Origin of the sequence: Streptomyces sp. NPDC005722, from assembly GCF_040630935.1 — a bacterium.
Lineage (GTDB): Bacteria > Actinomycetota > Actinomycetes > Streptomycetales > Streptomycetaceae > Actinacidiphila.
In genome coordinates this window covers 55,739-111,387 of sequence record NZ_JBEXYN010000001.1, presented here as the reverse complement: position 1 = coordinate 111,387, position 55,649 = coordinate 55,739, and the positions used below count along the sequence as shown (strand labels likewise).

The window sequence follows — 55,649 nt, the reverse complement described above, 5'->3', positions numbered from 1 at the left end:
AGGTGCGGAAGCTGACCGATCCGGCCGAGGAGCGGCGCGGGTGCTCCACGGTCACGGTGCGCTCGGTCCCGGAGCCCTTGACCTTCGCGGGGTGCCAGGTCCTGCCCTCGTCGTAGGAGACGTCGACGGTGAAGGTGCGGACAGGGGACTCGGGCGCGCCGCCCGGTCGCTGGACCAGGGCCGGGATGTCGAAGCGGCGTCCGGCCCGGGCCCGGTTCCACTCGTCCAGTTCCGGCGACATGAGCACGGCCATCAGCGGCAGCGCCTGGCGGGTCGCCGCGGTCTGCGACCGGAACCGCCACTCGGACTTCAGGCGCGTGGAGATGGTGCTGGGGACGAGGTCGCGCTCCTGCTCGAACGTGGCGACGTAGTCGGCGGGGGTGACGTCGGCCGGCACCGTGGCGTAACCCCGGGTCGTCGAGACGACTTCACCGTTGCGCCGCAGCTCCCACCGGGGCCGGCTGCTGGTCGAGGTTCCGGCCACCCGGTCGAGGTTCCCGTTGGCGGCGTCCTGGATCGCGAAGGTCATGGCGTCGCCCATCCGGGAGGTGATCATCTCGTCGGGCGTGAAACCCGTGGCCTGGACGCCCTGGTTCCAGCGCTCCTCGACGGTTCCGGCCCGGTAGCCGTGCAGGCGGCTGAGGAAGCTCTGCCCGTGGGCGTCCGGGTCGGTGAAGAAGTTCTGCTCGAAGACGCTCTGCCAGCGCAGGTCCGGGGAGGGCGAGAAGTAGTCGACGCGCCGGGCCGGGAGCGGGAGCCCGTTCATCCCGTGGACCCAGCGGAGGCTGTCGAAGGCCATCCACACGCTGCGGTACGCGGTGGTGTCCGGCGCGGTGGCGGCCAGGGTGCTCTTCACCGTGGCCAGCTCCGACGTGCGGGGACGGTAGCCGGGGTCGGCCGGGATCTGCCCGCGCACCGGCCGGGTGAGGTAGTAGACCGAGGAGGGGTTCCCGTCGGCGCCCGCGGGATCGACCCAGACGGTGTTGACCAGGTAGGTGAACTTCGCGCCCTTGGACGGCGCCGTCGGGATGGCGTACACGTTCCGGATGCGGTCGCCGCCGATCGCGTCGTTCACCGAGATCGAGAACAGGTGACCGTCCGCGCCCACGGTGCCGATCTCGGCCGTCCTGATGCGGGCCGAACGGCTCGGGGCCGACACCGTGACGGGCTTCGCCTTCCGGGCGTCGACGGCGACGTCCCGGTCGGCGCCCATGACGACCTTCGGCGCGCCCACCACGGTGGCCTCGGTGTACTCCGCGTCGAAGAGGAAGCCCTGCACGGAGTAGGTCCTGCCGTCGCGCGGCACCCTCAGCTCGGTGCCGGTCCTGCCGTGCAGTTCCACCTCGCGGACCTCGCCGTCGTCGGCGGTGACCAGCAGGTAGGCGTGGGCGGGGGCCTTGCCGGAGCGGTCCTTCACGGTGAGGCGGAGGCTGTCCGAGGGCTGCTCGACGTCCATGCCGACCGGCACGCGCACCGAGACGGCCCGGTCGGCGGTGGCCGCGACGACCACGCCGCTGTAGGCCGCGTAGGTGGTGGCGGCCTCCGGGGCCGCCGTGACGGTGACGTCCGCGGTGCCGTGGGCGGGCACGGTGACCTGGTCGGCGCCGAGCCGGAACAGGCCCTGCGGCGCGGGCTCGCCCGCGCCGCGGGAGACGTGGAGCGCCAGGCCGAGGGTGACCGGCGCGTCTCCCGGGTTGCGGTAGGTGATCGTCTTCTCCACCGGCGGCCGCGGGCCGTCGGACCAGCGGATCTGCCCGAAGTCCACTGCGGTGGTCCCGGCGGTGACCTGCTGGCCGACCGCGCGGGCGACGTCGACCCGGCCCGCGCCCTGGAAGTAGGCGCCGCGTTCCTTTCCGGCCGCCGTCGACTGCATCAGCTGCCGCTTGACCTGGTCGGGCGTCCAGTCGGGGTGCTGCTGGAAGAGGATGGCGGCGGCACCGGCGACGTGCGGCGTCGCCATCGAGGTGCCGTCCAAAGCGGTGTAGCCGTCCTCGGCGGTCGTACCGCCCGCGCGTGCGGCGACGACGCCGACACCGGGGGCGACGAGGTCGGGCTTGAGGCCGTGGTCGCCCACCCGCGGGCCGACCGAACTGAAGTGGGCGAGTCCGTCGTCGAGGTCGGTGGCGCCGACGGCCAGCGCACGGTCGGCGGAGGCGGGCGAACCGACCTTGCCGGGCCCGCTGTTGCCGGCCGCCGCCACGACCAGGACGCCGTGGTCGCGGGTGACGCTCTCGACCATCGCCTCCAGGGCGTCGGTCTCCGGGGTGTCGGTGTCGCCCAGGCTGAGGCTGATCACCTTGGCGCCGCGCTCGGCGGCCCAGGCCATGCCCTCGATGACGTCGGAGTCGTCGCACTGGCCGCCCGCGTCGCAGACCTTGCCCGACAGGATCCGCGCACCGGGCGCGACCCCCTTGAAGCTGCCCCCGGAAGCCGCGCCGGAACCGGCGACGGTCGAGGTGACGTGGGTGCCGTGGCCGTTCAGGTCGTCGGTGTCCGCCTCGGCGGTGAAGTTGGCGGACTCCTCGACGATGCCCTTGAGGTCCGGGTGGTGCGGGTCGTAGCCGGTGTCGAGCACCGCCACCTTGACCCCGTCGCCCCGGTAACCCTTCGCCCAGGCCTGCGGCGCGCCGATGTGCGGCACCGTCCGGTCGAGCCGGACCTCGGAGCGGCCGTCGAGCCAGACCCGGCGGATGCCCGCGCCGAGGGACGCGACGCCCGCTTCGGCGGGGGCGATGCCCTTCCAGAACTCCGCGGCGTCCCCGCGGTCCTGACGAAGGGTCGCGAAGGAGGTCCCGGCGATGGTGCGGACCCCGTCGGCGCCGGCCGCGGAGAGCCGGCGCCCGGCGGTGCCGGCGTCGCCCGCGTACTCGACGATGAGCGGCAGTCCGGGCCGCTCGGCGTACTTCCCCCGGGCCAGGGCCGAGACGTCGAACAGCGCCTCGTCGAGACGTCCCGCCGTGAGCAGGGGCAGCGCGTCGACGGGTACGACCGACCAGTCGTCGCCGTTCTGGCGCTTGACGAAGGTGATGTGCTCGCGGCCCGGGGCCGGTTGGACGGAGACGCTCTGCCCGCCCGAGGGGGCCGTCTCCAGCGTGACGCGGTCACCGGTGATCAGGGTGACGTGGTGCCGGGTCGTCGCGCTGGACGCCGCCGCCTCGCCCCGCACGGCCGAGCCGGACCGCTCGGTGCCCTGGGCGGCACCCGGTGCGGCGGTCAGTCCCGCCAGCACGGCCGCCAGGGCGGCCGCCGCCGCATACCGCGTCCGAGGGCTTCCGGCCCCCGGCCGTCGTCCGTAGTTCATCTGTGTCATGACGCGACAGCGTGGCCCCGCCACCGGCGGTGGTCAGCACTTCCACCTGTCGGTCAGAGGACAAGTCACCTTTGCGCCAGGGGACATGAGCCGCAAAGAGGCCCGAACCACGACCGCGGAGGAAGCCCCGTGCCGGGCACGTCCCCGGCACCTCCCCAGCACCTCCCCGGCACGGACGGGCGCCCCCGCCCGCGTACGCGGTGTCGCGATGTGGCGCGTTCGGCAGGACACTTGGGGGCGGGCGGCTACCGAGGGGGCCAGTGGTGACGAAGCAGACGCCGCGACGGGGCACGCAACTGAGCACGTCCGACCGGGCCGAGGTGGTACGGCTGCTGGAACAGGCCGTCGCCGGGCGCGGGCGGGACCGCTCCGGCGAGGACGCGGAGGCGCTGCGGCAGGCACGGGCCGCGGTCGACGAGATCGCGGCCGAGGCGTCCGCCGAGTACGCCGCGTACATCGCCGCGCTGGCCGCGGAACGCGCCGGACGCCGGTCCTCGCTGGTCACCCCGGCGCTGGTGACCGCGGTCGCCGCCGTCGCGGCCTGCGTGGCGGACCTCGGCTGGGGCACGCCGACGTCCACCGCGCTGGGCGTGGGCGGCGTGGTGGCGCTCGCCGGGGCGGCGGTGACGGCCGCGCTGACGACCGGTGGCGGCGGCACCCGGCCGCAGGACCTGCGCCGGGCCTGGCTGGAGGCCGTGGAGCAGCGCGGTGTACGGCCGTTCCTGGAACGCCGGCGCGCGGCGACCTCCCCCGCCAAGGTGCCGGCCCAGCGCCGCACCGACCGCAGCGCCGCCGCGCGCGGACGCAGCGTCCTGGAGCAGTCCTTCGCCCAGCTGCCCGCCACCGACGGGCCGTTCGCGGGGCGCCGGGACCCGCTGCGGCAGATCGCCCAGTGGGTGCACCAGGCGCGGGTCTCCCCCGCCTCGGAGCCCGTCGTGGTCGTCCTGCACGGGCAGGCGGGTTCGGGCCGCACCACGCTCGCGGTGCGCGCCGCGCAGCAGCTCAAGGACCAGTTCCGCGGCGCCTGCGTCGTCGACCTGCGCGGCGCCGCGCCCGGGGAGCGCCCGCTGCCCGTACGGGACGCGCTGCTGCACCTGCTCAACCGGCTCGGCGCACCCCGCGAACAGCTCCTGTTCCGCGAGCGCACCTCGCAGGAGCAGCATCTGCGGCGCCTGGCCGACCAGTACCAGAAGCACCTCACCGACGTGCCCGTCGTCATCGTCCTGGACGACGCCGCCGGGCCCGAGCAGGTCCGCGCCCTGGTCCCGGAGCGCTCCGACAGCCTCGTACTGGTGACCTCGGCGGAACCGCTCGCCCTCGACGTGCCGGCGGCCCGGGTGTACGCGCTGCCGGTCGACCCGCTCGGGACGGAGGCGTCGCGGGAGCTGCTGGCCGGGCTCGCGCCCACGGCCCGCACGGCGGCGGACGGCGCCGCCGCCGACGCCGTACGGCGGCTGTGCGGCGGGCTGCCGCTCGCGCTGCGCATCGCGGGCAGTTCGCTGCCGGACCGGGGCGCGGAGCGGCTGGCGGCCGATCTGGCGGCGTACGGGCCGGTGGGCCCCGTCGACCGGGCGCTGGCACTGCGCTACCACGACCAGCCGGAACCGGCCCGCCGGCTGCTGCGCCGGCTGGCGCTCGCCGGGCGGACCAGCCTCGGCGCGGCGGCCGCCGCGGCCCTGCTGGGTGCGGAGGAGCAGGAGGCCGCCCGGCGGCTGGGCGAGCTGGCCTCGGCCGGGCTCATCGAGCACGTGCGCGGCAGCCGCTACCGGCTGCACGACCTCGTACGGCGCTTCGCGCACGCCCGCCTGCTGGACGAGGAGGACCCGGCCGAGCGGACGGCCGCCCAGGAGCGGCTGATCCGCAGCTACGCCGAGCTGGCGGACGCGGTCATCCGGCTCGTCGACGGCCGGACCTCGACCCGCGCCGACCGCTTCGGGCCGCAGGGCTTCCCCTCGCTGGACCAGGCGCTGCGCTGGCTGGACGAGGAGTCGAGCTTCATCACCGCGGCGCTGCGGCACTCCGAGGGCGTCGACCAGCGGGTCGTGCAGCACCTGCTCGGCGCGCTGTGCGACTACTGCCTGCTCCGCGGCGACCTGTACCGGCTGGGCGAGATCAGCGAGCTGGCCCAGGCGCACCAGCGCGAGGCCGACCAGTCGGTGCTGGTCCGCTCGGTGCAGTGGCGCACCGGCATCGCCGCACGGCAGCTGGGCGAGCTGGACAAGGCCCGCTCCACGCTGTCCTCGGTGGTCGACCTGTACTTCGAGGCGCAGCACCCGGCGGGCGCCGCCCGGGCCCTGTGCAGCCTCGGCATCACGCTGCACCAGCAGGGCGGCCTGCGGGAGGCGGAGGCCAAGCTGCGGGAGGCCCTGGAGCTGCAGTCCGGCGACGAGCTGCGGGCCGACCGGGCCTGGACGCAGCACGCGCTGGCCGCGGTGCTGCGCGACGCAGGCCGGCTGGCGGAGGCGCACGGGCTGCTGACCGAGTCGCTGGCCCTGCACCGGGAGAGCGAGAGCGTGCACGGCGAGGCCTGGGCGCACCTGCAGCTGGGCCAGCTGCTGCTGCGGCTCGGCGACGCCGAGCGCGGCGAGAGCGAGCTGCGTACCGCGGGCGAGTGCTACACGGCGACCCGCGACCCCCGCGGCGAGGCCTGGACCGGCACCCAGCTCGGCCGGGCCCGGCTGCTGCGCGGGGACGCCGGCGCCGCCCAGCACCTGCTGCGCGACGCCCTGACCCGCCACCGCGCCAACGAGGACGCCCGGGGCGAGGCCTGGTCGCTGTACTACCTCGGCCAGGCGCTGGAGGAGGGCGGCGAGCTGGACGCGGCCCTGCGGGCCCTGGAGCGCTCCCGCACCATGTTCAGCCGGATGCGCGACGTCTACGGACTGGCCTGCGCCCGCCACCACTCGGCCCGGGTCACCCGCGACCAGCGGGCGGCGCTCACCGGCAACCTGCGCAACAGCGGCTTCGCCCGCCAGCTCCTGCAGGACGCCCGCGCCGACTTCCACCGCGTCGGCGTGCCGCACGGCGAGGGCTGGTCCTGTGTGGAGCTCGCCGTCATCGACGCCGGCAACGGCCGGGTCCCGGCGGCGCTGGAACTGGTGCGGGAGGCGGAGCGGCTCTTCGCCGGCATGGACGACCGGCGCGGCCTGGCGTGGGCGCGCTTCCTGCAGTGCACCCTGCTGCCGCTGCTCTCCCGCGAGGGCGCCGCCGAGGCCCGTGAACGGCTCGCCCGGCTGCGCGACGACACGTACGAGGGCCGCGACCTGGATCTGCAGGAGTACGCGGAGGCCTACGCCCTGCTGCTGGAGCGCGGAGTGGAGCCGGGCACACCGTGGGAGGCGTGGCGGCTGGGCATGGTGCCCTCGCGGGGTGCCCGCATGGTGATGGCCGTGCCGGTGGACCGGGCGGTGGAGGGCTGAGGCCCCGGTCCAGCGTGTCACCCGCGCCACGGCGTCCCGCGGGCGACAATCGCGACGGGGACCGACCGCGAGAGGACGAACCATGGACCGGCTGCCCGCTGCGCTCCAGCCCATCCGCGACCGGGAGCAGGCGCTGCCGCGCGAGGCCAGCATCTACCACGAGAGCCCGGTACGGCACACGATCACCTTTGCGTGGGAGGCGCCGGCCGGCGTCGACGACGCCCTCGCCGTGATCGTCTCCAGCGGCACGCTCCCCGTACCGCCCGTCGGCGGGCACGTCGCCGTGCACGACCACGACGTGCGGGTGGTCGCGGTGCGGACCTCGTACACGCGCTCCGACGACGAGGGTGTCCCGCTGCTCTTCACGCGGGTCACGGTCGCCGCGCCACAGTGAGCACGGCCGCGGTCCCCCCTCCCCTGCGGGAGGGGGTCCGGCGTGCCTCAGCCTGTGCGGCCCGGTCCCTCGGGGCCGGCGACGGAGGCGGCCTTGGCCGGCTCCGTCGGCTGCTCCTCGAAGTCGATCTTCTTGAACTGCTTGTTCATGTTCTTCATCAGCCACCACAGGGACAGGCCGATGAGGGCGAAGATGACGAAGCCGAGCAGGCCCGGCGTCACCTTGTTCTGGTCCAGGTCCTTGACGGCGAGGGGGACGAGCTGGGCTGCGGCCGTGCCGAGAGTCGCGTTCACGCGCTCAATTCTCCCGGATGCCCGCGAAGAGGTCGTCCTCGGGGAGGGAGGTGTCCACCCGGGACTGCGCGAGCTCGTAGTCCTCGGTGGGCCAGACCTCCTTCTGGAGCTCCATCGGGACGTGGAACCAGGCGCCGTCGGGGTCGATCTGGGTGGCGTGCGCGAGCAGCGCCTTGTCCCGGATCTCGAAGAAGTCCGCGCACGGCACGTTCGTGGTGATGTTGCGCTCCGGCCGGTCGGCGGTCTGCCAGCGCTCCAGCCACTCGCCGTACGGGGACTCCAGCCCGCGGGCGAGCAGCGCCTCGTGCAGGGCGACGGTGCGCTGCCGGTTGAAGCCCTGGTTGTAGTAGAGCTTCAGCGGCGTCCACGGCTCGCCGGCCTCGGGGTAGCGCTCCGGGTCGCCGGCGGCGTCGAAGGCGACCATCGAGATCTTGTGGGTCATGATGTGGTCGGGGTGCGGGTAGCCGCCGTTCTCGTCGTACGTGGTGATCACGTGCGGACGGAACTCGCGGATGAGCTTCACCAGGGTGCCCGCGGCCTCGTCGACGTCCTGGAGGGCGAAGCAGCCCTCGGGCAGCGGGGGCAGCGGGTCGCCCTCGGGAAGCCCGGAGTCGACGTAGCCGAGCCAGGACTGCCGGACGCCGAGGATCTCGCGCGCCTCGTCCATCTCCTTGGCGCGGACCTCGTGGATGTGCTCCTCGATGTAGGTGTCGCCCTGCAGTTTGGGGTTGAGCACGGAACCGCGCTCGCCACCGGTGCAGGTGGCGACCAGGACGTCGACGCCCTCGGAGACGTACCGGGCCATGGTGGCCGCGCCCTTGCTGGACTCGTCGTCGGGGTGTGCGTGCACGGCCATCAGTCGCAGCTGCTCGGTCAAGGTCGGATCCTCAGTCATGGGTCGTAAGTAGCGGCTTCTATAGTGACCGAAGCGAGGGGCTGTTTGATTCCAAGGCGGGATTCCCCGGGCCCCGGGAGGACTGGATGATGAGCGCGGAGCGCGACGGGCTGCCCGAGGGACGGTACGGGCGGGGTGCCGGCGCCGACGCGCGCGCGGACCGCAGGCTGCGGCTGGTCGGCTCGGTGCTCGGCGTCGTCCTGCTGCTGTTCGTCGGCTGGATCGGCTGGGACAAGCTCACCGGCACCGAGGTCAGCGCCGAGGTGATCAAGTTCCAGGTCGTCTCCGACCAGGCGGTCCAGGTCCACATCGAGGTGCGCAAGGACACCGGCGTCACCGCGGTGTGCACCCTGCGCTCGCTCGCCGAGGACCACGGCGAGGTGGGCCGCAAGGACGTTCGCCTCAATCAGCACACCAGTCGCATCGACACCGTCGTCACCATTCGCACCACGAGTCGCGGGACTTCCGCGGAACTGGTCGGCTGCCAAGGCGCCGCCTGATCCGACCTGCCCGGCCATTCGCCCCGTGAGCTGGGCCGATGGCTTCTTGATGGCATTCCTCTCGCCGATTGTCGGGGGGAATTGTTACGCTCGTGGTTTCGCCCTCCCGCGAAGACGCATCTTTTTGGGTAGGGCGTTCATTTGTAAGCAAGCGAGTTCGAGTACGACGAGGAGCACCTGTGACCCAGACCAGCGAGAACGTCACCTGGCTGACCCAGGAGGCGTACGACCAGCTCAAGGCCGAGCTGGAGCACCTGTCGGGTCCCGCACGCGCCGAGATCGTCGCCAAGATCGAGGAAGCCCGCCAGGAGGGCGATCTCAAGGAGAACGCCGGCTACCACGCGGCACGGGAGGACCAGGGCAAGCTGGAGCTCCGGATCCGCCAGCTGACGCAGCTCCTGCAGCACGCCAAGGTGGGCGAGGCCCCGGCGGACAACGGTGTGGTCGCGCCCGGCATGGTCGTCACGATCGCCTTCGACGGCGACCCGGACGACACCCTGACGTTCCTGCTCGGCTCGCGTGAGTACGTCTCCTCCGAGCTGGAGACCTACTCCCCGCAGTCGCCCCTGGGCTCGGGCGTGAACGGCAAGAAGATCGGCGAGGACGCGACGTACGAGCTCCCGAACGGCAAGAAGGCCTCGGTGAAGATCCTCGACGCCAAGCCGCACAGCGGCTGAGGCCGTACCGGAACGCGGACGAGCCCCCGGCCGGGAAGGCCGGGGGCTCGTCGCGTGCCGCGGGCGTGCGCCCGCGGGCCACGCTCAGGCGGTCGCCGAACGGTACTTGCGCACCGCGAGGGTGCGGAAGACCAGGATGATGACGATCGACCACAGCACCGAGGCCAGCGCCGGGTGCTGCATCGGCCAGACGTCCGGCGTCTGGTAGTTGGGCGGGAGGTTGCCGAACAGCTCCCTGCAGGCCAGCACGGTGGAGCTGAACGGGTTCCACTCGGCGATGTGCCGCAGCCAGGGGGTCATCTGGTTGGAGTCCACAAAGGCGTTCGAGATGAACGTCAGCGGGAACAGCCAGATCAGGCCGCCGGAGGTGGCCGCCTCCGGGGTACGGACGGACAGGCCGATCAGGGCGCCGATCCAGGAGAACGCGTAGCCCAGCAGGAGCAGCAGGCCGAACGCGGCCAGTGCCTTGGGCAGGCCCTCGTGGACGCGCCAGCCGACGAGCACGGCGACGATCGCGAGGACCACGACGGTGAGGGCCGTCTGCACCAGGTCCGCCAGGGTGCGGCCGGTGAGCACCGCGCCGCGGGCCATGGGCAGCGAGCGGAAGCGGTCGATGAGGCCCTTGTGCATGTCGTCCGCGATGCCCGCGCCGGCGCCGGCGGTGGCGAAGGTCACGGTCTGGGCGAAGATGCCCGCCATCAGGAACTCACGGTAGAGCGCGGGGCTGGTCGAGCCGCCGACGTTCATGGAGCCGCCGAAGACGTAGCTGAACAGCACCACGAACATGATCGGCTGCACGAGGCCGAAGATCACGACCTCGGGGATGCGCAGCATGCGGATCAGGTTCCGCCGGGCGACGACCAGCGAGTCGCGGACGGACTGCACGATCGGGTTGGAGGTGCGCGGCGCGCTGGTGGGGACCGCGTCGGTCACCGTGGTCACTGGGACTCCTCTTCCTTCTCCTCGGCGGCGTGGCCGGTGAGGGACATGAACACGTCGTCGAGCGTGGGCCGGCGCAGACCGATGTCGTCGATCTCGATGCCACGGGTGTCGAGCTCGCGGATGACCTCGGCAAGCAGCTTGGCGCCGCCCGAGACCGGGACGGTGATCCGCCGGGTGTGGCCGTCCACGGTCGTCTCGCCCTTGCCGAAGCCGTTCAGCAGCTCGGTGGCGGTCGCCAGGTGCTCGCGGTCGTGGACGACGACCTCGACGCGCTCGCCGCCCGTCCGGGCCTTGAGCTCGTCGGAGGTGCCGCGGGCGATGACCTTGCCGTGGTCGATCACGCAGATGTCGTGGGCGAGGTGGTCGGCCTCCTCCAGGTACTGCGTGGTGAGCAGCAGCGTGGTGCCGCCGGCGACCAGGTCCTGGATGACCTCCCACAGCGCGAGGCGGTTGCGGGGGTCGAGGCCGGTGGTCGGCTCGTCCATGAACATCACCGGCGGCCTGACGACCAGCGCGGCCGCCAGGTCCAGCCGGCGCCGCATGCCGCCGGAGTAGGTCTTGGCCGTGCGGTCGGCTGCCTCGGCGAGGTTGAAGCGCTCGAGCAGCTCCGTCGCGCGGGCCTTCGCGTCCCGGGCGCTCATCTGGTAGAGCTGGCCGACCATCTGCAGGTTCTCGCGGCCGGTGAGGTACTCGTCGACCGCGGCGAACTGGCCGGACAGACCGATCTGCCGGCGCACCTCGTTGGGGTGCTTCAGCACGTCTATGCCGGCCACGACCGCCTTGCCGCTGTCCGGCTGCAGCAGGGTGGTCAGGACGCGCACGGCGGTCGTCTTCCCGGCCCCGTTGGGGCCGAGGAGGCCCAGGACGGTCCCTTCAGGGACGTCGAGGTCCACTCCGTCCAGTGCCCGTACGTCACCGAAGGTCTTCACCAGACCTTCGGCATGGATGGCGCCTGGCATGCGATGTCTCCGATTCGGGGCTGGGGTGCATGGGGACTGTTGTGGGCGCGCGGCCGTGCGGCAGCGCACCACGATGTGTCGCGAGCATCCCAGACGCGATATATCGCGTCAAGCGGATTACTCTCGCTCCGCCCGCACACGCCGTCCCGCGTCCACGACACCCGACTCCACCATGCCGCACGCCACTGACAATCCGGACCGAACGGCCTCAGAGCAGCACGTACCCCGCCGTCCGCAGCGCCTCCGCCACGGCGGCCCGGTGCTCGGGGCCGCGGGTCTCCAGGTGCAGCTCGACCTCGGCCTCGCTCAGCCCCAACCGAGGATCCGTGCGCACGTGCGCGATGTCCAGCACGTTTGCGTCACTCCCGGAAAGGATCTCCAGCAGCGCCGCCAGCGCCCCCGGCCGGTCCGTCAGCCGCAGCCGGAACGACATGTAGCGCCCGGCGGCCGCCATGCCGTGCCGCAGGGTGCGCTCCATCAGGAGCGGGTCGACGTTGCCGCCGGACAGCACCGCGACCACCGGCCCGTCGAAGGAGTCCGGCCGCGACAGCAGGGCCGCCACCGGGCTCGCCCCGGCCGGCTCCACCACCAGTTTCGCCCGCTCCAGGCACAGCAGCAGCGCGCTGGACAGCTCGTCCTCGGTGACCGTGCGCACCTCGTCCACCAGGTCGCGGACGATGGCGAACGGCACCTCCCCCGGGCAGCCCACCTTGATCCCGTCGGCCATGGTGGCCACCGAGTCCAGCGCCACCGGCCGCCCCGCCGCCAGCGACGGCGGGTACGCGGCCGCGCCCGCCGCCTGCACCCCGACGATCCGCACCTCCGGACGCATCGACTTCACCGCCACCGCGACGCCGGCCGCGAGCCCGCCCCCGCCCATCCCCACGACGATCGTGCGCACCTCCGGGCACTGGTCCAGGATCTCCAGCCCCACCGAGCCCTGCCCGGCCACGATGTCCGGGTGGTCGAAGGGGTGGATGAAGACCGCGCCCGTCGCCTCCGCGTACTCCTGGGCGGCGCGCAGCGTCTCGTCGAAGACCTGCCCGTGCAACCGCACCTCCGCCCCGTACTCACGGGTCGCCGCGACCTTCGGCAGCGGGGCGCCGGACGGCATGAAGACGGTGGACCGCACCCCGAGCAGCGACGCGGCCAGCGCCACGCCCTGCGCGTGGTTGCCGGCGCTCGCCGCCACCACGCCCGCCGCGCGCTCCTCCTGCCGCAGCCCCGCGATCCGCACATAGGCGCCGCGCACCTTGAACGAGCCCGTGCGCTGCAGGTTCTCGCACTTCAGGTGCACCGGGGCGGCCACCAGACGGGACAGGTGACGGCTTCCTTCCATCGGTGTCACGCGGGCCACACCGGACAGCATCTTGTGCGCGCCGCGCACATCGTCGATGGTGACCGGACACGGCCGCGCGGCCACCGTCGCGCGGATCGTACGACGGGCCTGACGTGCGGGGCTTTCCATGGTCCCCAGTCTTGCAGCAGGGGCGGCCGCCCGGACGGACGGAGCAGTTTTCCGCGGCGGGGTCCCGGGGTGACGCTCTCCGCGTACTCTTCTCCCAACCTTCGCAGGACCGACAGAACGCGAGCTTCCGGCCATGCCCATTCCCCCCTCGGAGATCACGACCGACCTCCTGGAGCGCCTGCAGCACGAGGTGGCGCTCTTCGCCCGCCGCGCGGAACAGACGCGCCTCGGTGGCGTCGGCAAGGCCCGCAACTCCATGGACCGGGCCGCGTACCTGCTGCTCCACCGCCTGGACAACGAGGGCCCGATGGGCGTCAAGGCGCTCGCGGAGGGCATGGGCATCGACTCCTCCACCGTCACGCGGCAGGTCGCCCCGCTCGTCGACAGCGGACTGGTCAAGCGCACCTCCCACCCCGAGGACGGGCGGGCGGTCGTGCTCGCGCTCTCCCCGCGCGGGCGTTCACGCCTGGAGGAGGTCCGCAGCTCGCGGCAGCGGCTCATGGAGGTCGTGACCGAGGACTGGACGCCCGAGGAGCGCGAGTCCTTCACCGACCTCCTGGGCCGGTTCAACTCCGCGCTGGCGCAGTACCACTCGTCCGTCACACAGGGAGACGAGCAGAACTCTTGACCTGAGGTCGCCGTCTGCCGTCCCATGTCGCTGTGGGAGAGCGCCGGGAGGCAGCGGAGCGCCTGCGCGAGGCCGAGTTCGAGGCCTTCGCGGCGGGCGCGGCAGGGCGGCTGCTGCACGTCGCCGTCCTGCTCACGGGGGACCGGGCGGAGGGGACCGAGCTGCTGTGCGCCGCCTTGTCGCGCACCTACGCGGACTGGTTCCGGATGCGGGGGGAGGACCCGTACGCCTTCACCCGCGCCGAACTCGTCCGCCGCTTCGCCCACCGGCCCCGCTGGCGGCGCCCCCGCGGCGGTGTGCTCGGCACGCTCGGCGTGCGGGAGCGACTGGTGATCGTGCTGCGGCTGTACGAGGGCATCGCCGAGGAACAGGCGGCCGCGCAGCTCGGCATGCCCTCGGAACGGGTACGGGCGGTCACCCTGCGGGCCACGGCGGCGCTGCGCAGCCGGCCCGTGGGGGGCGACAGAGGCCGCCGGGAGCAGCAGGCGCAGGCGCAGGCGGGGGCGCAGGCGGGGGCCAGGGGGGCCGCGTCGTGAGCCCGTACGACCGCAAGGAGGACGAGGTCCGCCGGCTGCTCGACGGGCCGCACCCCGCGGTCCCCCTGGAACTCGCCCCGCGCGCCGCCGAGCGCGGCCGCCGCGTCCTGGCCCGGCGCCGCGTGGTGCACGCCGTGCTGTGGACGCTGCTCGTCGTGGGGGTCGTCGTCGCGGTCGTCCTCGCGGTGTTGTGGTGGCCGGCGGGGGATCCGCTGGAGACGACGCCGGGCCAGTGGTGACGGCTGCGCCGGGCCACCTGGTCGTTTGCGGTGCCCGTTTCGGCCCGTCGCTTGTGTGCGGGTCGTTTGCGGCTGGGGTTGGGGTTTCTCCCCCACCCTCCCGCCCGATTGCCCGGCGCGATTGGTGCGGGCCTGCGCACTGTGCATGGGTGGGCCGGGGGCGGGGCCTCCGGGGTGGGCATTCTGTACCGCATATTTATGTGCATGACGGGCAGCACTCGTCGGTGCCGTCTCTGCCGCACATCAAATACACGTCAGCGTCCAGAACGCCCACCCCTACGACCCCACCCCCTCCGAATCGACGGCGACCAACGGCCGGTGGGTGGTCAGAAGGCAGTCCGGGGGCACCGCACTGTCCCACGCACCCCCAACGGGACACCCTGCGCCCACACGAGGGGTGCCACCCAAGGGCGGGACAGGGCTCGGTGGCGGCGGACGTGGGCGGCAACCCGGACCGACGCTTTACCGGGCCGTTGTGCGCTCGTACCTCGAGAGGAGGTGTGTCGGGGGTGCTCCCCTGGCCGAAGGCTGAGCAGCGAACCCGGCACCGAACGATCCTGGACGCTGCGGGGCCGTGAGGGGGGCACAGAGCGGTCCGGGGTCACCCCGGTTGCCTCACTGACCCCCCACCGGCCGTTGTGCGCCCATACGACGGGAGGGGGTGTGGCGGGGTGCGCCCATGGGGGTCCCCCCGGCCGAAGGCTGGGGGAGACGAGCGGCGGACGCCGTGCCGAATGACGTAGGGCCAAACCGCGAGCGTTCTGGGGGTCCCCCCGGCCGAAGGTTGGGGGAGTGCGCCGGCGCGGCGCCGACCCCACAACGACGTGCGCAGGCCCGCACCAATCGCGCCGGGCAATCGGGCGGGAGGGTGGGGAAAAAGCCTCAACCCCAGCCACAAACAACCCGCACACAACAACGGGGCCGCGGGGGCACCCCCCGCGACACCGGTGCGGCACAGCGCAGCGCTACGCGCTGAGGGCCTGCCGAAGGTCCTCGAGGAGGTCGTCGACGGACTCGATGCCCACGGACAGCCGCACCAGATCCGCCGGCACCTCCAGTGCGGACCCCACGACGGAGGCGTGCGTCATGCGGCCCGGGTGCTCGATGAGGGACTCGACGCCGCCGAGGGACTCGCCCAGCGTGAACAGCCGCGCCCGGTTGCAGACCTCGACCGCCGCCTCCTCGCCGCCCGCGACGCGGAAGGAGACCATGCCGCCGAACCGCTTCATCTGCTTGGCCGCGACGTCGTGCCCGGCGTGCTCCGGCAGCCCCGGGTAGTAGACCTGGGTCACCTTGGGGTGCAGCGAGAGCAACTCCGCGACGCGGGCGGCGTTCTCGCTGTGCCGGTCCATGCGGACCGCGAGCGTCTTGATGCCGCGCATCACCAGCCACGCGTCGAAGGGGCCGGCGACCGCGCCCATCGCGTTCTGGTGGTAGGCGAGTTCCTCGCCGAGTCCTGCGTCGGCCGCGACCAGAGCGCCGCCGACCACGTCGGAGTGGCCGCCCATGTACTTGGTGGTGGAGTGCACCACGACGTCGGCGCCGAGCGCCAGCGGCTGCTGCAGGTAGGGGCTGGCGAAGGTGTTGTCGACGACGAGCCGGGCGTCCGCGCCGCGCGCGACGTCCGCGAGGGCGGCGATGTCGGTGATCCCGAGCAGGGGGTTGCTGGGGGTCTCGACCCAGATCAGCTTCGTCTCGGGCCGCAGCGCGGCACGGACCGCCGCCGGGTCGGAGGTGTCGGCGACCGACCACTGCACGCCCCAGCGCTCGACGACCTTCGCGAAGAGCCGGAAGGTGCCGCCGTACGCGTCGTTGGGGATGACGACGTGGTCGCCGGGCTTGAGGACCGTGCGCAGCAGGCAGTCCTCGGCGGCCAGGCCGGACGCGAACGCCAGGCCGCGGCGGCCGCCCTCGAGCGCCGCGAGGTTCTCCTCCAGCGCGGTGCGGGTGGGGTTGGCGGAGCGGCTGTACTCGTAGCCGCCGCGCAGGCCGCCCACCCCGTCCTGCTTGTACGTGGAGACCTGGTAGATCGGCGTGACCACGGCCCCGGTCGCGGCGTCGGCCGGCTGACCCGCGTGGATCGCGAGGGTCTCGAAGTTCTGGTGCTGCTGCTCGCTCATACCGCCGAGCGTAGTGCGAGCCGCGGCCCGGGACGTGCCGCCCGGGCCCGCGTAGGCTTGGTCATCATGGAATTCCTGTGGGTGCTGTACGGCGTACTGCTGATCTCCGCGATCGTGCTGGTGCCCCGCATGCTGCGCAACCGCGGTGTGCGGGCCGTCGCCGCGGTCGATCCCGTCCGGTACGGCTTCGTGCCCCGGGAGGACATCGACATCCGGCTGCCTGGTCCGGACGACGAGCTGACGCAGGCGCTGACCGCGACCCAGCGCACCCAGGACTGGCGCGCGGTCGCCGCCCTGCTCAAGGGCACCCCGGCCGAGGGCGAGCTGCGCTGGCAGCGGGTGCAGACGCTGGCGGGGGCCGCGGCGGTCGAGCTGGCGCAGTCCCCCGGCACGGGCGCGGCATGGCTGCGCACCTGGCGGGTCGAGGACGCCAAGGACGCGGGCGGGGCTGCCGTCCACGCGGCGTTCCTGGTGCAGCGGGCCCGGCGGGAGCCGGCCGGCTCCCCGGACGTGCCGATGATCCTGGAGGAGGCCCGTACGGTCGCCGACGAGGCCGCGCTGCTCGCGCCGGGCGACCCCGTGCCGTACGTCGTGGCGCTCGCGGCCGACGCGGACTTCGCCGCCGCCTGGGAGAAGGTCGTCTCCCGCGCCCCGCACCACATGGGCGCCCACCTGGCCGCCCTCGCCCGCCTCCCGGAGGACGCCGCGCGCGACTTCGCCGAGCGGGCCGCCTCCTCCGCGCCCGAGGGCAGCCTGCTGCCGGCGCTGCCGCTCTTCGAGGTCTTCGCGCACCTGCCGGAGGTCATCCTCGTGCGCGGCTTCTACGAGAGCGAGGTCGTCTCGCGGGCCATCGGCGGCGCCCTCTACGCCACCGAGCACGCCTCCCCCTCCGACCCGGTGCTGCCCGTGGTGCGGCACCTGCTGGCGGCCTTCCTGCTGCGCGCGGAGCGCTTCCCGGAGGCGGTCGAGCAGTTCCGCGCCGTGGACGGCTACGCGGGCGCGGTCCCCTGGGCGTACGACGCCGACCCGGCCGCGTCGTACGCCGCCCACCGGGCGCAGGCGCTCGCGGGGCTGGAGTGGAACTCCGTGCGCGGGCGCGCCCGTTGACGCCGCGCCTGCCCACTCCGGAGGAGGCGATACCGGGCCGGCCCGCGCCCCTGTACACGGTGCCCGTCGGGCACACCGTGCTCGGCCGTCCCCTCACCGGCCCCTACCCCGCCGACCTGGAGGTCGCCGACTTCGCGCTGGGCTGCTTCTGGGGCGCCGAGCGCGTCTTCTGGCGGACGCCCGGTGTGTGGACGACGCTCGTCGGCTACGCGGGCGGGTACACGGAGAACCCGACGTACGAGGAGGTCTGCAGCGGCCTCACCGGCCACGCCGAGGTGGTGCGCGTCGTCTTCGACCCGGCGCTGATCACGTACGCGGAACTGCTGAAGGTGTTCTGGGAGGCCCACGACCCCACCCAGGGCCACCGCCAGGGCAACGACGTCGGCACCCAGTACCGCTCCGCGGTGTACACCCACTCCCCGGGGCAGCTCGCCACCGCCCTCGCCTCCCGCGACGCCTACCAGGCCGCCCTGCGCGCCAGGGGGCACGGCACCATCACCACGGCGGTCGTCCCCGCGGGCCCCTTCCACCCGGCCGAGGCCTACCACCAGCAGTACCTGGACAAGAACCCCGGCGGCTACTGCGGCATCGAGGGCACGGGCGTGGCCTGCCCGGTCGGCATCGCACCGGCCGGCGGCTGAGCCGAGCCCTCCGGGCGGGTCCCGGCCGGGGGCGGGAAATTCGATTGCCCCCGGCCGGCCGATGCGCGCTAATACGGCGCATGGCCGATATCCAGGGCACGTACGACGACCTGTTCACCGCGGTGCCGGGCGCGCTGGCCGGACTGCTGGACGAGGGGGACGCGGGGGGCTCGGTCGCGGTCTTCGTGGACGGCGAGCCCGTGGTGGACGTGTGGGGCGGGTTCGCCGACGCGGCCCGGACGGTCCCGTGGCAGCGGGACACGGTCACCGGCGTCTGGTCCGTCACCAAGACGATGACCGCACTGTGCGCCCTCGTCCTGGCGGACCGCGGCGACCTCGACCCGGACGCGCCGGTCGCCCGCTACTGGCCGGAGTTCGCCGCGGCGGGCAAGGAGAAGGTGCTGGTACGGCACGTGCTCGCGCACACCGCGGGACTGCCCGACTGGGACGGGCCGGTCGAGGAGCTCTACGACTGGCCGGCCGCCACCGCGCGGCTGGCCGCGCTGGCCCCGCAGTGGGAACCGGGGACCGCGGCCGGGTACCACTCGCTCACCCAGGGCCATCTCGTGGGCGAGGTCGTACGGCGCGTCACCGGTCTCAGCGTGGGCGAGTTCTTCGCGCGGGAGGTGGCCGGGCCGCTGGGCGCCGACTTCCACATCGGGCTGCCCGCCGAGCACGACCACCGGGTGGCGCTCGCCGTCCCGCCGCCCTCCCGCGACGAGGACTACACGGCGAGCGCGCGCGACGCCGACTCCCCCGCCTCCGGCACCGCCATCCGGCTCCGCGACGGCAACAGCGTGGCCTGGCGCCGCGCGCAGATCCCCGCGGCGAGCGGTTTCGGCAACGCCCGCTCGGTCGCCCTCGTGCAGTCCGTGCCGGCCTGCGGCGGTGCGGTGCGCGGGGTGCGGCTGCTGTCGCGGGCAGGCTGCGACCGTGCGCGGGAGGAGCAGTTCAGCGGTGAGGACCGCGTCCTGGGCATGCCGGTGCGCTGGGGTCTGGGCTACGGGCTGTTCGGCGACTCCTTCGGCTGGGGCGGCTGGGGCGGCTCGATCGTCATGGTCGACCCCGGTGCCCGCATGACGGTGGCGTACGTGACCAACCAGATGCGCGAGCCCGCGCAGGACAACCGGGGCCTGGAACTCGTGATGGCCGCCTACGACGGCCTCACGGGCCTGCGGGCGGGCAGGGGCTGACGCTTCGCAACGTACGCGGGGCGCGCGGCACGGCGGTCGTCCACCGGGGGACGAAGTCCCTTGCCCTGAGCGCCGCTTGGGCGGCCCGCCGTCGTCAGGCGGTCGGCGCCGGGCCGCTGCTCGCGCGGACGGTGAGTTCGGGGCCGAGGAGGCGGACCTCCTCCGTGGGGCTGCCGCCCAGCTTGGCGATGACGAGTTCGACGGCGTGCCGGCCCATCTGCTGCGCGGGTATGGCCACCGAGGTGAGCTGGGGGGCGGCGTCGGTGGCCACCTGCTCGGGGCAGACGGCGACGACGGAGACGTCCTCGGGCACGGCGCGGCCCTGCTGCCGCAGGAGCCCGAGGAGGGGGCCGATGGCGGACTCGTTCTGGACGACGAGCGCGGTGGTGTCGGGCCGTTCCTCGAAGATGCGGGAGAGGGTCCCGGCGGTGGACTCGTAACTGCCCTCGCAGGGGCGGTGGATGACCCTCAGTCCGCGGGCGGCGGCGCGGGAGCGCAGGCCCTGGAGGGTGCGCTCGGCGAAGCCGGTGTGGCGCCGGTAGACCGCCGCGGCCTCGCCGACGACGGCGACGGAGCGGTGGCCGAGGTCGGCGAGGTGGTCCGCGCAGAGGGCGCCGGTGGCGGCGAAGTCGAGGTCGACGCAGGTGAGTCCGGCGGTGTCGGCGGGCAGTCCGACGAGCACGGCGGGCCGGTCGCCGGCGCGCAGCAGCGGGATGCGCTCGTCCTCCAGCTCGACGTCCATGAGGATCATCGCGTCGGCGAGTCCGCTGGCCGCGACCCGGCGGACCGCGGTGGGGCCCTCCTCGCCGGTGAGCAGGAGGACGTCGTGGCCGTGCCGGCGGGCCGTCGTGGCGACCGCCATCGCGATCTCCATCATGACGGGGACGTACATGTCTGTACGGAGCGGCACCATGAGGGCGATGATGTTGGAGCGGCTGCTGGCCAACGCCCGCGCACCGGCGTGCGGGTGGTAGCCGAGTTCCTGGATGCTCCGTTCGACCCGCCGGCGCGTGCTCTCGGAGATCGACCGCTTGCCGCTGAGGACGTACGAGACGGTGCTGGCGGAGACCCCGGCATGGCGGGCCACCTCGGCGAGTGTGACCATCCGGATCCCCGTCCCCCACGACTGTCGAAGCGCTTCGACAATGAGGCTACCGGGGACCCGATATCCCTGTCCAGACATGTGTCGAAGCGCTTCGACAACCTCGCGCCGACCAGGAACCCTGCGCACAAAGTGACGCTTGAGCCGCCCGCGGCGGGCGGTCCATACTGCGCCTGCGAGGCGGGGGCGTGCGACGCGCGTACGCGCCCGGGGACCGGCGCTCCCGCGCGGGCCGACCGGACACAGGGGGACACGTTGCACCGACGTCGGATGAACACGCGCGCGGCGGCACCGACCGCCGGCGCCGTCCCGCCGTGCGGGACGGGAGGCACACCGTGAACGCCACGCTCGGCGCGATGGTCACCGGGGTCGTCGGGGTGCTGGGCACCCTGTTCGCGCCCGTGCTCGCCCAGCGCGCCGACGACCGGCGGCGCCGGGCGGAGGCCACCGAGACGGAGCGCCTGCGCCGCTTCGAGGAGCGGCGGGCGGCGTACACGGCGATGAACCGGGCCTCACGGCAGTTCCACACGCTGCTCAAGGACGCCCTGCACCGGATCAGGGACGGGGTCTACTCCGCCGAGGAGCGGGACGCGGTCGAGGAGTCCCGGCGCGACCACCGGGACCGGTACGCCGAGGCGCAGATGATCGTCCCGGAACGCGTCCTGGCGGCCTCACGGGAGGTCAACCGCGTCCTGGCGGCGGCGGACGCCGCGGCCAAGCGCCTCGACCGGGGCCTCGGCGCGGACGGCGAGAGCGCGCGGACCGCGCTGGAGGCCCTGAAGGACGCCGAACCCCTGTTGCGGACGATGCAGCGCCTGATGCGCGAGGACCTGGGCGTCACGGACTGAACGCCGCACGGCCCCCGGCGACGCGCGCCGGGGGCCGTGAGCCGGGGACGGGGTAGGGCGGTTCAGGCCGCGGGGGTCCGCTCGGTGACGGTGATCCGGCCCTTCTTGATGGTGGCGACCCTCGTGGCACGCCGGGCGATGGCGGAGTCGTGGGTGACCATGACGAAGGTCAGTCCGTACTCCTTCCACAGCCCCTCCAGCAGCGCGAGGATCTCGTCGCGGGTGCCCTCGTCGAGGGCACCGGTGGGCTCGTCCGCCAGCAGCACCTTGGGGCGCTTCACCAGCGCCCGGGCGATCGCCACGCGCTGCTGCTGACCGCCCGACAGTTCCCCGGGCAGGTGGTGCAGCCGGTCGCCGAGGCCGACGGAGGCGAGGGCCTCGGCGGCACGGGCACGGCGTTCGGCGGCCTTGACGCCCAGCGGGACGAGGGCGGTCTCGACGTTCTCCTGCGCGGTCAGGGTGGGGATCAGGTTGAAGCTCTGGAAGATGATGCCGATGCTCTGCGACCTGACCTTGGTCAGCCGGGACTCGCCCAGCCGGGCCAGGTCGACGCCGTCCAGTTCCACCGAGCCCTCGCTCGGGCGGTCGAGGCCCCCGAGCATCTGCAGCAGCGTCGACTTGCCGCCGCCGGTGGGGCCCTGGACGACGAGCTGGTCGCCGTCCTCGATCACGAGGTCGACGCCGCGCAGCGCGTCCACGACGTCCTTGCCGCGCGAGTAGCGCTTGGTCACGCCGCTCAGCTTGTACATGAGGTGACTCCTGAGGTCCTGAAGGGGAAGGGCGGGGGCCGCGCGGCGCCGGGGGGAGGGGTGCGGAACGCGGCCCCCGGTCTCGGGGACGGGCGCGGGCTACTCGACGCGGCGCAGGGCGTCCGCCGGGCGCAGCCGCGAGGCCCGCCAGCCTCCGAAGGTCCCGGCGACCAGACCGCCGGCGACCGCCAGGACCACCGCGAGCACGATGGTGTCGACCTCCACCGGCGCCTGGAGGGAGATGTGCAGGGCGTCGGCCGCGGCGCGCCGGGCCGGGCCGCCCGGTCCGAAGCCGCCGCCCCCGCCACCGCCGCCGCTCCCGCCCACGGTGGCCTCCAGGGTGGGGCTGATCGCGGTGATGAGGTAGGCGCAGCCGAGGCCCAGGGCGATGCCGAGGGCGCCGCCGATGAGGCCGTTGACGATCGCCTCGCCCATGACCTGCCGGGTCACCCGGCCGCTCTTCCAGCCCAGCGCCTTGAGGGTGCCGAACTCGCGCACCCGGCGGCTGACCGCGGAGGAGGTCAGCAGTCCGGCGACGAGGAAGGCGGCGACGAGCACCGCGATCGACAGCCACTTGCCCACGTTGGTCGCCAGGTCCGAGGCGGTGGACAGCGAACCGGAGACCGTGGAGGCCAGGTCGGAGGAGGTGGTCACCGTCGTGCCGGAGACGTTCTTCTGGATCGCGGACTTGACGGAGTCGATCTTCTTGGAGTCACTGGCCTGGACGTAGACCGTGGTGACCTTGTCCTTGGCGTCCGCGAGCGTCTGCGCCTGCTTCAGCGGGATGTAGACGTTGGCGGAGGAGGAGCCGCTGTCGGCGGTCGCGATGCCGATGACCTCGAACGCGGTGCCGGAGATGGTGAGCGTCTTGCCCACCGTCAGCTTCTTCTGCTTCGCGTAGGCGCTGTCGAGCACGGCCACCTTGGCGTCGGCCTGCGCGGCGGTGAAGGTCTTCCCCGAGGTGATCTTCGACGAGGTCAGCGGGCCGAGGCCGAGGTGGGCGACGTCCGTGCCGTAGACGGTGAAGTTGTTGATGGCGAAGTCGGCGCCGCCGCCGCGCACCTCGCCCTGGGGCTGTCCGTCGCCACCCTGGCCCCGCTGCCGGTTGCCGCCGCCCGGCGCCTGCTGGAACTCGCCGCGCTGGAACTGGCCGTCGACCTTGATGACGACCAGGCTCAGCCCGCCGACCGCCTGCTCGACCCCGCTCTGCCCGGCGACCTGGTCGACGACCGAGGACTTCAGCGACTGGAAGCCCTGGACCATGACGCGGTCGCTGCTCTGCTCCTTGTCGTCGCCGCGCGCGTCGAACCGGAAGCGCGGGCGTTCCGAGGAGGAGGAGTCGGGGTCGGCGGCCTTGGTGACGGTCATGTCGGTGCCCAGGCCGTACAGCGACTCCAGCACCTTGCCCTGGGCCTGCTGCATGCCGGCCGACACCGAGTTGACGGTGATCACCAGGGCGATGCCCAGTGCGAGGCCCATCGCGATGACGAGCGCCGCCTTTCTGCGGCGTCGGAGTTCGCGCCGGAGGTACGTGAAGAACATGCGATTCCTCGCCGGGTCGGGAGAACGGGAAGCGGGGGGAGGGCAGTGCCTCACGCTCCGCTGCCGCGACCGTAGGAACCAGCCGTGATGAGAGCCTGAGCGGCCGATGAGAGCGGCATGAGAAACCCCTCCGCCGGGGCCGCGCGGCCGCTGCAGTACCTTGCCCTGGACCCGCCGTGCACCCGCGGGGCCCGGCCCGCGGCGGATTCGCGGAAGGACGGGGCGGGGACGCGGGCCGGATGAGAGGGTCGGCGCCCGGCGGGACGTCCTGACGGGGACGCCGGTGGGGGCACGAGTGGCCGCACGAAGTGGGGAGAAGCGGATATGACGGACGGAACACCGTGGGGCGGCGGCGGTTGGGGTCCCGCCCACGGGACCGGGGGCGGCACGGGAGGCGGCGGCTTCGGACCGCCGCCCCCGCCGGCGCCGCCGTACCCGCCGCAGCCGCAGGCCCATCAGCAGGCGCCCTGGTACCCGCCGCACCCCGGCTACCCGCCGCCGCCCCGCCGGCGCGGCCCGCTGCTGGCCGTGGCCGGGCTCGCCACCGCGGCCCTGGTGGCCGGCCTCCTCATCTGGGCGCCCTGGAGCGGTGACGGCTCCGGCGACGGGAGGTCCCCCTCGGCGACCGCGCCCAGGGATCCGGCCGCAGAGGCCGGGCGCATGCTGCGCGAGGCCGCGGACACCATCGGGGAGGCCGAAGTCCTCTCCTACCGGGGCGACTTCGCCCTCGACAGCGGGGCGAGCACCCCGTTCGACCTGCAGACCACCCCGGGCGGCTGGGGCCGCGGCTCGCTGCAGGACCAGGGCTCGACCGTGCGGTTGCTCACCACCGACGACCACCGGCTGACCAAGGCCGGCAAGGCGTACTGGAAGGACCGCGGCTACGCGGGCGACCTCCTCGACCGGATCGACGGCCGCTGGATGGACTCCTCCGCCGACCTGCCCGAGATAGACGACCTGACGACCCCTCTGGACCCCTCCAACGTCGCCGCCCTGCTCCGTGACGCCGCCGACCGCGGGCGCCCCGACGCCATCGCCTCCTCCACGGTCGCCGGACGGCCCGTCAAGGTGCTGACCACGACCGGCGGCCGCTTCTGGATCAGCGAATCCGTCCCCCGCACCCTGCTGCGGCTCGCCGCCGGCGACTCCCCCGCCGCCTCGGGACCGCTGCCCCTGCCCGACGGGCTGGACACCACGGTGAGCGCGCTCGGCGGCGCCGACCGCCAGACCTTCACGACCGCCTACGACCGCGACCTCGCCGCCCTGAAGTCCGCCGTCGACCCCGCGGTCAGCTTCAGCACCACGGGGAAGGCCCGCTTCACCCCCTGCGGCAACAGCAGTTGCACGGCCCGCTTCACCCTGCAGAACTCCGTGTACGACGACCTGGGCGCCGAGGAGGCCTCCGACGACCCCGTCTACGCGGAGATCAGCATCGACATCACCCTCGACGGCCGCAAGGTGAAGACCTGCACCTTCCAGAAGAAGATGCAGCCCTCCGGCACCGTGTCGCTCACCTGCACGGCCACCTACAGCGCCGCGACCACCAAGGACCACACCGTGCGGGGGCTCCCCGACGCCTGGGCGCGGGCGGTGCCGGACGGCGAACTCGCGCGCCTGCGCGCGGACTTCGCCAAGGGCGTCGTGGACGGACAGGCGGCCTGAGCCGCCCGGCGACTTTGTGTGCCCGGGGTCCATGGTTGTGGCCGGTCGTCGTGTGCGGGTCCGTTGTGGTTTCTGTTGGGGGTCCGCCCGCCCGCCCTCCCGATTGCCCGGCATGGTTGGTGCGGGGCTCGCTCTGTGGGTTGGTGGGCCGGGGGCGGGGCCTCCGGGGTGGGCATTCTGTACCGCATATTTATGTGCATGACGGGCACCACTCGTCGGTTCCGTCGCTGCCGCACATCAAATACACGTCAGCGTCCAGAACGCCCACCCTCCCCCAGCCTTCGGCCGGGGGTGCCCCCACCTCCCCCACCCCCTCCGCCGGTTCCGCGCACAACGGCCGGTGGGTGGTCAGAAGGCAGGCCGGGGCACCGCACCTGCCTAACGCACCCCTCACCGGCCGTCATGCGCCCACACACAGGGCGAGGTAGCGGCGGGACGCCGGAGACTGGGGGAGACGAGCGGCGAACCGGGCACCGAACGATCCGGGTTGAAACCGCGGGGCTGTGAGGGGGCGCAGAGCGGTCAGGGACAGGCCCGGACGTCCTCCGTATCCCACCGGCTGTCATGCGCCCACACGGCGGGAGAAGGTGTGGCGCGGTGGCTCTTGGCCGAAGGCCGGGGAAGACGAGCGGCGGACCCGGTGACGTGGGCTTGAGCGGCGGGGCTGCGGGGGTTCAGCAAGGCACGTGCGGCAACCCCGGACTGCCCCCATACCCCCCACCGGCCGTTGTGCGCGCAAACCGGCCGGAGGGGGTGTGGCGGGGTGCGCCCGGAAACGACGAGCGGTTAAGTGCGGCGCCCAAGGATGTGGGGGCAAACCGCGAGCGTTGAGGACGTGCGCCGGCGCGGCGCCGACCCCCGACGAACTTGCGCAGGCCCGCACCAATCGCGCCGGGCAATCGGGAGGGAGGGCGGGAAAAGCCCCCAACAGAAACCACAACGCACCCGCACACAACAACCGGCCGCAACCACAACCCCCGGCCACAAACCCCCTTGCCGGGAGTTCACTCGAACGCGTTCGCTGGTACCCCATGAGGTACACACAACTCGGCCGCACCGGCCTCAAGGTCAGCCGCATCGTGCTGGGCACCATGAACTTCGGCGGTCAGACGGACGAGCCCACCAGCCACACGATCATGGACGCCGCGCTCGACGCGGGCGTCAACTTCTTCGACACCGCGGACATCTACGGCGTCGCCGAGGAGAAGGGCCTGACGGAGAAGGTCCTCGGGCGGTGGTTCGCGCGGGGCGGGGGCCGCCGCGACAAGGTGGTCCTGGCCACGAAGGTGTACGGGAACATGTCGGCCGACGGGAAGGCCTGGAACGAGGAGGCGTGGCCGAACCACGACCGCCTCAGCGCCGTCAACATCCGCAGGGCGGTCGAGGCCAGCCTGAGCCGGCTCGGCACGGACCACATCGACGTCTACCAGTTCCACCACGTGGACCGGCACACCCCGTTCGAGGAGATCTGGCAGGCCGTCGACGTGCTGGTGCGCCAGGGCAAGATCCTGCACGCGGCGTCGTCGAACTTCCCCGGGTACAAGATCGCGCAGGCCAACGAGGCGGCCGCGAACCGCGGTTCGATGGGCCTGGTCAGCGAGCAGTGCCTGTACAACCTGGCGGAGCGCCGGGCCGAGATGGACGTCGTCCCGGCGGCGCGCGAGTACGGGCTCGGTGTCATCCCGTGGTCGCCGCTGCACCAGGGCCTGCTGGGCGGCGCGCTGCGCAAGGAGCGGGAGGCCAGTGGGGCCCGCACCAAGGTGGGGCGGTCCGCGGCCGGGCTGGCCGACCCGGTCGTCCGGGCCCGCGTGCAGGCGTACGAGGACCTGCTCGGCAAGCACGGCCTGGAACCCGGCGAGGTGGCGCTGGCCTGGCTGCTGACCCGGCCCGGGGTCACCGGGCCGATCGTGGGGCCGCGTACGGCGGAACAGTTCGCCTCGGCGCTGCGCGCGGTGGAACTGGAGCTGGACGAGGAGCTGCTGGCGGGCCTCGACGAGATCTTCCCGGGACCGGGCCCGGCCCCGGAGGCCTTCGCCTGGTGAACCGCGGGGACGCCGGCCCGGGTCGCTCCGGGCCGGCCCGACCCGGCCCACCCGGACCGGCCCGGGCCGGTTCCCTCAGGCCGGCGTCCCCGCGAGCCGCTTCGTCAGCACACGCTCGGACCGCCCGTCCGGCATGACCCCGGCGGGCCCCCCGTCGTCCGTGAAGCCGTTGCGCACGTAGAGCGCCGTCGCCGCCGCGTTGCCCTCGGCGACGGCGAGGTGGAGCAGGGAGGCACCCGCAGTGCCCGCGGCCCACTCCTCGACGGCCCGGATGAGCCGGTCGGCGACGCCGCGGCCGCGGGCCTCGCCGGCCACCCACATCGAGATCAGCTCGGCGCTGTCGGGGAGTTCGCCGGGGACGCCGCCGGCCATGCCGCGGGGTTCGCCGTCGACGAGGGCGACCAGGTGGTACGAGCCGGGCAGTGCGAGCCGACCGCGCCAGCGTTCCTCACGGTCGCCGTCGCCCTGCCAGTCGGCGAGGCGGGCGCCGAAGGCCTGCGGCGCGTCGGCGAGCGCGGCGAGGCGCAGTCGCCGCCAGAGCGGCCAGTCGTCGGGGGTGAGCACACGCAGTTCGATCACCCCCGCAGGGTGCCGCCGGGGCGCGCCCGGCGGCAACCCTGTTTCCCGGGGTCTCAGCGGGTGCCGAGCAGGTGGTCCATGGCGAGCTGGTCGAGCTGCTCGAAGGCGGAGCCGCGGGTCGCGACGGCGTCGGCGTCGAACTCCTCGTAGGCGCCGCGGTCGGCGAGCAGGTCGGCCAGGGACTCGCCCTCGCCGAGGGTCGGCTGGGCCAGCTGGTCCAGGCGGGAGGCCTTCAGCGCCTCCTGCACGGCCGGGTCGGCACGGAACGCGGCGGCGCGCTCCTTGAGGATGAGGTAGTTGCGCATGCCGCCGGCGGCGGACGCCCACACGCCGTCCATGTCCTCGGTCCGCGGGGGCTTGAAGTCGAAGTGGCGCGGGCCCTCGTAACCGGCCGACTCCAGCAGGTCGACCAGCCAGAACGCGGAGCGCAGGTCGCCGGCACCGAAGCGCAGGTCCTGGTCGTACTTGATGCCGGTCTGGCCGTTGAGGTCGATGTGGAAGAGCTTGCCGTGCCACAGCGCCTGGGCGATGCCGTGCGGGAAGTTCAGCCCGGCCATCTGCTCGTGGCCGACCTCGGGGTTGAGGCCGACGAGCTCGGGGTGGGCCAGCTCGTTGATGAACGCCAGCGCGTGGCCGATGGTCGGCAGCAGGATGTCGCCGCGCGGCTCGTTCGGCTTGGGCTCGATGGCGAAGCGGAGGTCGTAGCCCTGCTCGAGGACGTACTCGCCGAGGAGGTCGAAGGCCTCCTTGAAGCGGTCGAGCGCGACCCGCACGTCCTTGGCGGCACCGGACTCGGCGCCCTCGCGGCCGCCCCAGGCGACGTAGACCTTGGCGCCGAGCTCGGCGGCGAGGTCGATGTTGCGGATGGTCTTGCGGAGTGCGAAGCGACGCACCTCGCGGTCGTTGGCCGTGAAGCCGCCGTCCTTGAAGACCGGGTGCGTGAAGAGGTTGGTGGTGGCCATCGGCACCTTCAGGCCGGTGGCGTCCAGGGCCTGGCGGAAGCGCTTGATGTGGCCCTCACGCGCGGTGTCGTCCGACCCGAAGGGGATCAGGTCGTCGTCGTGGAAGGTGACGCCGTACGCACCGAGCTCGGCCAGCTTGTTGACGCTCTCGACGGGGTCGAGGGCGGGTCGGGTCGCGTCACCGAAGGGGTCGCGGCCCTGCCAGCCGACGGTCCAGAGACCGAAGGTGAACTTGTCCTCGGGGGTGGGGGTGAAACTCATCGCGGCGGCTCCTATTCGTAAGACCACTGAACAAATTAATATGCCATCGCCGCTTTGTGAAGGGAGCCGCAGGATGGGTAACGGACCGATCGCGCTGGGTGTGGACAGCTCCACCCAGTCGACCAAGGTGCTCGCCGTCGACGTGGAGACGGGCGAGGTGCTGGCCAGGGGACAGGCCCGGCACACGGTGAGTGAGGGAGCGGGCCGCGAGACCGACCCCGAGGTGTGGTGGCGCGCGCTCGGCGCCGCCCTCGCCCAGATCGGGCCCTACGCCGAGCGCGCCGACGCCGTCTCGGTCGGCGGCCAGCAGCACGGCCTGGTCGTCCTCGACCCGGTCGGCCGGCCCTTGCGGCCCGCAATGCTCTGGAACGACGTGCGGTCCGCCCCGCAGGCCAGCGCCCTGGTGGAGCGGCACGGCGCCGCGCACTGGGCGCGGCGCTTCGGCAGCGTGCCGGGCACGAGCTTCACCGTGACCAAGTGGGCCTGGCTCGCCGAGCACGAGCCCGAGACGGCGAAGGCCGCGGCGGCCGTCCGCCTCCCGCACGACTTCCTCACCGAGCGGCTCGCCGGCGCGGGCGTCACCGACCGGGGCGACGCCTCCGGCACCGGCTGGTGGGCGACGGACACCGAGACGTACGACGAGGCGCTGCTCGCGGAGATCGGCCTCGACCCGGCCCTGCTGCCCCGGGTCCTGGGCCCCGGCGAGGCCGCCGGCGTCACCCTGCCCGGGCTGCCGCTGCGCGAGGGCGTCCTGGTCGGCGCCGGCACCGGCGACAACGCCGCCGCTGCCCTGGGCCTCGGGCTCGCCCCCGGGCAGCCCGCGCTCAGCCTCGGCACCTCCGGCACCGTCTACACCCCGGCCACCACCCGGCCCACCGACCCCACCGGCATCGTCGCGGGCTTCGCGGGCGGGCACGGCGACTGGCTGCCGCTGGCCTGCACCCTCAACTGCACCCTCGCCGTCGACAAGATCGCAGGGCTGCTGTCGCTGGACCGCGAGGCGGTCGAGGCGGGCGGCGGTACGGTCCTGCTCCCGTTCCTCGACGGCGAGCGCACCCCGAACCTGCCGTACGCCTCCGGGCTGCTCACCGGGCTGCGCCACGACACCACCCCGGGGCAGATCCTCCAGGCCGCCTACGACGGCGCGGCGTACGCCCTGCTCACCGCCCTGGACCAGGTGCTCGCGGTCGACGGCGCCGGCTCGGACGAGCCGCTGCTGCTGATCGGCGGCGGCGCCCGCGGCACGGCGTGGCGGGAGACCGTGCGGCGCCTGTCGGGCCGCGCCGTCCGGATCCCCGTGGCGGACGAGCTGGTCGCCCTCGGCGCGGCCGCGCAGGCCGCCGGGCTGCTCACCAAGGAGACCCCGCAGGCCGTCGCCCGCCGCTGGGACACCACGGCCGGCCCGTCCTACGACCCCGTCCCGCGCGACGACGCCGCGCTGGACCGCCTGGCGACGGCGCTGGCCGACTCCTTCGACGTGCGGTGAGCCGCTCCCCCCGCCCGGGGCCCGTCCCCCGGGCGGGGCGTGCGAGGGTGGGGGGGGACGACGTCTACCAGGACGGATGACGGACGAGAGCGGAAGGGGACCGGAGCGTGGCGGAACGGCCGGGGTCGCAGGCGGGGTTGCGACGGCGGAATCTGGCGCTGGTGATGCGGGCCGTGGCGGAGCACGGCGAGGTGTCCCGCGCGGCCGTCGCCGCCGAGGTGGGCCTGACCCGGGCCACGGTGTCGACCCTCGTCGACGAGCTGCTGGCGACCGGCCTGCTGGTGGAGCTGGGCGCCCAGCGCCCCGGCACGGTCGGCCGCCCCGGCACCGCCCTGGCCCTGAACGACACGGGCCCGGCGGGCCTCGGCGCGGAGGTCGGGGTGGACCACCTCGCCGCCGTCGCCGTCGACCTGCGGGGCACCGTGCGCGCCCGGGCCCGCGTCGAGGCGGACAACCGCGGCCGTCCGGCGGCGGAGGTGCTGCGCGAACTCGCGGCGCTCGTGGCCGAGGTCCGGCGGCAGGCGCGGGCCGCCGGGCTGGAACCGGCCGGGCTGACGCTCGCCGTGCCGGGCCTGGTCGGCCGCGACCGGCAGGTCGTGATGCGGGCGCCCAACCTCGGCTGGGAGGACGTCGACGCCGCCGGCTGGTTCGCGCGGTCCGGGAACGGCCTGGCCGCCTCCCCCGTCCCGGTCACCGTCGAGAACGAGGCCAACCTCGGCGCCCTCGCCGAGCTCTGGCTGGGCGGCCACGAGGGCATCACCGACTTCGTGCACGTCTCGGCGGAGATCGGCATCGGCGCCGCGCTGGTCGTCGACGGACGGCTCTTCCGCGGTGCGCGCGGCTTCGCCGGGGAGCTCGGCCACGTGCCCGTGCACCCGACGGGCCCGCGTTGCTCCTGCGGGGCGCGCGGCTGCCTGGAGCAGTACGCGGGCGAGGAGGCCGTGCTGCGCGCCGCGGGGATCGCCCCGGAGCGGCCGGACGCCCTGAAGGCCCTCCAGGCGGCCGCCACGGAGCGGGACCCGGCCGCGCTGAAGGCGCTCGCGGCCGCCGGGCAGGCGTTCGGGATCGCGCTGAGCGGCGCGGTGAACCTGCTGGACCCGCAGGCCGTGGTGCTGGGAGGCACGCTGGCCTCACTGGCACCGTGGCTGCGCTCGGCCGTCGAGCGCGAGCTGGGCCGCCGCGTGACGGACCGTCAATGGCGCGCGGACGCCGTACGGGTGTCCCGGCTGGGCCGCGAGGGCGTGCTGCTCGGTGCCGCGTACAGCGTGGTGCGGGCCGTCCTGGACGACCCCCAGGCGCTGCGTCCGCGGTAGGCCGGCGGGGAGCCGTGCCACGGTCCCGTACGGACCCGGCAACAGCCTTGCCACAGCTGCTCACGGCCCGTCACACGGCGCAGCCGCCCGTCACCTCGGACCGTTACGATGCGCTGCGCGGCGCGGCCGGGGGGCGGCGCCGGTCCGTGGTCCGGAGGGGGATCCCTGTGTTCGTGCTGTCCATCCTGCTGCTCATGGCGGCGGTCGTGCTGTTCTTCGTCGCCCGGGGCCAGAGCTCCGGCGGCTGGAAGCTGGGGGCGGCGCTCAGCGCCGTGGCGGGCGTGCTGGCCGGCGTCTTCGCCTGCATCCACGTGGTGAGCGCCTACGAGGTCGGCGTGCCGGTCACCTTCGGCAAGGTCGGCTCGCCGCTGACCTCCGGCATCCACTTCAGGTCGCCGTTCACCGACGTCACCTCGTTCTCGACGCGTCCGGTCGACCTCGACCTGCACGACAAGGAGGTGGTCGAGGTCCGCTCCTCGCAGGGCGGGGTGCTCTACGCCGACGTCACCATCAAGTGGGCCGTGGTGCCCGCCAAGGCCGTCGAGCTCTACCGGCTGGCGGGCAACGAAGAGGCCATCCAGTCGCGGCTGGTGATGCCGGACAGCCGCGAGATCATCCGCAACGTCTTCGCCGAGCACTCCAGCGAGGAGGGGTACGCCTCCGCCCGCGAGCAGATCGGCTCGGAGATCGACTCCCTGATCAAGCAGCGCCTCGCCCCGCGCGGCATCGACGTCACCGCCGTCAACCTGCGCAACGTGCGGCCCTCCGACCAGCTGCAGGAGCAGATCGACAAGAAGATCCAGCAGCAGCAGGCCACCGAGCGGGCCGTCGAGGCGGCCAGGACCGCCAAGGCCGAGGCGGAGCGCAAGCGGATCGAGGCGGAGGGCATCGCCAGCGCCAACCGGATCATCGCCCGGTCGCTGAGCGACAAGGTGCTCTACAACCAGTGCCTGGACGCCTACCGCGAGGCCGCGAAGTCCAACCCCGTGTACGCGGTGCCCTGCGGTACGAACTCCGGCGGCTCCCCGGTCATCGTGGACGGCACCAAGGACTGAGCCCGCCGGGCGCGCCCGTGCGGGGCGCGGCGGGGAACGCCGCAGGGGCCCGGAACCTCACGGTTCCGGGCCCCTGCGGCCGTCCGGGGCGGGGGCGGTGTCAGACCGCGCTGCCCGCCTTCCAGGCGCTCCAGCTCATGTTCCAGCCGTTGAGGCCGTTGGACGGGTCGACGGTCTTGTCCTTGGAGTTCTTCACGGTCACGACGTCGCCGATGATCGAGTTCGTGTAGAACCAGTAGGCGTCCGTCGAGGTGTCCTTGGCGCCCTTGGTGTCGTTCAGGCCCACGCAGCCGTGGCTGGTGTTGACGCTGCCGAACACCGAGTCGGGACCCCAGTAGTTGCCGTGGATGAAGGTGCCGGACGTGGTCAGGCGCATGGCGTGCGGCACGTCCTTGATGTCGTACTCGCCCTTGCCGTCGTCGTCGGTGAAGCCGACGGTGGCGCCGTTCATCCGGGTCTCGGTGAACTTCTCGGAGATCACCATCTGGCCGTTGTAGGTGGTGTTCTCGTCGGAACCCGCGGAGATCGGGACGTTGCGGATGACCTTGCCGTCGCGGACGACCTTCATCCGGTGCGTGGAGGCGTCGACCGTGGAGACCTGGCTGCGCCCGATCTTGAAGGTGACGGTCTTCTCCTGCACGCCGTAGACGCCGCTCGCGCCCTCGACCCCGTCGAGGTTCAGCTTGAGGGTCACGGTCGAGCCGGCCTGCCAGTAGGCCTCGGGACGGAAGTCGAGCCGGGTGGAGTTGAACCAGTGGCCGACGACCTCCTGGCCGCTGCTGGAGGTCACCGAGATCGCCGACTGGACGGCCTTCTTGTCCTCGATCGCCTTGGTGAAGTTGAGCGAGACCGGCATGCCCACGCCGACGGTCTGGCCGTTCTCGGGCGTGTAGTAGCCGATGAAGCTGTGCTCGGGGCTGACCGTGGTGAAGGTGGAGTTCTCGGCGGCCTTGCGGCCCTTGCCGTCCTCCGCCGCGGCGGCGATCTTGTACTTGGTGGCCCGCTCCAGCTGGTCGTTGGGGGACCAGCTCGTACCGTCCGCGGAGATCGTGCCCTCGACCTCGGAGCCGTCGGCGACCGAGGTCATCACGACACTGGTGAGCTCACCCTCGGTCACCTGCACCTTGGCACCGGTGTTGATGCTGACGTTGTCGGCGCCGGTCTTCGGGATGATCGATATTCGGGCGTCCGACGCGTCCTTGGCCGCCTGCTCGTCGACCGAGTCCTGCGACTTGACGTTGTTGTCGGAACCGGCGGTTCCCGACTTGTCGCCCCCGCACGCGGTCAGGGTGATCGCCCCGGCGGCGAGCAGCGCCAGAGCTGCCAGCCCGGCTCGCCGCCTGCGGGAGGGAATCGTGTCGGTGACTGTGCCGGTCTCGGCGCGCTTCACACAGGTCTCCAATGTCTTCCGGTACGCGTTTCCCCCGGCCCGCTCGCGTCGCGGGCCACGGCCCTCGATCGAGCCTCACTCGTACGTCCAGGAACTGCCAGGGTCTTTGGTCCGTTCCCCCACGCCTCGAAGTGTGGGGAAGAACACGTGCGTGACGCACGTGACATGGGCGCTCTGCCGCGGCCCGTGCGAAACCCCGGACCCATTGAGGGGCCCGGGGCAGGTGAGTCACGCACTGGCGAGGACGCGGTCAGCGCCCGCGCGGTTCCTCCTCGTCGATGTCGGCTTCCTCGTCCTCGTCCTCCGCCTCGTCGTCGGCCTCGTCTCCGTAGAGGTCCCACTCGTCGGAGTCGGGGTCGTACTCGGTGTGGGCGCAGGACCAGGACGCCTGCACCAGTTCGATCCCCGGCACGCTGGTGACCAGGTCGAAGGGGTCGACGAGGTAGGCCAGCGCCTCCGACTCGTCCTGCCGCACCGACGCCTCGGCGTGCTGCCGCTCGTCGTCCGGCATGTAGTCGTCGCCGCCGATCTGGTCCAGCGCGGCGTCGGTCAGCTCGCCGGACCCGGTGATCTCCAGGACCAGCTCCACCTGGAGCCGCACGTAGCGCGGCCCGCTCTCCCCGGTGGGGATGTCAGTAGTGCTCATGTGACGGAGCGTATGCGGGGGAACGGCCCGCAGTGCGCAGGCAGTCCGCTTCCGGCGCCGAAGGATACCCGCGGCGGCCCTCCGGCAACCCGCGGAAGCACCGGTTCCGGGGCCGAACTTCCCTCCACGGCAGTTGTCTCACTACCATCGGGCTTCACGGTCAAGTCGCCGCAACCGCTGGGGGATCCGTTGACCTCGCACCGTCCGCCCGCCTTCGTCGCCATCACGGCGGCCGCCGTCCTCGGCGCCCTGTACTTCGTGCCCAACGCGTCCGCCAGTGCCGAGCACACGGCGAACACGAGCGCGCAGTCGTCCGCTTCCACCGCCACCACCGGCTCGGGCACCGGCCCGGGCCAGCACCTGGCGGACACCGGAAGCGTCGACACCACGCCCTACCTGGTCGGCGGTACCGCCTTCCTCGGCCTGGGCGCGGCACTCGTGTTCAACGCGAGCCGCCGGGCACGCGACGCCTACTAGAGCCCGTCCGCACCGCCCCCTCAGGCCTCCGGGCCCGAGGGGGCGGTGCGGTGCCGGGACCGGCTCAGGCCAGCGGACCGGTGACCGACTCGGCCGCCGCCACCAGACCGCCGCCGCGCACAAAGTCGTACGCGGCCTCCAGGTCCGGGGACAGGAAGCGGTCCGGACCGGGGCCGCCCACTCCCGCCTCGCGTGCCGCCTTCACCACCGCCTGCGTCGCCGGGGCGGCCACCAGCACCTCGCTGCCCTGCACGCGCAGCTCCACGGCGCGTGACGCGGCCATCAGCTCGACCGCGACGATGCGGGCCAGGTTGTCCACCGCCTGCCGCAGCTTGCGCGCGGCCGACCAGCCCATCGAGACGTGGTCCTCCTGCATCGCCGAGGACGGGATCGAGTCCACCGACGCGGGCACCGCGAGCCGCTTGTTCTCGCTGACCAGCGCGGCCTGCGTGTACTGGGCGATCATCAGGCCGGAGTCCACGCCGGGGTCGTCGGCCAGGAACGCCGGCAGGCCGTGCGAGCGGCTCTTGTCCAGCAGCCGGTCGGTGCGCCGTTCCGCTATCGACCCGAGGTCGGCCGCGGCGATGGCCAGGAAGTCCAGCACGTAGGCGACGGGGGCGCCGTGGAAGTTGCCGTTGGACTCCACCCGCCCATCGGCAAAGACGACCGGGTTGTCGACGGCGGAGACCAGCTCGCGGTCGGCCACCGTCATGGCGTGCGTCACGGTGTCCCGGCCGGCACCGGCCACCTGCGGGGCGCAGCGGATCGAGTACGCGTCCTGCACCCGCGGCGCGTCGTCCTGGTGGTGCCCGGTGAGCCCGGAGCCGGCGAGCACGCGGCGCATGTTCTCGGCGCTGGCCGCCTGGCCGGGGTGCGGGCGGATCGCGTGCAGTTCGGGGGCGAGCACCTTGTCGGTGCCCAGCAGCGCCTCCATCGAGAGCGCGGCGGTGACGTCGGCGGCGGTGAACAGCCGGCGCAGGTCGTCGATGGCCATGACGAGCATGCCGAGCATGCCGTCCGTGCCGTTGATGAGGGCCAGGCCCTCCTTCTCGCGCAGCTCGACGGGCTCGATGCCGTGCGCGGCCAGCAGCTCCGGGACGGGGCGCACGACGCCGTCCGGGCCCTCCGCCTCGCCCTCGCCCATCAGGACCAGCGCGCAGTGCGACAGCGGCGCCAGGTCGCCGGAGCAGCCCAGGGAGCCGAACTCGTGGACGACGGGGGTGATGCCCGCGTTGAGCAGCGCGGCCATCGTCTCGGCGACGACGGGACGGACGCCGGTCCGGCCGGAGGCCAGCGTCTTCAGCCGCAGGAACATCAGCGCGCGCACCACCTCGCGCTCCACGCGCGGGCCCATGCCGGCGGCGTGCGAGCGCACCAGGCTGCGCTGCAGCTGCGCGCGCAGCTCGGGGCTGATGTGCCGCACCGCGAGCGCGCCGAAGCCCGTCGACACGCCGTACACCGGCTCCGGCTTCGCCGCCAGGGCCTCCACGACCTCGCGCGCCGCGGCGATCCCGGCCAGCGCCTCCGCAGACAGCTCGACCCGCGCCCCGCCGCGGGCCACCGCCAGCACATCCTCCGCCGCGACCCCGTGGGCCCCGATCACCACGTTATGCATACTCATATTCACGAACCCTACGGACTGAATCGCAACCTGTCACGCGTCGGACGCACCTCTTCCGCCCGCCCCCTCCCGCACCCCGGAAGCGGCACCACTCCGCTCCGAGCCGCACTGCCGAGCCGCCCGGAGGGACCAGTCCCGCACCACCGCCGACTGGTCGGGCGCCCCGCAGGCACCAGCGCGCCGGCAACCCGCCGTGCCCGCGGCACCTCAGCCCCGCCCCGGAAACCCACGCCTCCTCGCCACGGCCGCGGACCGGCCCAGCACCCCGCAGGCGCCCCTCCGCCCCGGGTCCCGCCGCGCCTTCACCTCCATGGCTTGGCGCGTGCGACCCCCGGCCGGCGCCCGCGCCACCCGGCACCGCACACGCCCGACCCGCTCGGTCCCGGCCCCGGAAGCATCGCCCGAGGTCCCGGCCCGCCGGCTGGTCGGCACCGAACAGACATCGCTCCGGGCCCCCGACGCCCGCAACCCCCCTCAACGGCTGATCCGCCACCCACGCCGACGGCGCCCCGACCGCGACCCTGCCAAGCGGCACCACACACCACGGCCCCGCCCACGTACGAGCCGCTCAGTCCCGCCCCCGGAAGCGGCGTCGTTCCACGTCGTGGCCCGAGGGCTGGTCGGCGAGGCGGACCACCGGGTCCTCGGGCGCCCCGCGCCCGGCGACCACGGGCTCCACCGAGTGCAGGGCCTTCGCCCGGTACTGGGCCGCGTCAGCAAGCCGGAACAGCCGGCGCCCCGAGGTCACCACGCCGATCTCCGCGTCCGTAGACGCCACCCCGACCGCGACCCCGTCGCCCAGCCCCAGCCACTTGGTGCGCACGCACAGCTCCTCGGCGACCGCCACGACCTCCTCCGCGCGGTGCCCGACCGAGAGCAGGCAGAACTCGTCGCCGCCCAGCCGCGCCACCAGGCTGCCCTCCAGGGCGGCCCCGCACAGCGACAGCACCGACCCGAAGCCGACCAGCAGCCGGTCGCCGACGGCGTGCCCGAGCTGGTCGTTGACCCGCTTGAGCCCGTTGAGGTCGCAGACCACCAGGCTCACCGGGGTCCCGTCGGCGCGGTGCCGTTCCACCGCCTCCTCCAGCCGCTGGTCGACGGCCCGCCGGTTGGCCAGCCCGGTCAGCGGATCGCTGAAGGCCAGCCGGCGCACCTCGGCCAGCCGCTCGGTCTGGGCGATCCCGGCCGCGGTGAGCGTCGCGAGCACGGTCGCGAACTCGGCGTCGTCCCGGTCGAAGACCGGCCGCCCGGCGCCCCGGGCCACGTACAGCTCGCCCCAGGCGAGCCCGTGCAGCATGATCGGCGCGACGACGCAGGAGGTGCGGCCGCGCCGCCGCAGCGTGGCCACCCGCTGGTGGCAGTAGGCGCCGCCGCGGCCCTCCGCGGGGCCCTCGGCGGTCTCGATCCAGGCGTGCGGCTCGCCGCCCTCGGTCCACTTGGCGTGCAGGAACTCCACGATCTCGGGGAAGTCCGCGACCGAGTACACCTCCTCGTCGGGCTGCGGCTCCTCGCCGGGCGCCAGGTCCCCGTCGTTGACCAGGACGCGCAGCCGCCCCCGGTCGCGCTCCCAGCGGGAGATCGCCGACATGGAGCCACCGAGCGCGACCCGCGCCGAGGAGGCGGCGGCGACGGCCGCCTCCATGGGCGACTTCGCCGCCGCCACCGCCCGCGCGAGTTCGGCGACGGCGCGCAGTCGAGCGTCCCCGCCGGTGCCGTTCATGCGCCCGTCTCCTGTCGCAGCAGAACTTTTTACCAGTTTGCGACGTTCGCACGGCCCCGCACGTCACGTACCGGCGGCACGGTCGTTTTTCCCCGTCAATCACTCACCCGGCCACACCGGGTCGCGCTTCTCGTTGAACGCCGCGACACCCTCGGCGCGGTCGCCGGAGAAGGCGACCGTGCGCCAGGCGGAGTCCTCGACGTCCAGACCGGTGCGCAGGTCCGTGCCCTGGCCCAGCCGCAGTGCGCGCTTGGCCGCCCGCAGGCCAACCGGCGAGTTGGCGGCGATCCGGGCGGCCAGCGCGAGCGCCTCGGCCCGGCCCTGACCCTCCTCGGCGAGCACGTCCACCAGGCCCAGCGCCAGCGCCTCCGCCGCGGGCACCCGGCGCCCGGTGAAGATCAGCTGCGCCGCCCGCGCCGCGCCCACCCGGCGCGGCAGCAGCTGCGTGCCGCCACCGCCGGGGATCACGCCGACCGTCACCTCGGGCAGCCCCACGACGGCCGTCGGGTCCGCGACGATCACGTCGCACGCCAGCGCCAGCTCGTAGCCGCCGCCGAGGGCGAAGCCGTGCACCGAGGCGATGGACGGCACCGGCAGCTCCAGCACGGCCGTGTAGGCGGCCCGGGTGTACGGGCGCTGCCGCGCGAGGTCGGCGTCGGTGAAGGAGTTGCGCTCCTTCAGGTCGGCGCCCACGCAGAACGCCCGCTCGTGGGTCGAGGTGAGCACCACGCAGCTGACCGAGCGGTCAGCGGACAGCGCCGCGCACGCCTCGGTGAGCGACCGGGCCATGTCCGTCGAGATGGCGTTCATCGCCTTGGGCCGGTCCAGCACGAGTTCCGCCACCCGCCCGGCGTCACCGTGCCTGCGTACCGCCACCCACTCGCCAAACCGCTGCTCGGCCATCGCGCCGCCACCTCCGGGTCGCTGTTAACGATCGTGAACGTCGACCGCCAGCGTAGTGGGCAGGCCCGTCCCCGACGTCATGCTCCCCGGGTACCACGGGTGCCGGGCCGACCGCCCGCGGCGCCGAGACCGACATGCCTGCCGGGCTGGGCGCGGGCGCGGACGACCACATGGTCCGCCCGGACGCGGCAGCCGCGCGCGGTGCTCTCCCGGGAGCGGCCGCTCGCCGGACTCAGCCGCCCCGGCGGCTCAGCAGCCAGGGCTCGACGACGCCGAGGCCGCGCACCGGCCGCCGCCACATGGGCTGCAGCCCGAAGCGGTACTTCTCCTCCGAGCCGGGCACGATCTCCGCCTCCGACTCGGGTGCCTCGCCCGCCGCGACGAGCGCCTGCGCCAGCTCGCCGTCGACGAGCACCGCGTCCCGGGGCGCTATCGAGGTCAGCCGGCTCGCCAGGTTCACCGTGGTGCCGAAGACGTCGCCCATGCGGGTCGTGACGGTGCCGAAGGCCATGCCGACGCGCAGCGCCGGCATCGTCTCGTCGCCGTTCATGGTCTCGATGAGCCGCATGCCGATCTCGGCGGCGGTGCCGGCGTCGTCCGCGACGAACAGCACTTCGTCACCGAGGGTCTTGATGAGGCGTCCGCCGTGCGCGGCCACCTGGTCGGCGGCGGTGGTCTCGAACGCCTCGACCAGCTCGCCGAGTTCCTCCTCCTCCAGCCGGCGGGTGAGCCGGGTGAAGCCCACGAGGTCCGCGAAGCCGACCGCGAGCCGGCGGTCCACGGCCTCCTCGTCGTCCGAGCGGACGACCCGGCTGGTGGCGGCGGCGAGCTGACGTCGCCACACGTACGTCAGGAACTCCTCCAGCTCCGGCAGCAGCAGCTCGACCAGCGGATAGGCCACCTCGCCCCGGGTCATGCCGGGTTCGGGCGGCTCGGTGAGCTCCTCCAGGAAGGAGTCGGTCTGCCACTCGGCCAGCCTGGCCGTGGTCTGGCCGGTGGACCGGGCGACCTGGATCGCCGTGCTCTCGCTGATCAGCCCGGCCTCGACCAGACCTGCCAGCCGGCGCAGCGCCAGGACGTCGGCCTCGGTCAGCGCGCGGGCCTGGCCGATGTCGGCGAAGCCCATCGCCCGCCAGAACCGGGCCGCGAGGTCCATGGAGACGCCGGCGCTGCGGGCCGCCTGGAAGGGCGTGTAGTGCCGTCCGGAACCGAGGATCAGGTGCTCCAGGCGGAGCGCGATCGGGTCCTCTTCGATGGCCTGCGCGCGGGCCGATCCGCCCCGTTCCTCGGGCTCTTCACGCTCCTCGCGTTCCGGCTGCCCGCCCTGTGGCCCGCCCGGCCCTTCGTGCGGCGGGAGGCCGCTCGCGTCGTCCACGGTCACCGCCCGCCCCCTCCTGGGTCCCTGCGCACCGGCCCTTCCGATCACCGCGCCGGAGGCTGCCGCCTCAACCATACGGCAGGTGTGGTCTGGCTCACTCTCCCGCCGGGCGCACGTGGACGACGTCGCCCGCGCCGACCGCCCGCTCGCCCTCGTCGGTCGCGACGACCAGCCGTCCGTCCTCGTCGACGGCCACCGCGCGCCCGCTGAGCTCGGCCCCGCCCGGGAGTTCGGCGCGTACGGTGCGGCCGAGCGTCACGCAGCCGGCGGCGTACGCCTGCTGGAGCCGGGAGGCCGCCGGGTCGCCGCCGGCACGCAGCCACTCGCCGTACCACTCGGCGATCGCGCGCAGCACCGCGCGCAGCAGCGGGTCGCGGTCGGTGGCCTTGGCCCCGGCGAGAACGAGGGAGCCCGCGGCGGGCACCGGCAGTTCCTCCTCGCGGAGCGTGACGTTGAGGCCGATGCCGATCACCACGGCGTCGTCGCCGACGCGCTCGGCGAGGATGCCGCCGGCCTTCCGCTCCTCGCCGTCGACGGTGACGAGCACGTCGTTGGGCCACTTCAGCCCGGTGTCCACGCCCGCCGTCCGCGCCACGGCGGTGGCGGTCGCGACGCCGGCCAGCAGCGGCAGCCAGCCCCAGTGCCGGGGCGGCACGGCGGTCGGCCGCAGCAGCACGGAGAAGAACAGCCCGGAGCGGGCGGGGGCCTGCCACTGCCGGTCCAGCCGGCCGCGCCCCGCGGACTGCTCCTCGGCGACCAGGACCGCGCCCTCGGCGGCGCCCTCCCGGGCCCGGGCGCCCAGGTCGCTGTTGGTGGAGCCGGTGGAGTCGACCACGTCCAGGTCGGTCCACAGGCTGTCGGGGGTGACGATCGCGCGGCGCAGGGAGGCCGCGTTGAGCGGCGGCCGCTCCAGGTCGGACCAGCGGTTCGAGGTCATGTGTCCAGCCTAGGGTCTGCCCTCCGGATCGCCGTGGACGCGGCCCTGACGGGTCCGGGACGACGCGGCGGCCCGTAGGGCGGACCCTGGGAGTGGAGTGTGGCCAACGCCGCACTGACCGGGCAGCATCCGCGCGGTTACGCTACGAAAACAGCATTACTCGCCAGTCACGTCACACCCTCAGCACGACCCGACGAGAGCAGGAGAGCCGCCTCCCATGGCCGAGCCGGAGATCGACATCCACACCACCGCGGGCAAGCTGGCGGACCTGCGCCGCCGTACCGACGAGGCGACCCACGCCGGCTCGGCGCGCGCGGTGGAGAAGCAGCACGCGAAGGGCAAGCTGACCGCGCGTGAGCGCATCGAACTGCTGCTGGACGAGGGCTCCTTCGTCGAGCTGGACGAGCTGGCCCGGCACCGCTCGACCAACTTCGGGCTGGAGCGGAACCGCCCCTACGGCGACGGCGTCGTCACCGGCTACGGCACCGTGGACGGCCGCCCGGTGGCGGTGTTCTCCCAGGACTTCACCGTGTTCGGCGGCGCGCTGGGCGAGGTCTTCGGCGAGAAGATCGTCAAGGTCATGGACTGGGCGCTGAAGACCGGCTGCCCGGTCATCGGCATCAACGACTCCGGCGGCGCGCGCATCCAGGAGGGCGTGACCTCGCTGGGCCTGTACGGCGAGATCTTCCGCCGCAACACCCACGCCTCCGGCGTCATCCCGCAGATCTCCCTCATCCTGGGCCCCTGCGCGGGCGGCGCGGTCTACTCCCCCGCCATCACCGACTTCGTGGTGATGGTCGACCAGACCTCGCACATGTTCATCACCGGCCCGGACGTCATCAAGACCGTCACCGGTGAGGACGTCGGCTTCGAGGAGCTGGGCGGCGCCCGGTCGCACAACACCGTCTCCGGCAACGCGCACCACATGGCCGGCGACGAGAAGGACGCCATCGAGTACGTCAAGGCGCTGCTGTCCTACCTGCCGTCCAACAACCTGCAGGAGGCCCCGGCCTTCCCGCAGGAGGCCGAGACGGAGGTGTCGGCGGAGGACCTCGAGCTCGACACCCTGATCCCGGACTCGGCGAACCAGCCGTACGACATGCACCAGGTCATCGAGCACGTCCTGGACGACGGCGAGTTCCTGGAGACCCAGGCGCTGTTCGCGCCCAACATCCTCACCGGCTTCGGCCGGATCGAGGGCCACCCGGTCGGCGTCGTCGCCAACCAGCCGATGCAGTTCGCCGGCTGCCTGGACATCGACGCCAGCGAGAAGGCGGCGCGCTTCGTCCGCACCTGCGACAGCTTCAACGTCCCGGTCGTCACCTTCGTCGACGTCCCCGGCTTCCTGCCCGGCACCGACCAGGAGTGGAACGGCATCATCCGGCGCGGCGCCAAGCTGATCTACGCCTACGCCGAGGCCACGGTTCCGCTGATCACCGTCATCACCCGCAAGGCCTTCGGCGGCGCCTACGACGTCATGGGCTCCAAGCACCTCGGCGCCGACCTCAACCTGGCCTGGCCGACCGCCCAGATCGCCGTCATGGGCGCCCAGGGCGCCGTCAACATCCTGCACCGCCGCACCCTGGCCGAGGCGGGCTCCCCGGAGGAGGCCGAGGCGCTGCGCGCCCAGCTGATGCAGGAGTACGAGGACACCCTGCTCAACCCGTACGTCGCCGCGGAGCGCGGCTACGTCGACGGGGTCGTCCTGCCGTCGGAGACCCGCATGCACCTGGTGAAGGCGCTGCGGACGCTGCGCAACAAGCGCGAGAGCCTGCCCCCCAAGAAGCACGGCAACATCCCCCTGTAAGGAGCCCGCCCTGTCATGGTGATCAAGGTCGAACGGGGCAACCCGACCCCCGAGGAGCTGGCGGCCGTCGTGGCCCTAGTCCAGGCCCGGGCCGCGGCGGCCGCGGGGCCCGCCGACGGCCCGCGGAACGCCGACGAGTGGGCCTCCCCCGCGCGCAACGTCCCCGGCCGGATGCCGCGCCCGGCGCCGGTGTCCTGGCGCGCCACGTACTGGCCGCACTGACCCGGCCGGACGGAAATGGTCCGCTCGCCCGCCCGCGCCTGAGTATCCGTACTCAGGCGCGGGCGTTCCGCACGGCGCAACCTGGACGGCATGCTGTGGTCAGACCCGTCCGACGAACCCCCCGAGGAGATGCGGCAGGCGCAGGCGATGCTGCGCCGCGCGATGCTCGTGATCGCCGTCGCCGTCCCCCTGATCACGGCCCTGGTGGCCTGGCGCTGCTGACTACGATGACGGGCATGACCGACAGCAGCCGCAGCCCCCGCCCGCTCGTCCTCGCCTCCGCCTCCCCCGCGCGCCTGGGCCTGCTGAGGCAGGCCGGGCTCGACCCGCGGGTCGTCGTCAGCGGTGTCGACGAGGACGCGATCAGCGCCGGCAGCCCCGCCGAGCTGGCCCGGGTACTGGCCGAGGCCAAGGCCTCCGCGGTCGCCGCGGGGCTCTCCGGCGGCGAGGTCGTCGTCGGCTGCGACTCCGTCCTGGACCTGGACGGGGTCGCGCTGGGCAAGCCGGCTGACGCCGAGGACGCCACGGCCCGCTGGAAGTCCATGCGCGGCCGCTCCGGCGTGCTGCGGACCGGGCACTGCGTCATCGACCTCGCCACCGGGCGCCGGGTCTCGGAGACCGCCTCCACCACGGTGCGGTTCGGCACCCCGGACGACGACGAGGTCGCGGCCTACGTCGCCTCGGGCGAGCCGCTGCACGTGGCGGGCGCCTTCACCCTGGACGGCCGCTCGGCGCCGTTCGTCGACGGCATCGAGGGCGACCACGGCAACGTCATCGGCATCTCGCTGCCGCTGCTGCGCCGCCTCCTCGCCGAGCTGGACCTGCGCATCACCGACTTCTGGGTCTGAGCCGGCCGGGCGGCCCGTACGGCCGTACGGTCAGGCCACCGCGGGGGTGACGGGCGGCGGGGGCGTGCTCCCGCCGGGCTCGTCGCCCGGTCCGGAGGCCGGGGTCTCCCCCGCGTAGAGCACCAGGGCGAGCACCACGAACCCCAGGATCACCATCAGCCCCGCGAACGCGGCCCAGCCCACCGGGGCCGCCAGCCCCGCGCCCAGGACCCCGTGGGTCACCGCGCACACGACGAGCAGGAGCCGGCCGAAGCGGCCCGGGGCCCGGTCGCGCTGCGCCATGCGGACGAGGACGACCGCGCAGCCGATGAGGAAGAGCGCCATCACCGCCCCGGCCGCCCACGCGCCCATCGCCATCGCGCCGGGGTCGAGCCCGGCCAGGGACATCTTCTGGTGGCGTACGACGATGCCCATGATCCAGTTGACGAAGGCGAAGCCGAACGCCTCCAGAATCAGCAACACGGCCGCCACCACGGCGACACTTCTGCGCACTGCGCGCCCCCTGTCCCAGTACCCCTATTACCGGCGGTATTTCGTGGGCCGAACGCTACTAACGGGTAGGAGTTGCGGCAAGAGTCCGCGCGGCACCACCCGTATGGGGCGCCGGTCCGGCAAAGATTTACCCGGGCCTTCGTGGAGTTCCCACAAAAAAAGCGCCACGTCGGTCACGGTGGAGGGCGGTGACCCGGCCCACACCCCAGGGCCACAAGCACCGGGATAAATAGGGCTTTACCGTAGGAAGCCTAGGCATCCGGGTCTCGATTGGGGGCCCGTATCACCCTCCGTGTGGGCAAGCTCACCCCCAGGGGTGCCTCGGCACGAAGTGTCGCCAGTACCTAAACTCTGCTTGTTTCAAGGAGGGAGCCATCGTGCGCAAGGTGCTCATCGCCAACCGCGGTGAAATCGCAGTCCGCGTCGCCCGTGCCTGCCGGGATGCCGGGATCGCCAGCGTGGCCGTCTACGCGGAGCCGGACCGGGACGCGCTGCATGTGCGCGTGGCCGATGAGGCGTACGCGCTGGGCGGTGACACCCCGGCCACCAGTTACCTGGGCATCTCCAAGGTGCTGGCGGCCGCGGCCGAGTCCGGGGCCGACGCCGTCCACCCCGGCTACGGCTTCCTGTCGGAGAACGCCGACTTCGCCCAGGCCGTCCTGGACGCCGGGCTCACCTGGATCGGCCCCCCGCCGCAGGCCATCCGCGACCTCGGCGACAAGGTCGCCGCGCGGCACATCGCCCAGCGCGCCGGGGCCCCCCTCGTCGCCGGCACCCCGGACCCGGTCTCGGGCGCCGACGAGGTCGTCGCCTTCGCGCGCGAGAACGGCCTGCCGATCGCGATCAAGGCCGCCTTCGGCGGCGGCGGCCGCGGCCTGAAGGTCGCCCGCACCCTGGACGAGGTCCCCGAGCTGTACGAGTCGGCGGTCCGCGAGGCCGTCGCCGCCTTCGGTCGCGGCGAGTGCTTCGTCGAGCGCTACCTCGACAAGCCGCGGCACGTGGAGACCCAGTGCCTGGCGGACTCCCACGGCAACGTCGTGGTCGTCTCCACCCGTGACTGCTCGCTGCAGCGCCGCCACCAGAAGCTCGTGGAGGAGGCCCCCGCGCCCTTCCTCACCCCGGAGCAGAACGCCCAGCTCTACGCGGCGTCCAAGGCCATCCTCAAGGAGGCCGGCTACGTCGGCGCCGGCACCTGCGAGTTCCTGGTCGGCACCGACGGCACCATCTCCTTCCTGGAGGTGAACACCCGTCTGCAGGTCGAACACCCGGTCACCGAGGAGGTCACCGGCATCGACCTCGTACGCGAGATGTTCCGCATCGCCGACGGCGAGGAACTCGGCTACGACGACCCGCCGCTGCGCGGCCACTCCTTCGAGTTCCGCATCAACGGCGAGGACCCGGGCCGGGGCTTCCTGCCCGCCCCGGGCACCGTCACCCGCTTCGACCCGCCGACCGGCCCGGGCGTCCGCCTGGACGCGGGCGTCGAGACCGGCAGCGTCATCGGCCCGGCCTGGGACTCGCTGCTCGCCAAGCTCGTCGTCACCGGTGCCACCCGGCAGCAGGCCCTGCAGCGCGCCGCGCGCGCCCTGGCCGAGTTCCAGGTCGAGGGCATGGCCACCGCCATCCCGTTCCACCGCGCGGCGGTCGTCGACCCGGCGTTCGCTCCCGAGGTCAACGGCAAGACCGGACCGTTCACCGTCCACACCCGGTGGATCGAGACCGAGTTCGTCAACGACATCAAGCCCTTCGCCGCCCCGGCCGACGCCGAGGACGACACCGAGCCCGGTCGCGAGACCGTGGTCGTCGAGGTCGGCGGCAAGCGCCTGGAGGTCTCCCTGCCCGCCTCGCTGGGCATGACCCTGGCCCGCACCGCCGCCGCCGGCGGTGCCCGCCCCAAGCGCCGCGCCACCAAGAAGGCCGGCTCCGCGGCCTCCGGCGACTCCCTGACGTCCCCGATGCAGGGCACGATCGTCAAGATCGCCGTCGAGGAGGGCCAGCACGTCAACGAGGGCGACCTCGTGGTGGTGCTGGAGGCGATGAAGATGGAGCAGCCCATCAACGCGCACCGCGCCGGCACCATCAAGGGCCTCACCGCGGACGTCGGCTCCTCCGTCTCCTCGGGCGCCCTCCTCTGCGAGATCAAGGACTGACCCGCCCTCCGCGGACGGCAGCACGAACGCCGCGGGCCCCGGCCGGACAACCGGCCGGGGCCCGCGGCGTTCCGCCGGCAGGGCTAGCGTCTGCGCGGCGCCAGGTCGGCGATCCGGGCCGCCTGCTGATCCCCGGCCAGTTGGGCGGTGCGCAACGGGCCCATCCCCGACACGCCGCCGACCGACTGGCCGGCGGCCCTGGCGCGCGGCTCGCCGGGGGCCGCACCACCCGGGTAGTTGCCGGAGGGGTGCTGGTGGCGCCGGGGTCCGGGCACGGGCGGCATCTCCCGTCGCTGCCGCCCGTGGGACACCCCGTTGTCCGCCCCGTCCGTCGACGCCACGGCGACCTGCACACCGCGGTCGGCCAGCGCCTGGAGCTCCGTGGCGGCGCGGTCGTCGCCCGCCGGGGGCTCGTCCGTGACCAGATGCGTGATCAGGTCCGTCGGCACGGTCTGGAACATGGTGTCCGTGCCCAGCTTGGTGTGGTCCGCCAGGACCACGACCTCCGCCGCCGCCTGGACCAGGGCCCGGTCGACGCTGGCGGAGAGCATGTTGGACGTGGACAGCCCGCGTTCCGCGGTGAGTCCCGCCCCGGACAGGAAGGCCCGCGACACCCGCAGTCCCTGCAGGGACTGTTCGGCGCCACTGCCGACCAGCGCGTAGTTGGAGCCGCGGAGCGTGCCACCGGTCATGACCACCTCGACCCGGTTCGCGTGCGCCAGGGCCTGCGCCACCAGCAGGGAGTTGGTGACGACGGTCAGCCCCGGCACCCGGGCGAGCCGGCGTGCCAGCTCCTGGGTGGTCGTGCCGGCACCGACGACGATGGCCTCGCCCTCCTCGACGAGACCCGCCGCGAGATCGGCGATCGCCGTCTTCTCCGCGGTCGATAGATGGGATTTCTGCGGGAAGCCGGACTCCCTGGTGAAGCCCCCCGGCAGCACCGCACCGCCGTGCCGGCGGTCGAGCAGTCCTTCTGCCTCCAGCGCCCGCACGTCACGCCGTACGGTCACTTCCGAGGTCTGGACGACACGGGCGAGCTCACGGAGCGAGACCGCTCCGTTGGCGCGCACCATTTCGAGGATCAGTTGGCGACGTTCTGCTGCGAACACGAAACTGACAGTAACGCCAATGACCGTCTGCTATCAGCAGTTTGCACCGATTAACAGAAGTTGTTCGCAGGGCCGGACGCCCCGTGCTATATAGGCGACGACATCCCTTTCGGTGACGAAGGGGGGCCGGTGCCGCACCCCCGGGCCGTGGGCCAGCCGTGTCGTCCTAGAGCTCTCCGGCCGCCTTGCGGGTCGCCAACTGCCGTGCCGCCTCGGCGATCGAACCCGACAGCGAGGGGTAGACCGTGTAGGTGTTCGCCATCTGTTCGATGGTCAGGTTGTTGTCGACCGCGATCGAGATGGGGTGGATGAGTTCGCTGGCGCGCGGCGAGACGACCACGCCGCCGACCACGATGCCGGTGCCCGGACGGCAGAACAGCTTCACGAAACCGTCCCTGATGCCCTGCATCTTGGCGCGCGGGTTGCGCAGCAGCGGCAGCTTGACGACGCGTGCGTCCATGACGCCCCCGTCGACGTCCGCCTGGGTGTAGCCGACGGTCGCGATCTCGGGGTCGGTGAAGACGTTGGAGGAGACCGTCTTGAGGTCGAGCGGGCCGACCGTCTCGCCCAGGAAGTGGTACATCGCGATCCGGCCCTGCATGGCCGCGACCGAGGCGAGCGCGAAGACGCCCGTGACGTCACCGGCCGCGTAGACGCCCGGGGCCGAGGTGCGGGAGACCTTGTCGGTCCAGATGTGGCCGGACTCCTTGAGCTTGACGCCCGCGCCCTCCAGGCCCATGGCGCCGGTGTTCGGTATGGCGCCGACCGCCATCAGGCAGTGGCTGCCGGTGATGACCCGGCCGTCGGAGAGGGTGACCTCGACGCGGTCGCCGACCCGCTTGACGGCCTCGGCGCGCGAGCGGGCCATGACGTTCATGCCGCGGCGGCGGAAGACGTCCTCCAGGACCGCGGCGGCGTCCGGGTCCTCGCCGGGCAGGACGCGGTCGCGGGAGGAGACCAGCGTCACCTTGGAGCCGAGCGCCTGGTACGCGCCGGCGAACTCGGCGCCGGTCACGCCGGAGCCGACCACGATGAGCTCCTCGGGGAGCTCCTCCAGGTCGTACACCTGCGTCCAGTTGAGGATCCGCTCGCCGTCCGGCTTCGCGTCGGGCAGCTCGCGGGGGCGGCCGCCGGTGGCGATCAGCACGGCGTCGGCGGTGAGGGTCTCGGAGGTGCCGTCGGCCGCCTCGACGACGACGGTGCGGGAGCCGTCCATCGCCTGCATGCCCTCCAGCCGGCCGCGGCCGCGCATCACGCGGGCGCCCGCACGGGTGACGGAGGCGGTGATGTCGTGGGACTGGGCGAGCGCCAGGCGCTTGACCCGTCGGTTCACCTTGCCGAGGTCGACGCCGACGACCCGGGCGGCCTGCTCGATGTGCGGTGTGTCGTCCGCCACGATGATGCCCAGTTCCTCGTACGAGGAGTCGAAGGTGGTCATCACCTCGGCCGTCGCGATCAGGGTCTTCGACGGCACGCAGTCCGTGAGTACCGAAGCCCCGCCCAGACCGTCGCAGTCGACGACGGTCACCTCCGCACCCAGCTGGCTGGCCACCAGGGCCGCTTCGTATCCGCCGGGTCCGCCACCAATGATCACGATCCGAGTCACGTACCCCATTGTCCCGCACGCGCCAAGTGATCACTTACGGGGGCGGTGCCCCACTGTCGTACTCTCATGACCATGTCGCTCTACGCCGCCTACGCCGGCAACCTCGACGCCCGGCTGATGACGCGCCGCGCCCCCCACTCGCCCCTGCGCGGCACCGGGTGGCTGAGCGGCTGGCGGCTGACCTTCGGCGGCGAGCAGATGGGCTGGGAGGGCGCGCTCGCCACCCTGGTGGAGGATCCGCTGCACCAGGTCTTCGTCGGGCTCTACGACATCGCCCCGGTCGACGAGGAGGCGGTGGACCGCTGGGAGGGCGTCCCGCTGGGCATCTACCGGCGGCACCTGGTGCGCGTGCACACCCTCGACGGCGACCTGCCCGCGTGGATCTACGTCCTCAACGACTACGAGGGCGGCCTGCCCTCCGCGCGCTACCTCGGCGAGATCGCGGACGCGGCGGAGTCCGCGGGCGCCCCGCACGACTACGTGATGGAACTGCGCAAGCGGCCCTGCTGACGCTCCGGCAGACGACCCGGCGGCGACACCGCCGGCCGGTACGGCGGCCGGTACGGCGAAGGGCGCGGCAAAGGGCACGGCACAGCCACCCCCGTGGCCCTGCGGGCCCCGTCAATCGGCTGATCCTCCGAAATTTCGCAGACCGTGACCTGGGACGTCTACGCGCGTAGGAGATAACCGGCTACTCTCATCCGCGTGAACTCTTCCGCAACTCCCCACGCCGCCCGCAGCCCGCTGGGCGACCCGTACGCCGCCGCCACGGCCGCCGCCGCCCGCCTGCGCGAGCTGACCGGCGGCGAGACCCACGACGTCGCCCTGGTCATGGGCTCCGGCTGGGTGCCTGCCGCCGACGCCCTCGGCGCGGCCGACCACGAGTTCGCGGTGACCGAGCTGCCGGGCTTCCCGCCGCCGGCCGTGGCCGGGCACTCCGGCAAGGTGCGTTCCGTGCGGATCGGCGACAAGCGGGCGCTGGTCTACCTCGGCCGCAACCACTACTACGAGGGCCACGGCGTCGCCACCGTCGCCCACGGCGTGCGCACCGCCGTCGCCGCCGGCTGCAAGACCGTCGTCCTGACCAACGGCTGCGGCGGGCTGCGCCCCACCTACCGCCCCGGGCAGGCCGTGCTGATCGGCGACCACATCAACATGACGGCCGCCTCCCCGATCGTCGGCGCCAACTTCGTCGACCTCACCGACCTGTACTCGCCGCGGCTGCGCGCCCTGTGCAAGGAGGTCGACCCCTCCCTGGAGGAGGGCGTCTACGTCCAGCTCCCGGGCCCGCACTACGAGACCCCGGCCGAGATCAACATGGTCCGGGTCATCGGCGGCGACCTCGTCGGCATGTCCACCGCGCTGGAGGCCATCGCGGCGCGTGAGGCGGGCGCCGAGGTGCTCGGCATCTCCCTGGTGACCAACCTCGCCGCCGGCATGACCGGCGAGCCGCTGAACCACGAGGAGGTCCTGGAGGCCGGCCGCGACTCCGCCGCGCGCATGGGCAGCCTGCTCGCCCAGGTGCTCGAGCGGATCTGACCCGCCCCGCACCCCCGTCGGGGCGGGCCGGCGCACCCGCGCCGGCAGACCGCGCGCGATCAGGGGGGTGCCCGCACCCTGGTTGGGGAAGGCGCCCTACGGGGAGGTGACCGGACGGCACCCGTCACGGCGCACCGCCCCGCCGCCGTGCCGTACGGGATCCCGCCGCGCGGCCTCCCGCTGTGGTACCTGTCGCGGGCATGACGGGCCATGGGCCCAGGCCGACCCGCGCGGGGCGCGGGCGGCACCGAAGACCGAGACATCGCAGGAGCATCACGTGGCAAGCGCAAGCGAGAACGCGGAGCTGGTCCCTCAGGCACGCACCTGGCTGGCCGAGGACCCGGACCCCGACACCCGCTCCGAGCTGGAGGCCCTGCTCGCGGCCGTCGAGTCGGGCGACACGGCGGCCGCCGACGACCTCGCGGCCCGGTTCGCCGGCACCCTGCAGTTCGGCACCGCGGGGCTGCGCGGGGAGGTCGGCGCGGGCCCGATGCGCATGAACCGCTCCGTGGTCATCCGGGCCGCCGCCGGTCTCGCCGCGTACCTCAAGGCGCAGGGCCGGGGCGACGGTCTGGTCGTCGTGGGTCACGACGCCCGCCACAAGTCGGTGGACTTCGCCCGCGACACCGCCGCCGTCATGGTCGGCGCGGGCCTGCGGGCGGCCGTGCTGCCCGGTCCGCTGCCGACGCCGGTGCTGGCCTTCGCCGTCCGCCACCTGGGCGCGGTCGCGGGGGTCGCGGTGACCGCGAGCCACAACCCCCCGCGCGACAACGGCTACAAGGTCTACCTGGGCGACGGCTCGCAGATCGTCCCGCCCTCCGACGCCGGGATCGCCGACGAGATCGCCGCGGTCGGCCCGCTGGCCGGCGTGCCGCTCGCGGACGAGGGCTGGGAGGTCCTCGGCGACGAGGTCGTCGAGGCCTACCTGGACCGCGCCGCCTCGGTCGTGGACCGCCACACCCCGCGCGACCTCTCGGTCGTCTACACCCCCCTGCACGGGGTCGGCCGCGACGTGCTGACCGCCGCCTTCGTGCGGGCCGGGTTCCCCGCCCCGCACGTCGTCGCCGAACAAGGCGAGCCGGACCCGGACTTCCCCACCGTCGCCTTCCCGAACCCGGAGGAGCCGGGGGCGATGGACCTGGCCTTCGCCGCGGCCCGTGCGCTCGGCCCCGGTGTCGACATCGTCATCGCCAACGACCCCGACGCCGACCGCTGCGCCGTGGCCGTGCCGGACCGCGCTGCCGACGGCGGCTGGCGGATGCTGCGCGGCGACGAGGTCGGCGCGCTGCTCGCCACCCACCTGGTGCACCGCCGGGCCGACGGCACCTTCGCGGCGAGCATCGTCTCCTCCTCCCTGCTGTCGCGCATCGCGGCCCGCGCGGGGCTGCCCTACGCCGACACCCTGACCGGCTTCAAGTGGATCTCCCGGGTGGAGGGCCTGCGCTACGGGTACGAGGAGGCGCTGGGCTACTGCGTCGACCCCGCGGGCGTGCGCGACAAGGACGGCGTCACCGCCGCCCTGGCCGTGGCGGAACTGACCGCCGAGCTCAAGGCCAAGGGCCGCACCCTCTCCGACCTGCTGGACGACATCGCCCTGGAGTACGGGCTGCACGCCACCGACCAGCTCTCGGTACGGGTCGCCGACCTGTCGGTGATCGACGACGCGATGAGCCGGCTGCGCGAGCGGCCGCCCAGCTCGCTGGCCGGTCTCGCCGTCGACTCCGCCGAGGACCTCGCCAAGGGCAGCGCGGAGCTACCGCCCACCGACGGCCTGCGCTACCGGCTGGCCGGCTCACCGGGCGCCGGTGTGGAGTCGGCCCGGGTGATCGTGCGGCCGAGCGGCACCGAGCCCAAGCTGAAGTGCTACCTGGAGGTCGTGCTGCCCGTGCCGGGCGCCGACCGCCTGGCCGCCGTGCGCGCCCAGGCCGCCGAGGTCCTGGCAGCCGTCAAGGCCGACCTCGCGGCGGCCGCCGGGCTTCCCGGCGACGAGGCCGCGGCACGGCCCTGACGCCCCGGACGGAGCGACGGCGCCCCGGTCGTGCCCGCCCGGGCACGGCCGGGGCGCCGTCCTCGCCCCGTCCGCCGGCTCAGCCGATGGCGAGCAGCACGATCAGCACGACCACTCCCGCGACCGCGGGGGCGATCACCTCGTAGGCCCAGCGGACCGTGACCTCGCTGGGCGCGCCCTCCCGGCCGCCGTGCCGCTCGGCGAGCTCGCGCAGCTCGTCGACGACGCGGTCGGACCAGGCCCGGCTCGTGTCCGGGCCCCCGGGACGGGACCCGAGCGTCGCGCCCGGGTCGCCCGCGGCGGCGGCGCGCGACTTGGCCCGCGCGGCCCGCTTGCGGGCCCGCATCGACACCGGGACCGCCCACAGCTGGTACTTCCTGCCCTCCGCGAACAGCTCGGTCGAGTACCCCGAGCGCAGCCCCTCCACGGCGCCCCAGGACGCGGTGACGGTACGGAAGGGATTGCGGACCACGAGCCGGTCGTCGCCCGCCCGGACGACCGGACGCAGGGTGAACGCGACGACCAGCGGCACGATCAGCAGCATCAGCGCGAGGGCCACCCACGGCGTGTTCCCCGTGCCGCGGACGACGGCGTCGATGCCGAGCCACAGCGTGATGGCGAGCATGAGCACGCCGCCTGCGACGCCGGCCGCCGAGCGGTAGGAACGCTCGGCGTACTTCGGCTGCCCGGGGTCGGGCTGCGGTTCGGGGGCGGGATTCTCGGAGCTCGTCATGAGATCAGATTGTGCCTGACCCCGCGCCTGCGCCCCGCGGGGCGGAGGTTGCGTTAGTGCATCGGCGTCAGCGGCCGCTCACTCGTACGCCTTGTCCCGCGCGGAGTCGTAGACGACCTTGCCCCCCGCGTCGTAGCCCTTGATGTGCGGCAGGGCGTCCTCCGCCTGGGCCAGGACCCCCGTCGCGGCGAAGTACCCGTGGTCAAGCGCAGCCTGTTGCGTGACGCCGCCCCAGGAGACGGTGACCTTGGCGACGCCGGGCTCGACCGTGCCGACGCTGCCCCAGCGGAAGGGGAACCGGTACGGCAGCCCCGGGCCGGTGGCGGTGTCCTGCTTGTAGAGCCGGTAGGCGTTGTCGTCCGGCACGACGGGCCCGCGGCCGGGGTCGGAGCTGTCGCCCGAGCTGACGTTCACGCCCTGCGCCTCCCCGCCCTTGTCCGTGCAGATCAGCCGGACCGGCGTGCCGCCGGGGGTGCCGACCGCCACCACCCGGATGCCGTCGCCGGGTGAGTTCATGTCGCCGGTGGCGTTCAGCGCGAGGAGCACCCGGTAGTCCTCGGGCTTACCGAGCTCCTGTGCGGCGGGCGAGTCCGCCCGCTGGTGCTGCGCGTCGAAGGCGAGGCACCCCTCCAGGGCCTCGGCCGCCCGCTCCAGCGTGATCCCGTCGGCGAGTTGCCCCGGCGTGACCGGAGCCGCCGGCCCGCTCGGTGCCGCGCTCGTGCGCACCGGTGCGGACGGGTGCGGCGAGCCGGCGCTCGCCCGCACCGACGGCCGGGCGTCCTGACCCGGCAGGGCGGCCGCACCGCCGCCGGGCTGGTAGTGCATCGCGACGGCCGTGCCGGGCACCACGACGAGTGCCGCCAGCCCGGCCCCGGCGGCGAACACCCGGCGTCTGCGGCTCGTCCTGCCCTGCCGCACGATCGTGGCGTAGGGCGCCTCGCGCGTGTGCAGTCCGTCCGTCTGTTCCTCCAGGAGCTCGCGCAGCCGCGCCTCGAACTCCGTGTCGCCGTCCGCGGGGCCGTGCCCCGCCGTGTCTCCCGTGTCCCTCATCGGGCCCCTCCTTCGAGCTTCGTGTCCTTCGCCGTGCCCCAGCGCCCCGGCCGCCTCGCCGCGCCGGCCCCCGCGCCGACCGGCTCCCCGG

50 protein-coding genes (2 of these 50 running past the window's edge) are annotated in these 55,649 nt (G+C 73.6%); 25 read left to right on the top strand and 25 right to left on the bottom strand.

Features of this window, described 5'->3' with window-relative positions; genetic code table 11:
- Positions 1 to 3,310 carry the 5' portion of a S8 family serine peptidase gene (locus ABZ479_RS00510; protein WP_500459122.1) on the bottom strand. The gene continues 65 nt to the left of window position 1, outside the view, so the window shows 3,310 of its 3,375 coding nt (coding positions 1–3,310); it begins with the start codon at positions 3,308 to 3,310; its stop codon lies off the left edge, out of view.
- 260 nt (positions 3,311 to 3,570) lie between these two features.
- On the opposite strand from ABZ479_RS00510, the gene ABZ479_RS00505 reads away from it, so the two are divergent.
- Positions 3,571 to 6,729, top strand: a complete 3,159-nt coding sequence (locus tag ABZ479_RS00505; RefSeq protein ID WP_500459121.1) for a tetratricopeptide repeat protein — start codon at positions 3,571 to 3,573, stop codon at positions 6,727 to 6,729.
- An 82-nt stretch (positions 6,730 to 6,811) separates the two neighbouring features.
- Entirely contained in the window at positions 6,812 to 7,123 is a 312-nt protein-coding gene (locus tag ABZ479_RS00500) for a hypothetical protein (protein WP_500459120.1), read from the top strand.
- A 47-nt stretch (positions 7,124 to 7,170) separates the two neighbouring features.
- Here the strand turns inward: ABZ479_RS00500 and ABZ479_RS00495 are convergent, their stop codons facing one another.
- Both ABZ479_RS00495 and mca read right to left on the bottom strand, forming a co-directional pair.
- A complete protein-coding gene (locus ABZ479_RS00495; RefSeq protein ID WP_500459119.1) occupies positions 7,171 to 7,416 on the bottom strand; it encodes a hypothetical protein in 246 nt (81 codons plus the stop codon).
- 4 nt (positions 7,417 to 7,420) lie between these two features.
- Positions 7,421 to 8,293: a mycothiol conjugate amidase Mca gene (gene mca / locus ABZ479_RS00490; RefSeq protein WP_500459118.1), complete on the bottom strand. Its 873-nt coding sequence runs from the start codon at positions 8,291 to 8,293 to the stop codon at positions 7,421 to 7,423.
- 107 nt (positions 8,294 to 8,400) lie between these two features.
- Between mca and ABZ479_RS00485 the strand changes: the two genes are divergently transcribed.
- Positions 8,401 to 8,811: a DUF4307 domain-containing protein gene (locus ABZ479_RS00485; protein WP_499610251.1), complete on the top strand. Its 411-nt coding sequence runs from the start codon at positions 8,401 to 8,403 to the stop codon at positions 8,809 to 8,811.
- Positions 8,812 to 8,990: 179 nt separating this feature from the next.
- Entirely contained in the window at positions 8,991 to 9,488 is a 498-nt protein-coding gene (greA, locus tag ABZ479_RS00480) for a transcription elongation factor GreA (RefSeq protein ID WP_500459117.1), read from the top strand.
- A gap of 84 nt (positions 9,489 to 9,572) precedes the next feature.
- Here the strand turns inward: greA and ABZ479_RS00475 are convergent, their stop codons facing one another.
- The 3 genes from ABZ479_RS00475 to ilvA form a co-directional block, all read right to left on the bottom strand.
- The gene (locus tag ABZ479_RS00475) at positions 9,573 to 10,430 is read right to left on the bottom strand and encodes an ABC transporter permease (RefSeq protein WP_500459116.1); all 858 of its coding nucleotides are present in this window, start codon (positions 10,428 to 10,430) and stop codon (positions 9,573 to 9,575) included.
- The gene (locus tag ABZ479_RS00470; RefSeq protein ID WP_499610124.1) at positions 10,427 to 11,389 is read right to left on the bottom strand and encodes an ATP-binding cassette domain-containing protein; all 963 of its coding nucleotides are present in this window, start codon (positions 11,387 to 11,389) and stop codon (positions 10,427 to 10,429) included. The genes ABZ479_RS00475 and ABZ479_RS00470 overlap by 4 nt, the downstream gene beginning before the upstream one ends.
- 208 nt (positions 11,390 to 11,597) lie before the next feature.
- The gene (ilvA, locus tag ABZ479_RS00465; RefSeq protein ID WP_500459384.1) at positions 11,598 to 12,758 is read right to left on the bottom strand and encodes a threonine ammonia-lyase; all 1,161 of its coding nucleotides are present in this window, start codon (positions 12,756 to 12,758) and stop codon (positions 11,598 to 11,600) included.
- Between the two features lie 232 nt (positions 12,759 to 12,990).
- On the opposite strand from ilvA, the gene ABZ479_RS00460 reads away from it, so the two are divergent.
- The 3 genes from ABZ479_RS00460 to ABZ479_RS00450 are packed head-to-tail and all read left to right on the top strand — an operon-like array spanning position 12,991 to position 14,260.
- On the top strand, positions 12,991 to 13,485 hold the full coding sequence (locus tag ABZ479_RS00460) for a MarR family winged helix-turn-helix transcriptional regulator (RefSeq protein ID WP_089224297.1): 495 nt from the start codon (positions 12,991 to 12,993) through the stop codon (positions 13,483 to 13,485).
- Between the two features lie 32 nt (positions 13,486 to 13,517).
- The gene (locus tag ABZ479_RS00455; protein ID WP_500459115.1) at positions 13,518 to 14,021 is read left to right on the top strand and encodes a sigma factor-like helix-turn-helix DNA-binding protein; all 504 of its coding nucleotides are present in this window, start codon (positions 13,518 to 13,520) and stop codon (positions 14,019 to 14,021) included.
- Positions 14,018 to 14,260 (top strand): hypothetical protein, encoded by a 243-nt coding sequence (locus ABZ479_RS00450; RefSeq protein WP_500459114.1) that lies wholly within the window; start codon positions 14,018 to 14,020, stop codon positions 14,258 to 14,260. Before ABZ479_RS00455 ends, ABZ479_RS00450 begins: the two co-directional genes overlap by 4 nt.
- Positions 14,261 to 15,225: 965 nt before the next feature.
- On the opposite strand, the gene ABZ479_RS00445 is transcribed toward ABZ479_RS00450, so the two are convergent.
- Entirely contained in the window at positions 15,226 to 16,380 is a 1,155-nt protein-coding gene (locus tag ABZ479_RS00445; RefSeq protein ID WP_500459113.1) for a cystathionine gamma-synthase, read from the bottom strand.
- Positions 16,381 to 16,446: 66 nt separating this feature from the next.
- Here ABZ479_RS00445 and ABZ479_RS00440 point away from each other — a divergent pair, with 66 nt between their 5' ends.
- From ABZ479_RS00440 to ABZ479_RS00430, 3 genes are all read left to right on the top strand, one after another.
- Entirely contained in the window at positions 16,447 to 17,487 is a 1,041-nt protein-coding gene (locus ABZ479_RS00440) for a hypothetical protein (protein ID WP_500459112.1), read from the top strand.
- Positions 17,484 to 18,128 carry a peptide-methionine (S)-S-oxide reductase MsrA gene (gene msrA / locus ABZ479_RS00435; protein ID WP_499610112.1) on the top strand — a complete coding sequence of 215 codons (645 nt, stop codon included), beginning with the start codon at positions 17,484 to 17,486 and terminating at the stop codon, positions 18,126 to 18,128. Before ABZ479_RS00440 ends, msrA begins: the two co-directional genes overlap by 4 nt.
- An 80-nt stretch (positions 18,129 to 18,208) precedes the next feature.
- Entirely contained in the window at positions 18,209 to 19,321 is a 1,113-nt protein-coding gene (locus ABZ479_RS00430; RefSeq protein ID WP_500459111.1) for a serine hydrolase domain-containing protein, read from the top strand.
- A gap of 94 nt (positions 19,322 to 19,415) precedes the next feature.
- Here the strand turns inward: ABZ479_RS00430 and ABZ479_RS00425 are convergent, their stop codons facing one another.
- Positions 19,416 to 20,426 (bottom strand): LacI family DNA-binding transcriptional regulator, encoded by a 1,011-nt coding sequence (locus ABZ479_RS00425; RefSeq protein ID WP_500459110.1) that lies wholly within the window; start codon positions 20,424 to 20,426, stop codon positions 19,416 to 19,418.
- Positions 20,427 to 20,758: 332 nt separating this feature from the next.
- Between ABZ479_RS00425 and ABZ479_RS00420 the strand changes: the two genes are divergently transcribed.
- Positions 20,759 to 21,271: a hypothetical protein gene (locus tag ABZ479_RS00420; protein WP_500459109.1), complete on the top strand. Its 513-nt coding sequence runs from the start codon at positions 20,759 to 20,761 to the stop codon at positions 21,269 to 21,271.
- Between the two features lie 62 nt (positions 21,272 to 21,333).
- Here the strand turns inward: ABZ479_RS00420 and ABZ479_RS00415 are convergent, their stop codons facing one another.
- Both ABZ479_RS00415 and ABZ479_RS00410 read right to left on the bottom strand, forming a co-directional pair.
- The gene (locus ABZ479_RS00415; RefSeq protein WP_500459108.1) at positions 21,334 to 22,020 is read right to left on the bottom strand and encodes an ABC transporter ATP-binding protein; all 687 of its coding nucleotides are present in this window, start codon (positions 22,018 to 22,020) and stop codon (positions 21,334 to 21,336) included.
- A gap of 99 nt (positions 22,021 to 22,119) precedes the next feature.
- Positions 22,120 to 23,562: an ABC transporter permease gene (locus ABZ479_RS00410; RefSeq protein WP_500459107.1), complete on the bottom strand. Its 1,443-nt coding sequence runs from the start codon at positions 23,560 to 23,562 to the stop codon at positions 22,120 to 22,122.
- Between the two features lie 324 nt (positions 23,563 to 23,886).
- Here ABZ479_RS00410 and ABZ479_RS00405 point away from each other — a divergent pair, with 324 nt between their 5' ends.
- Complete coding sequence (locus ABZ479_RS00405) at positions 23,887 to 25,224, top strand: hypothetical protein (RefSeq protein WP_500459106.1); 1,338 nt, start codon at positions 23,887 to 23,889, stop codon at positions 25,222 to 25,224.
- A gap of 1,031 nt (positions 25,225 to 26,255) precedes the next feature.
- On the top strand, positions 26,256 to 27,266 hold the full coding sequence (locus ABZ479_RS00400; RefSeq protein ID WP_500459105.1) for an aldo/keto reductase: 1,011 nt from the start codon (positions 26,256 to 26,258) through the stop codon (positions 27,264 to 27,266).
- Between the two features lie 75 nt (positions 27,267 to 27,341).
- Here ABZ479_RS00400 and ABZ479_RS00395 read toward each other — a convergent pair whose 3' ends face one another.
- Positions 27,342 to 27,845 (bottom strand): GNAT family N-acetyltransferase, encoded by a 504-nt coding sequence (locus tag ABZ479_RS00395; protein ID WP_500459104.1) that lies wholly within the window; start codon positions 27,843 to 27,845, stop codon positions 27,342 to 27,344.
- A gap of 53 nt (positions 27,846 to 27,898) precedes the next feature.
- Positions 27,899 to 29,068, bottom strand: coding sequence for a xylose isomerase (xylA, locus tag ABZ479_RS00390; protein ID WP_500459103.1), 1,170 nt, complete (start codon positions 29,066 to 29,068; stop codon positions 27,899 to 27,901).
- A gap of 73 nt (positions 29,069 to 29,141) precedes the next feature.
- Here xylA and xylB point away from each other — a divergent pair, with 73 nt between their 5' ends.
- The 3 genes from xylB (at position 29,142) to ABZ479_RS00375 (ending at position 32,922) form a co-directional block, all read left to right on the top strand.
- A complete protein-coding gene (xylB, locus tag ABZ479_RS00385) occupies positions 29,142 to 30,554 on the top strand; it encodes a xylulokinase (protein ID WP_500459102.1) in 1,413 nt (470 codons plus the stop codon).
- A gap of 164 nt (positions 30,555 to 30,718) precedes the next feature.
- Positions 30,719 to 31,867 carry an ROK family transcriptional regulator gene (locus tag ABZ479_RS00380; protein ID WP_500459382.1) on the top strand — a complete coding sequence of 383 codons (1,149 nt, stop codon included), beginning with the start codon at positions 30,719 to 30,721 and terminating at the stop codon, positions 31,865 to 31,867.
- Between the two features lie 167 nt (positions 31,868 to 32,034).
- Positions 32,035 to 32,922: a prohibitin family protein gene (locus ABZ479_RS00375; protein ID WP_500459101.1), complete on the top strand. Its 888-nt coding sequence runs from the start codon at positions 32,035 to 32,037 to the stop codon at positions 32,920 to 32,922.
- Between the two features lie 100 nt (positions 32,923 to 33,022).
- Here the strand turns inward: ABZ479_RS00375 and ABZ479_RS00370 are convergent, their stop codons facing one another.
- Together ABZ479_RS00370 and ABZ479_RS00365 are read right to left on the bottom strand one after the other, a co-directional pair.
- Positions 33,023 to 34,312, bottom strand: coding sequence for a L,D-transpeptidase (locus ABZ479_RS00370; RefSeq protein ID WP_500459100.1), 1,290 nt, complete (start codon positions 34,310 to 34,312; stop codon positions 33,023 to 33,025).
- Positions 34,313 to 34,562: 250 nt separating this feature from the next.
- Entirely contained in the window at positions 34,563 to 34,958 is a 396-nt protein-coding gene (locus ABZ479_RS00365; RefSeq protein ID WP_500459099.1) for a hypothetical protein, read from the bottom strand.
- Between the two features lie 189 nt (positions 34,959 to 35,147).
- On the opposite strand from ABZ479_RS00365, the gene ABZ479_RS00360 reads away from it, so the two are divergent.
- Complete coding sequence (locus ABZ479_RS00360) at positions 35,148 to 35,435, top strand: hypothetical protein (protein ID WP_500459098.1); 288 nt, start codon at positions 35,148 to 35,150, stop codon at positions 35,433 to 35,435.
- Positions 35,436 to 35,499: 64 nt separating this feature from the next.
- On the opposite strand, the gene hutH is transcribed toward ABZ479_RS00360, so the two are convergent.
- The 5 genes from hutH to ABZ479_RS00335 all read right to left on the bottom strand — a co-directional run bounded on the left by hutH (position 35,500) and on the right by ABZ479_RS00335 (position 41,994).
- Positions 35,500 to 37,050, bottom strand: a complete 1,551-nt coding sequence (gene hutH, locus ABZ479_RS00355) for a histidine ammonia-lyase (RefSeq protein WP_499606662.1) — start codon at positions 37,048 to 37,050, stop codon at positions 35,500 to 35,502.
- A 574-nt stretch (positions 37,051 to 37,624) separates the two neighbouring features.
- Complete coding sequence (locus ABZ479_RS00350) at positions 37,625 to 38,776, bottom strand: diguanylate cyclase domain-containing protein (protein WP_500459097.1); 1,152 nt, start codon at positions 38,774 to 38,776, stop codon at positions 37,625 to 37,627.
- A gap of 99 nt (positions 38,777 to 38,875) precedes the next feature.
- Positions 38,876 to 39,679: an enoyl-CoA hydratase/isomerase family protein gene (locus tag ABZ479_RS00345; RefSeq protein ID WP_500459096.1), complete on the bottom strand. Its 804-nt coding sequence runs from the start codon at positions 39,677 to 39,679 to the stop codon at positions 38,876 to 38,878.
- A gap of 232 nt (positions 39,680 to 39,911) precedes the next feature.
- A complete protein-coding gene (locus ABZ479_RS00340; RefSeq protein WP_500459095.1) occupies positions 39,912 to 41,060 on the bottom strand; it encodes an adenylate/guanylate cyclase domain-containing protein in 1,149 nt (382 codons plus the stop codon).
- A gap of 91 nt (positions 41,061 to 41,151) precedes the next feature.
- Positions 41,152 to 41,994 carry a biotin--[acetyl-CoA-carboxylase] ligase gene (locus ABZ479_RS00335; protein ID WP_500459094.1) on the bottom strand — a complete coding sequence of 281 codons (843 nt, stop codon included), beginning with the start codon at positions 41,992 to 41,994 and terminating at the stop codon, positions 41,152 to 41,154.
- Positions 41,995 to 42,211: 217 nt separating this feature from the next.
- Between ABZ479_RS00335 and ABZ479_RS00330 the strand changes: the two genes are divergently transcribed.
- The 4 genes from ABZ479_RS00330 to ABZ479_RS00315 all read left to right on the top strand — a co-directional run bounded on the left by ABZ479_RS00330 (position 42,212) and on the right by ABZ479_RS00315 (position 44,871).
- Positions 42,212 to 43,801: an acyl-CoA carboxylase subunit beta gene (locus ABZ479_RS00330; RefSeq protein ID WP_500459093.1), complete on the top strand. Its 1,590-nt coding sequence runs from the start codon at positions 42,212 to 42,214 to the stop codon at positions 43,799 to 43,801.
- Positions 43,802 to 43,816: 15 nt separating this feature from the next.
- Complete coding sequence (locus tag ABZ479_RS00325) at positions 43,817 to 44,023, top strand: acyl-CoA carboxylase subunit epsilon (RefSeq protein ID WP_499606643.1); 207 nt, start codon at positions 43,817 to 43,819, stop codon at positions 44,021 to 44,023.
- 90 nt (positions 44,024 to 44,113) lie between these two features.
- Positions 44,114 to 44,245 (top strand): morphogenic membrane protein MmpB, encoded by a 132-nt coding sequence (gene mmpB / locus ABZ479_RS00320; protein ID WP_018561319.1) that lies wholly within the window; start codon positions 44,114 to 44,116, stop codon positions 44,243 to 44,245.
- Between the two features lie 14 nt (positions 44,246 to 44,259).
- Complete coding sequence (locus ABZ479_RS00315) at positions 44,260 to 44,871, top strand: nucleoside triphosphate pyrophosphatase (RefSeq protein ID WP_500459092.1); 612 nt, start codon at positions 44,260 to 44,262, stop codon at positions 44,869 to 44,871.
- Between the two features lie 30 nt (positions 44,872 to 44,901).
- Here ABZ479_RS00315 and ABZ479_RS00310 read toward each other — a convergent pair whose 3' ends face one another.
- Complete coding sequence (locus ABZ479_RS00310; protein WP_500459091.1) at positions 44,902 to 45,333, bottom strand: hypothetical protein; 432 nt, start codon at positions 45,331 to 45,333, stop codon at positions 44,902 to 44,904.
- A 407-nt stretch (positions 45,334 to 45,740) separates the two neighbouring features.
- Here ABZ479_RS00310 and ABZ479_RS00305 point away from each other — a divergent pair, with 407 nt between their 5' ends.
- A complete protein-coding gene (locus tag ABZ479_RS00305; protein ID WP_500459090.1) occupies positions 45,741 to 47,513 on the top strand; it encodes an acetyl/propionyl/methylcrotonyl-CoA carboxylase subunit alpha in 1,773 nt (590 codons plus the stop codon).
- An 83-nt stretch (positions 47,514 to 47,596) separates the two neighbouring features.
- Here ABZ479_RS00305 and ABZ479_RS00300 read toward each other — a convergent pair whose 3' ends face one another.
- Positions 47,597 to 48,586, bottom strand: a complete 990-nt coding sequence (locus ABZ479_RS00300; RefSeq protein ID WP_500459381.1) for a DeoR/GlpR family DNA-binding transcription regulator — start codon at positions 48,584 to 48,586, stop codon at positions 47,597 to 47,599.
- Between the two features lie 202 nt (positions 48,587 to 48,788).
- Positions 48,789 to 50,237, bottom strand: coding sequence for an NAD(P)H-quinone dehydrogenase (locus tag ABZ479_RS00295; RefSeq protein WP_499606639.1), 1,449 nt, complete (start codon positions 50,235 to 50,237; stop codon positions 48,789 to 48,791).
- A gap of 63 nt (positions 50,238 to 50,300) precedes the next feature.
- Here ABZ479_RS00295 and ABZ479_RS00290 point away from each other — a divergent pair, with 63 nt between their 5' ends.
- From ABZ479_RS00290 to ABZ479_RS00280, 3 genes are all read left to right on the top strand, one after another.
- Complete coding sequence (locus ABZ479_RS00290; RefSeq protein ID WP_499606638.1) at positions 50,301 to 50,738, top strand: gamma-glutamylcyclotransferase family protein; 438 nt, start codon at positions 50,301 to 50,303, stop codon at positions 50,736 to 50,738.
- 195 nt (positions 50,739 to 50,933) lie between these two features.
- Positions 50,934 to 51,767, top strand: coding sequence for a purine-nucleoside phosphorylase (locus ABZ479_RS00285; protein ID WP_500459089.1), 834 nt, complete (start codon positions 50,934 to 50,936; stop codon positions 51,765 to 51,767).
- 277 nt (positions 51,768 to 52,044) lie between these two features.
- Positions 52,045 to 53,775 carry a phospho-sugar mutase gene (locus ABZ479_RS00280; RefSeq protein WP_500459088.1) on the top strand — a complete coding sequence of 577 codons (1,731 nt, stop codon included), beginning with the start codon at positions 52,045 to 52,047 and terminating at the stop codon, positions 53,773 to 53,775.
- A gap of 79 nt (positions 53,776 to 53,854) precedes the next feature.
- Here the strand turns inward: ABZ479_RS00280 and ABZ479_RS00275 are convergent, their stop codons facing one another.
- The 3 genes from ABZ479_RS00275 to ABZ479_RS00265 form a co-directional block, all read right to left on the bottom strand.
- Positions 53,855 to 54,508, bottom strand: coding sequence for a PH domain-containing protein (locus tag ABZ479_RS00275; RefSeq protein ID WP_500459087.1), 654 nt, complete (start codon positions 54,506 to 54,508; stop codon positions 53,855 to 53,857).
- A gap of 78 nt (positions 54,509 to 54,586) precedes the next feature.
- Positions 54,587 to 55,558, bottom strand: a complete 972-nt coding sequence (locus ABZ479_RS00270; RefSeq protein WP_500459086.1) for a hypothetical protein — start codon at positions 55,556 to 55,558, stop codon at positions 54,587 to 54,589.
- A protein-coding gene (locus ABZ479_RS00265; RefSeq protein WP_500459085.1) for a SigE family RNA polymerase sigma factor crosses the window boundary here: on the bottom strand, positions 55,555 to 55,649 show its 3' end. 493 nt of this gene lie beyond the right edge of the window; 95 of the gene's 588 nt are visible here — the last part of the coding sequence; its start codon lies off the right edge, out of view; its stop codon occupies positions 55,555 to 55,557. Before ABZ479_RS00265 ends, ABZ479_RS00270 begins: the two co-directional genes overlap by 4 nt.

What these genes read in the sequence shown, in the direction of transcription:
- ABZ479_RS00500 (WP_500459120.1), top strand. Translation starts at nt 6,812, where the DNA reads ATGGACCGGCTGCCCGCTGCGCTCCAGCCCATCCGCGACCGGGAGCAG.
- ABZ479_RS00485 (WP_499610251.1), top strand. Translation starts at nt 8,401, where the DNA reads ATGAGCGCGGAGCGCGACGGGCTGCCCGAGGGACGGTACGGGCGGGGT.
- ABZ479_RS00470 (WP_499610124.1), bottom strand. Translation starts at nt 11,389, where the DNA reads ATGCCAGGCGCCATCCATGCCGAAGGTCTGGTGAAGACCTTCGGTGAC.
- ilvA (WP_500459384.1), bottom strand. Translation starts at nt 12,758, where the DNA reads ATGCTGTCCGGTGTGGCCCGCGTGACACCGATGGAAGGAAGCCGTCAC.
- ABZ479_RS00460 (WP_089224297.1), top strand. Translation starts at nt 12,991, where the DNA reads ATGCCCATTCCCCCCTCGGAGATCACGACCGACCTCCTGGAGCGCCTG.
- ABZ479_RS00445 (WP_500459113.1), bottom strand. Translation starts at nt 16,380, where the DNA reads ATGAGCGAGCAGCAGCACCAGAACTTCGAGACCCTCGCGATCCACGCG.
- ABZ479_RS00440 (WP_500459112.1), top strand. Translation starts at nt 16,447, where the DNA reads ATGGAATTCCTGTGGGTGCTGTACGGCGTACTGCTGATCTCCGCGATC.
- ABZ479_RS00430 (WP_500459111.1), top strand. Translation starts at nt 18,209, where the DNA reads ATGGCCGATATCCAGGGCACGTACGACGACCTGTTCACCGCGGTGCCG.
- ABZ479_RS00425 (WP_500459110.1), bottom strand. Translation starts at nt 20,426, where the DNA reads ATGGTCACACTCGCCGAGGTGGCCCGCCATGCCGGGGTCTCCGCCAGC.
- ABZ479_RS00415 (WP_500459108.1), bottom strand. Translation starts at nt 22,020, where the DNA reads ATGTACAAGCTGAGCGGCGTGACCAAGCGCTACTCGCGCGGCAAGGAC.
- ABZ479_RS00410 (WP_500459107.1), bottom strand. Translation starts at nt 23,562, where the DNA reads ATGTTCTTCACGTACCTCCGGCGCGAACTCCGACGCCGCAGAAAGGCG.
- ABZ479_RS00405 (WP_500459106.1), top strand. Translation starts at nt 23,887, where the DNA reads ATGACGGACGGAACACCGTGGGGCGGCGGCGGTTGGGGTCCCGCCCAC.
- ABZ479_RS00400 (WP_500459105.1), top strand. Translation starts at nt 26,256, where the DNA reads ATGAGGTACACACAACTCGGCCGCACCGGCCTCAAGGTCAGCCGCATC.
- xylA (WP_500459103.1), bottom strand. Translation starts at nt 29,068, where the DNA reads ATGAGTTTCACCCCCACCCCCGAGGACAAGTTCACCTTCGGTCTCTGG.
- xylB (WP_500459102.1), top strand. Translation starts at nt 29,142, where the DNA reads ATGGGTAACGGACCGATCGCGCTGGGTGTGGACAGCTCCACCCAGTCG.
- ABZ479_RS00380 (WP_500459382.1), top strand. Translation starts at nt 30,719, where the DNA reads ATGCGGGCCGTGGCGGAGCACGGCGAGGTGTCCCGCGCGGCCGTCGCC.
- ABZ479_RS00365 (WP_500459099.1), bottom strand. Translation starts at nt 34,958, where the DNA reads ATGAGCACTACTGACATCCCCACCGGGGAGAGCGGGCCGCGCTACGTG.
- hutH (WP_499606662.1), bottom strand. Translation starts at nt 37,050, where the DNA reads ATGCATAACGTGGTGATCGGGGCCCACGGGGTCGCGGCGGAGGATGTG.
- ABZ479_RS00350 (WP_500459097.1), bottom strand. Translation starts at nt 38,776, where the DNA reads ATGAACGGCACCGGCGGGGACGCTCGACTGCGCGCCGTCGCCGAACTC.
- ABZ479_RS00345 (WP_500459096.1), bottom strand. Translation starts at nt 39,679, where the DNA reads ATGGCCGAGCAGCGGTTTGGCGAGTGGGTGGCGGTACGCAGGCACGGT.
- ABZ479_RS00335 (WP_500459094.1), bottom strand. Translation starts at nt 41,994, where the DNA reads ATGACCTCGAACCGCTGGTCCGACCTGGAGCGGCCGCCGCTCAACGCG.
- ABZ479_RS00330 (WP_500459093.1), top strand. Translation starts at nt 42,212, where the DNA reads ATGGCCGAGCCGGAGATCGACATCCACACCACCGCGGGCAAGCTGGCG.
- ABZ479_RS00325 (WP_499606643.1), top strand. Translation starts at nt 43,817, where the DNA reads ATGGTGATCAAGGTCGAACGGGGCAACCCGACCCCCGAGGAGCTGGCG.
- mmpB (WP_018561319.1), top strand. Translation starts at nt 44,114, where the DNA reads ATGCTGTGGTCAGACCCGTCCGACGAACCCCCCGAGGAGATGCGGCAG.
- ABZ479_RS00315 (WP_500459092.1), top strand. Translation starts at nt 44,260, where the DNA reads ATGACCGACAGCAGCCGCAGCCCCCGCCCGCTCGTCCTCGCCTCCGCC.
- ABZ479_RS00300 (WP_500459381.1), bottom strand. Translation starts at nt 48,586, where the DNA reads ATGGTGCGCGCCAACGGAGCGGTCTCGCTCCGTGAGCTCGCCCGTGTC.
- ABZ479_RS00295 (WP_499606639.1), bottom strand. Translation starts at nt 50,237, where the DNA reads ATGGGGTACGTGACTCGGATCGTGATCATTGGTGGCGGACCCGGCGGA.
- ABZ479_RS00290 (WP_499606638.1), top strand. Translation starts at nt 50,301, where the DNA reads ATGTCGCTCTACGCCGCCTACGCCGGCAACCTCGACGCCCGGCTGATG.
- ABZ479_RS00275 (WP_500459087.1), bottom strand. Translation starts at nt 54,508, where the DNA reads ATGACGAGCTCCGAGAATCCCGCCCCCGAACCGCAGCCCGACCCCGGG.
- ABZ479_RS00270 (WP_500459086.1), bottom strand. Translation starts at nt 55,558, where the DNA reads ATGAGGGACACGGGAGACACGGCGGGGCACGGCCCCGCGGACGGCGAC.